Source organism: Rhizobium sp. A22-96 (assembly GCF_053521805.1).
The window spans coordinates 396,940-452,993 of sequence record NZ_JBNWDQ010000007.1; the positions used below are offsets into that span (position 1 = coordinate 396,940).

At 58.4% G+C, this 56,054-nt stretch carries 55 protein-coding genes and 3 pseudogenes (2 of these 58 only partly in view); 25 read left to right on the top strand and 33 right to left on the bottom strand.

The features are described 5' to 3' along the window. Window positions 1-1,320, top strand: the 3' portion of a protein-coding gene (locus ACQZ6F_RS29090) for a response regulator (RefSeq protein WP_449095664.1). It extends 1,797 nt beyond the left edge of the window; the window shows 1,320 of its 3,117 coding nt (coding positions 1,798-3,117); its start codon lies beyond the left edge, outside the window; the stop codon is at window positions 1,318-1,320. A gap of 314 nt (window positions 1,321-1,634) precedes the next feature. Here the strand turns inward: ACQZ6F_RS29090 and ACQZ6F_RS29095 are convergent, their stop codons facing one another. The 3 genes and pseudogenes from ACQZ6F_RS29095 to ACQZ6F_RS29105 all read right to left on the bottom strand — a co-directional run bounded on the left by ACQZ6F_RS29095 (window position 1,635) and on the right by ACQZ6F_RS29105 (window position 3,747). Further along, a complete protein-coding gene (locus tag ACQZ6F_RS29095) occupies window positions 1,635-2,144 on the bottom strand; it encodes a hypothetical protein (protein WP_449095567.1) in 510 nt (169 codons plus the stop codon). A 77-nt stretch (window positions 2,145-2,221) separates the two neighbouring features. Further along, window positions 2,222-3,137: pseudogene (locus ACQZ6F_RS29100) on the bottom strand (nucleotidyl transferase AbiEii/AbiGii toxin family protein). Then, entirely contained in the window at window positions 3,127-3,747 is a 621-nt protein-coding gene (locus tag ACQZ6F_RS29105; RefSeq protein ID WP_449095566.1) for a type IV toxin-antitoxin system AbiEi family antitoxin domain-containing protein, read from the bottom strand. The pseudogene ACQZ6F_RS29100 and the gene ACQZ6F_RS29105 overlap by 11 nt, the downstream one beginning before the upstream one ends. A 908-nt stretch (window positions 3,748-4,655) precedes the next feature. Here ACQZ6F_RS29105 and ligD point away from each other — a divergent pair. Together ligD and ACQZ6F_RS29115 are read left to right on the top strand one after the other, a co-directional pair. After that, entirely contained in the window at window positions 4,656-7,310 is a 2,655-nt protein-coding gene (ligD, locus tag ACQZ6F_RS29110) for a DNA ligase D (RefSeq protein WP_449095663.1), read from the top strand. Next, the gene (locus ACQZ6F_RS29115) at window positions 7,307-7,753 is read left to right on the top strand and encodes a DUF4112 domain-containing protein (protein ID WP_449095565.1); all 447 of its coding nucleotides are present in this window, start codon (window positions 7,307-7,309) and stop codon (window positions 7,751-7,753) included. Before ligD ends, ACQZ6F_RS29115 begins: the two co-directional genes overlap by 4 nt. Before the next feature lie 3 nt (window positions 7,754-7,756). Here ACQZ6F_RS29115 and ACQZ6F_RS29120 read toward each other — a convergent pair whose 3' ends face one another. The 9 genes and pseudogenes from ACQZ6F_RS29120 to ACQZ6F_RS29160 form a co-directional block, all read right to left on the bottom strand. Beyond that, window positions 7,757-8,029 (bottom strand): hypothetical protein, encoded by a 273-nt coding sequence (locus ACQZ6F_RS29120; RefSeq protein ID WP_449095564.1) that lies wholly within the window; start codon window positions 8,027-8,029, stop codon window positions 7,757-7,759. A 10-nt stretch (window positions 8,030-8,039) separates the two neighbouring features. Next, entirely contained in the window at window positions 8,040-8,339 is a 300-nt protein-coding gene (locus ACQZ6F_RS29125; protein WP_449095563.1) for a DUF982 domain-containing protein, read from the bottom strand. Between the two features lie 70 nt (window positions 8,340-8,409). Then, window positions 8,410-8,886, bottom strand: coding sequence for an Hsp20 family protein (locus ACQZ6F_RS29130; protein ID WP_449095562.1), 477 nt, complete (start codon window positions 8,884-8,886; stop codon window positions 8,410-8,412). A 162-nt stretch (window positions 8,887-9,048) separates the two neighbouring features. Further along, window positions 9,049-9,421, bottom strand: a pseudogene (locus ACQZ6F_RS29135) (ATP dependent DNA ligase); the annotation flags it as partial. A gap of 384 nt (window positions 9,422-9,805) precedes the next feature. Next, window positions 9,806-10,552, bottom strand: coding sequence for an SDR family NAD(P)-dependent oxidoreductase (locus ACQZ6F_RS29140; RefSeq protein WP_449095561.1), 747 nt, complete (start codon window positions 10,550-10,552; stop codon window positions 9,806-9,808). Continuing rightward, a complete protein-coding gene (locus ACQZ6F_RS29145; RefSeq protein WP_449095560.1) occupies window positions 10,552-10,770 on the bottom strand; it encodes a hypothetical protein in 219 nt (72 codons plus the stop codon). Before ACQZ6F_RS29145 ends, ACQZ6F_RS29140 begins: the two co-directional genes overlap by 1 nt. A 24-nt stretch (window positions 10,771-10,794) precedes the next feature. Further along, the gene (locus ACQZ6F_RS29150; RefSeq protein ID WP_449095559.1) at window positions 10,795-11,361 is read right to left on the bottom strand and encodes a cupin domain-containing protein; all 567 of its coding nucleotides are present in this window, start codon (window positions 11,359-11,361) and stop codon (window positions 10,795-10,797) included. Further along, complete coding sequence (locus ACQZ6F_RS29155) at window positions 11,339-12,085, bottom strand: SDR family oxidoreductase (protein WP_449095558.1); 747 nt, start codon at window positions 12,083-12,085, stop codon at window positions 11,339-11,341. The genes ACQZ6F_RS29150 and ACQZ6F_RS29155 overlap by 23 nt, the downstream gene beginning before the upstream one ends. 83 nt (window positions 12,086-12,168) lie before the next feature. Then, window positions 12,169-13,143, bottom strand: a complete 975-nt coding sequence (locus ACQZ6F_RS29160) for an SDR family NAD(P)-dependent oxidoreductase (RefSeq protein WP_449095557.1) — start codon at window positions 13,141-13,143, stop codon at window positions 12,169-12,171. Window positions 13,144-13,258: 115 nt separating this feature from the next. Here ACQZ6F_RS29160 and ACQZ6F_RS29165 point away from each other — a divergent pair, with 115 nt between their 5' ends. Beyond that, on the top strand, window positions 13,259-13,897 hold the full coding sequence (locus ACQZ6F_RS29165) for a TetR/AcrR family transcriptional regulator (protein WP_449095556.1): 639 nt from the start codon (window positions 13,259-13,261) through the stop codon (window positions 13,895-13,897). A 251-nt stretch (window positions 13,898-14,148) separates the two neighbouring features. On the opposite strand, the gene ACQZ6F_RS29170 is transcribed toward ACQZ6F_RS29165, so the two are convergent. From ACQZ6F_RS29170 to ACQZ6F_RS29185, 4 genes are all read right to left on the bottom strand, one after another. Continuing rightward, entirely contained in the window at window positions 14,149-15,033 is an 885-nt protein-coding gene (locus ACQZ6F_RS29170; protein WP_449095555.1) for an alpha/beta fold hydrolase, read from the bottom strand. A gap of 103 nt (window positions 15,034-15,136) precedes the next feature. Further along, on the bottom strand, window positions 15,137-15,604 hold the full coding sequence (locus tag ACQZ6F_RS29175; protein WP_449095554.1) for a VOC family protein: 468 nt from the start codon (window positions 15,602-15,604) through the stop codon (window positions 15,137-15,139). Between the two features lie 30 nt (window positions 15,605-15,634). Continuing rightward, entirely contained in the window at window positions 15,635-16,690 is a 1,056-nt protein-coding gene (locus tag ACQZ6F_RS29180) for an alpha/beta hydrolase (RefSeq protein ID WP_449095553.1), read from the bottom strand. A gap of 10 nt (window positions 16,691-16,700) precedes the next feature. After that, window positions 16,701-17,912: an alpha/beta fold hydrolase gene (locus ACQZ6F_RS29185; protein ID WP_449095552.1), complete on the bottom strand. Its 1,212-nt coding sequence runs from the start codon at window positions 17,910-17,912 to the stop codon at window positions 16,701-16,703. Window positions 17,913-17,986: 74 nt separating this feature from the next. Between ACQZ6F_RS29185 and ACQZ6F_RS29190 the strand changes: the two genes are divergently transcribed. Further along, window positions 17,987-18,910: a LysR family transcriptional regulator gene (locus ACQZ6F_RS29190; RefSeq protein WP_449095551.1), complete on the top strand. Its 924-nt coding sequence runs from the start codon at window positions 17,987-17,989 to the stop codon at window positions 18,908-18,910. A 579-nt stretch (window positions 18,911-19,489) separates the two neighbouring features. Here ACQZ6F_RS29190 and ACQZ6F_RS29195 read toward each other — a convergent pair. Then, window positions 19,490-19,972: an Lrp/AsnC family transcriptional regulator gene (locus ACQZ6F_RS29195; protein ID WP_449095550.1), complete on the bottom strand. Its 483-nt coding sequence runs from the start codon at window positions 19,970-19,972 to the stop codon at window positions 19,490-19,492. Between the two features lie 169 nt (window positions 19,973-20,141). On the opposite strand from ACQZ6F_RS29195, the gene ACQZ6F_RS29200 reads away from it, so the two are divergent. The 6 genes from ACQZ6F_RS29200 to ACQZ6F_RS29225 all read left to right on the top strand — a co-directional run bounded on the left by ACQZ6F_RS29200 (window position 20,142) and on the right by ACQZ6F_RS29225 (window position 24,362). Continuing rightward, window positions 20,142-20,921 (top strand): ABC transporter ATP-binding protein, encoded by a 780-nt coding sequence (locus ACQZ6F_RS29200; protein WP_449095549.1) that lies wholly within the window; start codon window positions 20,142-20,144, stop codon window positions 20,919-20,921. Window positions 20,922-20,965: 44 nt separating this feature from the next. After that, window positions 20,966-21,739, top strand: a complete 774-nt coding sequence (locus ACQZ6F_RS29205; RefSeq protein ID WP_449095548.1) for a transporter substrate-binding domain-containing protein — start codon at window positions 20,966-20,968, stop codon at window positions 21,737-21,739. Between the two features lie 12 nt (window positions 21,740-21,751). Beyond that, window positions 21,752-22,477: an ABC transporter permease gene (locus ACQZ6F_RS29210; RefSeq protein ID WP_449095547.1), complete on the top strand. Its 726-nt coding sequence runs from the start codon at window positions 21,752-21,754 to the stop codon at window positions 22,475-22,477. A 12-nt stretch (window positions 22,478-22,489) separates the two neighbouring features. Continuing rightward, on the top strand, window positions 22,490-23,179 hold the full coding sequence (locus ACQZ6F_RS29215; RefSeq protein WP_068391307.1) for an ABC transporter permease: 690 nt from the start codon (window positions 22,490-22,492) through the stop codon (window positions 23,177-23,179). A gap of 63 nt (window positions 23,180-23,242) precedes the next feature. Beyond that, complete coding sequence (locus ACQZ6F_RS29220; protein WP_449095546.1) at window positions 23,243-24,181, top strand: homocysteine S-methyltransferase family protein; 939 nt, start codon at window positions 23,243-23,245, stop codon at window positions 24,179-24,181. 46 nt (window positions 24,182-24,227) lie between these two features. Next, on the top strand, window positions 24,228-24,362 hold the full coding sequence (locus ACQZ6F_RS29225; protein WP_449095545.1) for a hypothetical protein: 135 nt from the start codon (window positions 24,228-24,230) through the stop codon (window positions 24,360-24,362). A 324-nt stretch (window positions 24,363-24,686) separates the two neighbouring features. On the opposite strand, the gene ACQZ6F_RS29230 is transcribed toward ACQZ6F_RS29225, so the two are convergent. From ACQZ6F_RS29230 to ACQZ6F_RS29255, 6 genes are all read right to left on the bottom strand, one after another. Further along, window positions 24,687-25,787, bottom strand: coding sequence for an alkene reductase (locus ACQZ6F_RS29230; protein ID WP_449095544.1), 1,101 nt, complete (start codon window positions 25,785-25,787; stop codon window positions 24,687-24,689). Window positions 25,788-25,837: 50 nt separating this feature from the next. Next, the gene (locus ACQZ6F_RS29235; RefSeq protein ID WP_449095543.1) at window positions 25,838-26,482 is read right to left on the bottom strand and encodes a glutathione S-transferase family protein; all 645 of its coding nucleotides are present in this window, start codon (window positions 26,480-26,482) and stop codon (window positions 25,838-25,840) included. A 43-nt stretch (window positions 26,483-26,525) separates the two neighbouring features. Further along, complete coding sequence (locus ACQZ6F_RS29240) at window positions 26,526-27,272, bottom strand: SDR family NAD(P)-dependent oxidoreductase (RefSeq protein ID WP_449095542.1); 747 nt, start codon at window positions 27,270-27,272, stop codon at window positions 26,526-26,528. A gap of 92 nt (window positions 27,273-27,364) precedes the next feature. Further along, window positions 27,365-28,201, bottom strand: a complete 837-nt coding sequence (locus tag ACQZ6F_RS29245) for an alpha/beta fold hydrolase (RefSeq protein ID WP_449095541.1) — start codon at window positions 28,199-28,201, stop codon at window positions 27,365-27,367. A 33-nt stretch (window positions 28,202-28,234) separates the two neighbouring features. After that, entirely contained in the window at window positions 28,235-28,645 is a 411-nt protein-coding gene (locus ACQZ6F_RS29250) for a nuclear transport factor 2 family protein (RefSeq protein ID WP_449095540.1), read from the bottom strand. Between the two features lie 29 nt (window positions 28,646-28,674). Continuing rightward, the gene (locus ACQZ6F_RS29255) at window positions 28,675-29,421 is read right to left on the bottom strand and encodes an SDR family NAD(P)-dependent oxidoreductase (protein WP_449095539.1); all 747 of its coding nucleotides are present in this window, start codon (window positions 29,419-29,421) and stop codon (window positions 28,675-28,677) included. Between the two features lie 172 nt (window positions 29,422-29,593). Between ACQZ6F_RS29255 and ACQZ6F_RS29260 the strand changes: the two genes are divergently transcribed. From ACQZ6F_RS29260 to ACQZ6F_RS29285, 6 genes are all read left to right on the top strand, one after another. Then, on the top strand, window positions 29,594-30,502 hold the full coding sequence (locus ACQZ6F_RS29260) for a LysR family transcriptional regulator (protein ID WP_449095538.1): 909 nt from the start codon (window positions 29,594-29,596) through the stop codon (window positions 30,500-30,502). A 21-nt stretch (window positions 30,503-30,523) separates the two neighbouring features. Continuing rightward, complete coding sequence (locus ACQZ6F_RS29265) at window positions 30,524-30,784, top strand: hypothetical protein (protein WP_449095537.1); 261 nt, start codon at window positions 30,524-30,526, stop codon at window positions 30,782-30,784. 257 nt (window positions 30,785-31,041) lie between these two features. After that, window positions 31,042-31,923: an NmrA family NAD(P)-binding protein gene (locus ACQZ6F_RS29270; RefSeq protein WP_449095536.1), complete on the top strand. Its 882-nt coding sequence runs from the start codon at window positions 31,042-31,044 to the stop codon at window positions 31,921-31,923. 23 nt (window positions 31,924-31,946) lie between these two features. Continuing rightward, window positions 31,947-32,321 carry a hypothetical protein gene (locus ACQZ6F_RS29275; protein ID WP_449095535.1) on the top strand — a complete coding sequence of 125 codons (375 nt, stop codon included), beginning with the start codon at window positions 31,947-31,949 and terminating at the stop codon, window positions 32,319-32,321. Between the two features lie 63 nt (window positions 32,322-32,384). Further along, window positions 32,385-33,101 (top strand): SDR family oxidoreductase, encoded by a 717-nt coding sequence (locus ACQZ6F_RS29280; protein ID WP_449095534.1) that lies wholly within the window; start codon window positions 32,385-32,387, stop codon window positions 33,099-33,101. A gap of 54 nt (window positions 33,102-33,155) precedes the next feature. Beyond that, the gene (locus ACQZ6F_RS29285; RefSeq protein ID WP_449095533.1) at window positions 33,156-33,638 is read left to right on the top strand and encodes a MarR family winged helix-turn-helix transcriptional regulator; all 483 of its coding nucleotides are present in this window, start codon (window positions 33,156-33,158) and stop codon (window positions 33,636-33,638) included. A 156-nt stretch (window positions 33,639-33,794) separates the two neighbouring features. On the opposite strand, the gene ACQZ6F_RS29290 is transcribed toward ACQZ6F_RS29285, so the two are convergent. The 9 genes and pseudogenes from ACQZ6F_RS29290 to ACQZ6F_RS29330 all read right to left on the bottom strand — a co-directional run bounded on the left by ACQZ6F_RS29290 (window position 33,795) and on the right by ACQZ6F_RS29330 (window position 44,513). Then, complete coding sequence (locus ACQZ6F_RS29290; RefSeq protein ID WP_449095532.1) at window positions 33,795-34,319, bottom strand: invasion associated locus B family protein; 525 nt, start codon at window positions 34,317-34,319, stop codon at window positions 33,795-33,797. Between the two features lie 178 nt (window positions 34,320-34,497). After that, window positions 34,498-34,971 carry a DUF4189 domain-containing protein gene (locus tag ACQZ6F_RS29295; protein ID WP_449095531.1) on the bottom strand — a complete coding sequence of 158 codons (474 nt, stop codon included), beginning with the start codon at window positions 34,969-34,971 and terminating at the stop codon, window positions 34,498-34,500. Then, window positions 34,968-35,663, bottom strand: a complete 696-nt coding sequence (locus ACQZ6F_RS29300) for a hypothetical protein (protein WP_449095530.1) — start codon at window positions 35,661-35,663, stop codon at window positions 34,968-34,970. Before ACQZ6F_RS29300 ends, ACQZ6F_RS29295 begins: the two co-directional genes overlap by 4 nt. Window positions 35,664-35,677: 14 nt before the next feature. Next, window positions 35,678-36,253, bottom strand: a complete 576-nt coding sequence (locus ACQZ6F_RS29305) for an invasion associated locus B family protein (RefSeq protein WP_449095529.1) — start codon at window positions 36,251-36,253, stop codon at window positions 35,678-35,680. Window positions 36,254-36,260: 7 nt separating this feature from the next. Continuing rightward, window positions 36,261-38,738 carry a YadA-like family protein gene (locus ACQZ6F_RS29310; protein WP_449096346.1) on the bottom strand — a complete coding sequence of 826 codons (2,478 nt, stop codon included), beginning with the start codon at window positions 38,736-38,738 and terminating at the stop codon, window positions 36,261-36,263. Continuing rightward, window positions 38,736-41,003: pseudogene (locus ACQZ6F_RS29315) on the bottom strand (YadA family autotransporter adhesin); the annotation flags it as partial. The pseudogene ACQZ6F_RS29315 and the gene ACQZ6F_RS29310, both read right to left, overlap by 3 nt. Then, on the bottom strand, window positions 41,000-41,419 hold the full coding sequence (locus tag ACQZ6F_RS29320) for a hypothetical protein (RefSeq protein ID WP_449095527.1): 420 nt from the start codon (window positions 41,417-41,419) through the stop codon (window positions 41,000-41,002). The pseudogene ACQZ6F_RS29315 and the gene ACQZ6F_RS29320, both read right to left, overlap by 4 nt. 323 nt (window positions 41,420-41,742) lie before the next feature. After that, entirely contained in the window at window positions 41,743-42,657 is a 915-nt protein-coding gene (locus ACQZ6F_RS29325) for a helix-turn-helix domain-containing protein (protein ID WP_449095526.1), read from the bottom strand. A 959-nt stretch (window positions 42,658-43,616) separates the two neighbouring features. Continuing rightward, a complete protein-coding gene (locus tag ACQZ6F_RS29330; RefSeq protein WP_449095525.1) occupies window positions 43,617-44,513 on the bottom strand; it encodes a LysR family transcriptional regulator in 897 nt (298 codons plus the stop codon). A 226-nt stretch (window positions 44,514-44,739) separates the two neighbouring features. On the opposite strand from ACQZ6F_RS29330, the gene ACQZ6F_RS29335 reads away from it, so the two are divergent. From ACQZ6F_RS29335 to ACQZ6F_RS29355, 5 genes are all read left to right on the top strand, one after another. Further along, window positions 44,740-45,474: an SDR family NAD(P)-dependent oxidoreductase gene (locus ACQZ6F_RS29335; RefSeq protein ID WP_449095524.1), complete on the top strand. Its 735-nt coding sequence runs from the start codon at window positions 44,740-44,742 to the stop codon at window positions 45,472-45,474. Window positions 45,475-45,523: 49 nt separating this feature from the next. Next, window positions 45,524-46,276, top strand: coding sequence for an SDR family NAD(P)-dependent oxidoreductase (locus ACQZ6F_RS29340; protein WP_449095523.1), 753 nt, complete (start codon window positions 45,524-45,526; stop codon window positions 46,274-46,276). 31 nt (window positions 46,277-46,307) lie between these two features. Further along, on the top strand, window positions 46,308-46,907 hold the full coding sequence (locus ACQZ6F_RS29345) for an NADPH-dependent F420 reductase (protein WP_449095522.1): 600 nt from the start codon (window positions 46,308-46,310) through the stop codon (window positions 46,905-46,907). Between the two features lie 33 nt (window positions 46,908-46,940). Further along, on the top strand, window positions 46,941-47,354 hold the full coding sequence (locus ACQZ6F_RS29350) for a nuclear transport factor 2 family protein (RefSeq protein ID WP_449095521.1): 414 nt from the start codon (window positions 46,941-46,943) through the stop codon (window positions 47,352-47,354). A 106-nt stretch (window positions 47,355-47,460) separates the two neighbouring features. Beyond that, on the top strand, window positions 47,461-48,093 hold the full coding sequence (locus ACQZ6F_RS29355; RefSeq protein WP_449095520.1) for a class I SAM-dependent methyltransferase: 633 nt from the start codon (window positions 47,461-47,463) through the stop codon (window positions 48,091-48,093). 304 nt (window positions 48,094-48,397) lie between these two features. Here ACQZ6F_RS29355 and ACQZ6F_RS29360 read toward each other — a convergent pair whose 3' ends face one another. After that, window positions 48,398-49,570 (bottom strand): glycosyltransferase, encoded by a 1,173-nt coding sequence (locus tag ACQZ6F_RS29360; protein ID WP_449095519.1) that lies wholly within the window; start codon window positions 49,568-49,570, stop codon window positions 48,398-48,400. Window positions 49,571-50,572: 1,002 nt separating this feature from the next. Here ACQZ6F_RS29360 and ACQZ6F_RS29365 point away from each other — a divergent pair. From ACQZ6F_RS29365 to ACQZ6F_RS29375, 3 genes are all read left to right on the top strand, one after another. Next, on the top strand, window positions 50,573-51,277 hold the full coding sequence (locus ACQZ6F_RS29365; RefSeq protein WP_449095518.1) for a hypothetical protein: 705 nt from the start codon (window positions 50,573-50,575) through the stop codon (window positions 51,275-51,277). Then, window positions 51,277-53,883, top strand: coding sequence for a hypothetical protein (locus ACQZ6F_RS29370; RefSeq protein ID WP_449095517.1), 2,607 nt, complete (start codon window positions 51,277-51,279; stop codon window positions 53,881-53,883). Before ACQZ6F_RS29365 ends, ACQZ6F_RS29370 begins: the two co-directional genes overlap by 1 nt. 66 nt (window positions 53,884-53,949) lie before the next feature. Beyond that, window positions 53,950-56,054 carry the 5' portion of a type I secretion system permease/ATPase gene (locus ACQZ6F_RS29375; protein WP_449095516.1) on the top strand. It continues 73 nt past the right edge of the window, so the window shows 2,105 of its 2,178 coding nt (coding positions 1-2,105); its start codon is at window positions 53,950-53,952; its stop codon lies beyond the right edge, outside the window.

Genomic DNA, 56,054 nt, shown 5'->3' on the forward strand with positions numbered 1-56,054 from the left:
CGCAAGCTCATCCAGAACATGGATGACATGCTGCGCAGGGCGTTGGGTGAGGAGGTCGAGCTCGAAACCGTCGTTTCCGGCGGTCTGTGGAATACGCTGATAGATCCAAGCCAGCTGGAGAACGCGATCCTGAACTTGGCAATCAATGCACGCGATGCGATGAACGGTCGGGGGCGGCTAACGATCGAAACGGTAAATTCGGTTCTTGATGACGATTACGCCCGTGCGCACGAAGATGTTCGGCCCGGACAATATGTGCTGGTGGCTGTCACCGATACCGGCTCGGGCATACCGCCCGATATCATCGAGCATGTTCTGGAACCCTTCTTCAGCACGAAGACAGATGGGAAGGGCAGTGGTCTCGGGCTGTCAATGGTCTACGGCTTCCTGAAGCAGTCCGGCGGGCACCTCAAGATATATACCGAGGTTGGCCACGGCACGACGATGAAACTCTATATGCCGCGCACGACGCAGACCGAGGACAGCCTGACCGACGCCAATGCGGTCCCCGTGAAAGGGGGCACGGAAACTGTACTCGTTGTCGAGGACGATGATGGTGTCCGCGACACATCGGTCGCCCTCCTGACGGACCTTGGCTATCGCGTCCTTAAGGCGCATGACGCGCAGTCCGCGTTTGCGATCGTCAACAGTGGCGTTCAAATCGACTTGCTGTTTACCGACGTCGTTATGCCCGGCCCGATGCGCAGCACGGAGCTTGCACGAAAGGCCAAGGCCCAGTTTCCCAGCATGGCAGTCCTCTTCACCTCGGGTTACACCGAAAACTCGATCGTCCATGGAGGACGCTTGGATGCCGGCGTCGAGCTCTTGTCCAAGCCCTATACGCGTGAGGCATTGGCCCGCAAAGTTCGTCACGTTCTGAGCAACGCGCAGCAGCACAGGATCGCTGTGGAACGGCTGGAGCGTCATGAACAAGCACCCACACCTACACAGGTGCCACAGTCAGCAAACGCGCGTGTCCTCATTGTGGAGGATGAGCCGCTCATCCTTATGTCGACGGTTGATTTGGTTGAGGAGCTCGGCCACGCCGTCCACGAAGCCAACTCTGCCGAAGACGCCCTTGGCGTGTTGGAAATGGAAGACATCGACGTGCTGCTGACTGACGTAGGCTTGCCAGGCATGTCGGGAATTGATCTCGCACGCCGGGTCCGGGAGAACTGGCCAAACGTCCGCATCGTGTTCGCAAGCGGTGACGATAGCGCCAAGACGGCGTCGGGTATCGGAGATGCTCGTCAGTTGTCGAAGCCATTTACTATAGATGGCCTGCGTGCGGTCTTAACTGAAGCTGATCCAAGCTCCTGACCAGTCGGTAGCGCTGCGGATGCGCGCCGTAGGCGGTTGTGGCTTAGCGCCTCAGGCCACGTTTCCGACTGGTGCGCAAAGGATCGGGCTAAAAACGCCCACCGGTAAAAGTATGAGAGCCTCTGAATGTTCTCGGTGCAGTCACGATTGAGTTATCCCACACTGAACTGCCGAACGGTTTTGGCCAGACAGATTTTGATCTCTACGCGGTAGAGTCGCAGGCCACGTTTCGCTAACTGCCCGAGGCGACCGGGGACAGTCGCAATCGACGAAGTCCGCTCAGCACAAACGAAACTTGGTCATCGGTATTGTTGCTAGGGGTCTATAGGCGCCACTTCACCGAACGACGACTTGCCAGCGACACAGGAGCGATGATGCGCGAGAAAGTTCAATAATGAAGTGAGGAAGCCAGACCTCTGGGCATCTATGGCATCCTTGAGAGCTCTTTCCGCTTCCTTGTCTATGACCGCCAGACCCTCGAGCAGCGCAAGCGCACTTCGAAACTGATCTTCGATGTTTGCCGCACCTCTTTTCATGGTCGTTGCCCCGGCCTGGGCATGGGCATCGATGGCGGCGTCATACGTCGTGCCAAATGTGACCTTGGCCATTCCAGTGGCCCCTAAACCCGCGATGTAACCGATCGCGGTGGTGAATCCACTGCCAAGTAGCAGATTGAGGTGTTCTGCTTGGAAAACAGCTGATAGCCATGGCTCGATGTGCTTCCGAGCGCTATTAACCAGAGAGTCTAGCTCATCCGGGTCTGTAGGCAGATCATCCCAGGCACCTGAATGGCTGCCCACACGATAAAAGTGTTTCTTATCCATACCGCTCCTCGGGGCCGCAATTGCGGCGCTTTTCTCCATCAAATGCATCGGTCGGAACGAAGTGATTGGCCGCCCCGCTATGCCTCATCGATTGCTGCTCCCGCCGACCACGGCCCGCTCGGCTGCCAGACCTGTAGGTCATCCTGCCCGGCGACCAGCGGCATTAAGAAGACACGAAGATCTGCGACGGTAGCGGCGAAAGCTTCTGGTGCGGCTGCCATCCGATCGCGCCTCAGAAAGGCGCGCCACTGAGCAGCCCATGCCCCGGCGAATTCATCGGTCAGACCAACCGGAATATCGGATGGAAGAATCGTTCCGCGTCGTTCGAAGGTCCGCTGAACGGCCTCGACAAGGGCTGCCCGGCCAAGCTCGAACGTTCAAGAAATCACCCAGAGATCATAGAAGTCCTTGAGCCTGCTATTGGCCCGAGCGTAACAAGAGCCTCGAATTTCTCGGCCACCACCGTTTCGATCGGATAGGCTCGCAGATGCGGAGCCGGTGCGTCGAGCAGGGCGGGATAGTCGATCTCTATAGCTGCGGGTGTAATAGCGTCGCCGAAACCAATGTCGACCTGGATCGGAATACGCGCACCAGCGATCGCTGCTGTGGTGCGGACCCGCACACCGCCATATTCCACCTCCTCACGAATCGGGGCCGCCATCAGCGCGGCGACATCAAACATCACACCGTCATCGGCGACCGGCTGCGCACAAATGGCCCGGAAGGTTTCGGCAATCGCCCAGGCGTCGTTGTCGCCGTGGCCAAGCAGATCCAGATCGCGTGTAGGCCGAAACGGATCGGCGACCCAGGTCACGAAGAGCATAGCGCCTGTGAGGATGAAGCGATCGCGGTGCGACGACACGCTCAGCCGGTAGAGCAGACGCTCGAGTGCATATCGCGTCAGGAGAATCTGAAAATCCGATCGCTCGGCACGTGCCCGATCCAGGAGACGCGCTCGCACTGATGCACCGAATTACTAGGCTTACGCGGCATCAGACACCATTGCTTCGACGTAAGGACGCATGACCGACCAGATCCGTGCGTTGCAGGCGTAATGCCAGAGTTGATCCGGCTTGCATAGGCGACGGCGGAGACCCTCGCGCAACCCCTCCATCGCGACGTCGAGGCCGATCTTGGTCCGGTAACGAAAGCAATCGACAATTGTCTTCGCCGGATCCGTGATCGGAACGTCGACATTCTCGATGTTATGACGCTCGACCCCTTCGCTCAGTGCCAATCCAGTGAAGCGCACGAACCGAATAGGCGGATAATCGATCTTGGGCCGCCAGGCAGTGCGGTCGATAGCCATCCATACAGCCGATGGCATCTGCAGCGTCAGTTCATGGTATTGAAGAGCGGAGGTTAAGCAAACGATACCCTTTGGAACGAGAACCGACGCCTCAGCCAGTGTATGGGCAGCCTCGACGTGGGCGTCGGACAGTTGATAGAGACCACGTGCCGGGCGGAGGATCATCTCCTCTCGGACAAGGCGAGCGAGCGTCTCCGGGCCAATGCCTTCAGCGACAAAGTCCTTCAGTCGGAGCATCCCCCGGGTCCTTAGAAGGTCGAGTGCGCGAGATCGCTGGGCAGCAACGGGAGCCATAGCGAGTGATGTTTCCTTTGCTCTTACAAACTATAGCCGAGGCTTTATCACACCGGAGCCATTTTTGGAAGCCGTAGTGATTGTTGCTGATTCTGCTAGGAACTGAAGGGCCCGAACGAGCTGGGTCTCAACCGGTCAACATATGCCCACAGTCGGCGGCGAACGCGAAAAAATATCGCCATCTCGAGGGCGCCGTCGGGTGCAAAATGTACATCGGTGGCTTGAACAGGTACGAACCGCCGACCCGTTATTTTGCAAGAGGATGCGAGTGAACAAAAGCTCCTAACAGGTCGAGCAAATGATATTGACACAAACCCCACCAAGAATATCCGGCTCGCGAAAATACCTCACGCGTTCCCAGTCCTCGGCTGCCACGCCATTTTTCGCACGCAGCCGCACTGGATGCGGGACCAGAACAAAAAGCCTGCCGCGGGAGGAGGTGCGGCAGGCTTCTCGAAAAATAACCGAACAGCAACTGGGAGGAGGAGTTTTGCTGTTCCCGCAAACGCCCTTGGGAGGAGGAGTAGGACGTCTGCATATCGAACCGACGCGGGAGGAGATGCATCACTTCGATACACACGTCATACGCGTTCGGGCCGCCTATTAAATAGACTTTACTGCAGCGCAGTTATGCAATCAGCGCATATCAAATGAGAGAGGGCTAGGTCGGCAACTTAGAGCGGATGGCGCTCCTGCCCAACTCCACGGAACAAAACGGTTATCTGTCGCCTTTTGCCTGCTGAGGTCGCGTTCTGTGTCAGCCGGACGTGACAGGAATGACGAACGCGATGATTTTCCGGTTTCTCGTCGCGGCCAACGAAACGGCAGCCGAGCGTCTCACCTGTCCGGCCCGCGCCTCATCCCCGTCTTCATCCGAGGCGGGTGGCGGATTTCTACGGGGGACTGCCATGACCAGCGACAAGCTATCGACCTACAAGCAGAAGCGCGATTTTGAAAAGACGCAGGAGCCGAGCGGCGCAGCGAAGCTGAACGCATCGAACCGCAGGCGCTTCGTCATCCAGAAACACGACGCCACGCGGCTGCATTACGATCTGAGGCTCGAACTCGATGGTGTCTTCAAGTCCTGGGCGGTGACGAAGGGGCCTTCGCTCGATCCACACGACAAGCGGTTGGCGGTCGAGGTCGAAGACCACCCACTCGACTACGGTGATTTCGAGGGCACGATCCCGAAAGGCCAGTATGGCGGTGGCACGGTGATGTTGTGGGACCGTGGCTATTGGGAGCTCGAAGGCAGCAAGACGCCCGAGCAGGCGCTCGCCAAGGGCGATTTCAAGTTCACGCTGGAGGGCGAGCGGCTGCATGGCAGCTTCGTTCTGGTGCGGATGCGCAACGACCGCGACGGCGGCAAGCGGACCAACTGGCTGCTGATCAAGCATCACGACGATTTCTCGGTCGAAGAAGACGGCGCGGCCGTCCTTGAGGAGAACACAACCTCCGTCGCTTCGGGCCGAACCATGGAAGCGATCGCCGCCGGCAAAGGCAGGAAGCCAAAACCGTTCATGGTGCAGAGCGGCGACGTTCAGGCTGATGCCGTCTGGGACAGCAATCATGGACTGGCGGCGGAGGAACGTGCGGCGGACACGAAGACAAAGCGAAAACAAGCACCGAAAAAACCGGCAAAGTCCGCTATGTCGGAGTTCATACCGCCGCAGCTTTGCGAAACGCTTGAACGCCCACCCTCGGCCGACGGCTGGATCCACGAGATCAAGTTCGACGGCTATCGCATCCAGACGCGCATCGAAAACGGCGAGGTGACGCTTAAGACCCGCGAGGGTCTGGATTGGACGGCCAAGTATCCGGCGATCGCGACATCGGCCGCAAGCCTGCCCAATGCAATTGTCGATGGTGAGATCTGCGCGCTCGATGAAAACGGGGCGCCGGATTTCGCAGCACTTCAGGCCGCACTGTCGGAAGGCAAGACCGACGCACTGGTCTATTTCGCCTTCGATCTGCTGTTCGAGGGCGATGAGGACCTGCGGCAACTGCCGCTCACCGAGCGGAAGGAACGGCTGCAGAAATTGCTCGAGGATGCCGGCGAGGATCCGCGCCTGCGCTTCGTCGAGCATTTCGAGACTGGCGGAGATGCCGTCCTGAAGTCGGCCTGCAAGCTGTCGCTGGAAGGTATCGTCTCGAAACAGGCGGATGCTCCCTATCAATCCGGCCGCACCGAGACCTGGGCGAAGTCCAAATGCCGCGCCGGCCATGAAGTCGTCATCGGCGCCTATGCCAAGACCAATGGCAAGTTTCGTTCCCTGTTGGTCGGCGTCTTCAGGGGTGACGACTTCGTCTATATCGGGCGGGTCGGGACCGGCTATGGTGCCAAAACGGTCGATACGATCTTGCCGAGGCTCCGTGAGATCGAGGCCGACAAATCACCGTTCACGGGCATCGGCGCGCCGAAGAAGGATCCCAACGTCGTCTGGGTGAAGCCGGAGCTGGTCGCCGAGATCCAGTTCGCGGGCTGGACGGCGGATGGACTGGTCCGCCAGGCGGCATACAAGGGATTGCGCGAAGATAAGCCCGCGGCTGAAGTCGAGGCCGAAAAGCCGGCATCGCCGGCAAAGACCGACACTCCGACGCCGGCCGCGACAAAGCCATTGAGACCCGCGCGCGGCAAGAACGCCAAGGCCGAGGTGATGGGCGTGATGATCTCCAGCCCGGACAAGCCCCTCTGGCCGAACGCCAACGACGGAGAGCCGGTGACCAAGGAAGATCTCGCCCGCTATCATGAAGCGGTCGGTCCATGGTTGATCGACCATATCGAAGGGCGGCCGTGCTCGATCATCCGGACGCCTGACGGCATTGGCGGCGAGCAGTTCTTCCAGCGGCATGCGATGCCGGGAACGTCGAACCTGCAGGAATTGGTCAAGGTGTTCGGGGACAAGAAGCCCTATCTGCAGATCGACCGCGTCGAGGGCCTCGCCGCCATCGCCCAGATCGGCGGCGTCGAGCTCCATCCCTGGAATTGCGAACCGGGCCAACCGGAAGTGCCCGGTCGTCTTGTCTTCGACCTCGATCCAGGTCCGGACGTGCCCTTCTCCACCGTGGTCGAAGCCGCACGGGAAATGCGCGACCGGCTGGAGGAACTCGGCCTTGTCAGTTTCTGTAAGACGACCGGCGGCAAAGGGTTGCACGTCGTTACGCCGCTTGCTGTCGCAAAAGGCAAGAAACTGTCGTGGCCCGAGGCCAAGGGCTTTGCACACGATGTCTGCCTTCAGATGGCGCGCGAAAATCCCGAGCTTTATCTGATCAAAATGGCCAAGAACCAGCGCAACGGCCGGATCTTCCTCGACTATCTGCGCAATGACCGGATGGCGACCGCCGTCGCGCCGCTATCGCCCCGCGCGCGACCGGGCGCCACTGTATCAATGCCGCTCACCTGGGGCCAGGTGAAGACGGATCTCGATCCGAAGCGCTTCACCATCCGCACCGTGCCGGCGCTGTTGGCCAGGTCGAGCGCATGGCAGGATTATTGTGACGGACAGCGCTCGCTGGAGCAGGCCATCAAGAGGCTGGGCAAGATGATGAAAGTGGCGGCATGACATACGAGCGAGCACATAGTCAGTACACGGATTTCCGCGCCATGGACCGTCTGGCCCGCCTTCGCCACATGCGTGGGTTGGCGCGCCTCATGGACACGGCGCTCCGCATTCCCGGAACACGCTTTTCGTTCGGAGCAGATTCAATCATGGGGTTGGTGCCTGTTGTCGGCGATTTCGCCGGCGCTGCGATCAGTCTCTACATCGTCAACGAGGCGCGGCGGCTTGGCATGCCCAATGACAAGCTTCTCAAGATGCTGGTCAATGTCGGGTTCGATGCGGCGGCCGGGAGCGTCCCATTGGTCGGGGACCTGTTCGACGTCTACTTCAAATCCAACCGCCGCAACCTCGACCTCGTTCTGGAACATTTCGGTCTCGACCATTCCGATCTCGATCGCAAACGGCCGACACAGGAACAAACCGGCCCGGCCTGCCGGTACGCTTAATCACTATCCGTAACGCCGATCGAGTTCTTTGAGGGCAACCTGCACTTCATCAATGGAAACCGGCTTCGGTGTTCCAGGCATATGGCGGACCGCCGGCTTGGAATCGACGGCGTAAAAGTCCGAAGCCCAAGCGGCGAGGACCGCACGCTTATCGTCAACTGAAAGAGCACGCGCTTTCACTACGTCAAGCGGCCGCTCAATCTGCATGCCGTGAAGCAGGACCGTTGGTCCCATTGCCATAGCGTTGCTGGCCGCCTGCTGCAAAATCTCGTGCATCTCGGCCCCCTCAACGTACGTGCGGATCTCTGTCATGCCGGCGACGAGAGGCCACGATGACGTCGGCTTCGGGCGCCAGCAGATCATGTTTGTCAGCGAAGGCAGCGAACAGACCGCGCGCGGTCTCGGCTTCGATCTCTCCGCGAAGGGCCGCGCTGCAGGCCTTGAGCGCGATCGAATGCGCGGTGTCCCGGTTTGAGGCCGGCCAATCGGTCAGATGCCGGTAGGCATCCATGACGGTTCTGACCTCAGCGGGAAAGCCGAGGCCGACAAGGATGGTAACAGGTTCTCTGAACATATCGGGTTTCATGACGCGCTCCTTTCCAACCCGCGATGTTGATGGGCGCCGCCACGACGGCGCCCGTTTTCCAAGGTTTCGATCAAGCGGCCTTCTGCGCTTCGATTTGGACCGGAGCCGCCTTCTGCGTGACAGCCGGATTGGTCTGGATGTCGATCCTACGCGGCTTCAGAGCCTCCGGGATCTCGCGAAGGAGATCGATCGACAGGAGACCGTTGCTCAGATCCGCTCCGTTCACCCTGACGTGATCGGCAAGTTCGAACCGATGCTCGAACGGCCGGCCGGCGATGCCGCGATGCAGGTAGCCGTCATTGGTGGTCTCCTGCTTCTTGCCGGTGACGGTCAGAAGGTTGGATTGGAAGGTGATATCGAGATCGTCCTGGGCAAAGCCCGCCACCGCAATCGAGATCCGGTAGCTGTCATCGCCAGTCTTGACGATGTCATAGGGCGGCCAGTCGCTGATCGACCGGGCGCGCTGGGCGTTCTCGAGAAGATTAAAAACCCGGTCGAAGCCAACGGTCGAGCGGAACAACGGTGCGTAGTCATAAGATGTTGCCATAGCCATATCCTCCTTGAAGCAACATGGGGTACGGAAGCGCCGAAAGGCGACGCCCCCAGCAAGGCCAGCCCTTGTTTTAGCGGCTGGCGGCAAACGATTTGGTTTTTGGGAATTTCCGATTCAAGAGCACCGATCGAAAAAAATTAAGGTCACGCCAACCGGTCAGTCGAGTTCATAAACAGCAGCATTGTCCTGGATCGCGCAGCCCTTTATAGGATGCATGCCGCAGATTGCCGTCGTCGGTCCAGCCACGGAATTCGATCTCGGCGATCAGCGTCGGCTGGGCGAAGACGTAATTCTTACCCTTGAGCGCCGCGACCGGCGTCCTCGTCTTCAGCTTGTCGAGCGTCTTCCTCAAATAAGCCGCGTCCTTTTCCTTAAAGCCCGTTCCGACGGCGCCAACGTAGACCCAATCCTCTCGGCGCCGGGCGGCCAGCAACAGGCTGCCGATCCCGCCTCGCGCGGCGGCTGACTGCTCGTAGCCGACGATCATGAAACTTTCACTCTGAATACATTTGATCTTCAGCCAGTCGCCTGCAGCAAACTTCAGCTTTCGGAGCTCGCTGGAGAGCCTGCAAAGGTCAGCTTGCGCGCGCAAAGCCGACTTTGAGAATGGATCGGAGCCAGCGTTGAGCAGTGCGAATTATGTCCCAAGGCTCTTGAAAGAGGTTTGAACGGACGACCCTGTCATTCCGCGTTCCCTCTGGAACCGCATCTCCGGCAACACGGGGTTTTGCTTCTTTCGATGACCGGATTTGGGCAAAGAAGACTTACGGGTTTTAGGCGATCGACAGCTACCGCCTTAGCGCCGCGCTCACAGTCCGCTTTCGGTAGGGAGGGCTGGACGCTCACTGGGCACAGCCTAAGCTCTGGCACTCCTCGGAAGATGACGTTCCGGCGCTGCGCCAGGTCCTTCGAGTTAGACTGCGGTCAGGCCGCCATCGACCGAAAGGTCGATGCCGGCGACGTAGCTGCTTAGGTCCGAGGCAAGGAATAAAGCTGCGGATGCGATCTCCTCGGGGCGCCCCAGGCGTGCCAGAGGCGTCATCGCGGTGATCTGCTGTCTGGCATCAGTGGCGCCGTGTCCGGTCGGGTACTGATCGTCGAACATCGGCGTGTCGATCGCGCCAGGGCTCAAAACGTTGGTCCTGATCTTCCGATCCTTGAGTTCGTTAGTCCACGTCCGTGCAAATGACCGGATCGCCGCCTTGGTGGCACTGTAGGTGCTGCGGCCCGGAATGCCTTTGTTTTTGCCGGCGGCTGCCACGAGGATGATTGAGGCCCCATCATTCAGATATGGCAGCGACCGTTGAACCGTGAAATACGTGCCGCGAGCATTGGCGTTGAAAGTCTTGTCGAAATGCTCAGGTGTCGCGGTGGCAGTCATCATCTTTTCGACGAAGGCCGCGCCAGCAAAAATCACATCGATCTTGCCCTTCTTTGCAACGGCCTCGTAGAAACGGTCGAGGTCATCGAGCTTCGAGATGTCGGTCTTTAGGCCAGTGACGTTCTTGCCGATCTCTGCGACGGCCCTGTCGAGCTCGGCCTGACGGCGCCCGGCGATGAATACATAGGCACCTTCTTCAGTGAACCTCTTGGCGGTCGCGAGGCCGATGCCGCTGCTGCCGCCCGTGACGACGGCGATTTTGTTCTTCAATAAGGACATTAGTCACCTTTTTGCTTGTGGGCATCGATCGCCACCGGGTTTCGTACTTCGCGCATCTCCTCCTTCAGTCGTTCGATTTCCCGTTCCAAGCGTTCGAAGCGATCGATCGAATAGTCGAAGCTGGTGGAATCCATCGCTTGCAAGAAGGCCCATATGGCCGCGACGGCGCGGCGAAATTTACCTCGCCTTGGGATAGAATGGTTGGCTGTGGGTGTCATTAGAGGCTTCTCAGCACGTTGGGCTCAGACCGCTTTCCTGTCGGCGCCGAAGACGACCATGAGGATCACGCAAGGGTCGTCCGAGTGATTGTGGAATTCGTGAAAAGCGCCGTTCTGAACGAAGAAGTCGCCTTCCCTGGCGGTGACCGAGTGCGCTTGGCCGTCTTCTCCCGGATAGGCGATATCCACTTCTCCCTTGAGCACGACCGCGAGATCGATGGTGTCGGTGCGGTGCATCGAACCGCCGTGCTCACCTTGGGTCATACCTCCGCCGGTGCCGAAATCGATCTTGGCCATTAAGGCCCCGAGATCCGTCTCGCCGGCTTTCTCGGGAGGAATGATCTGGAGGTCGACGCGGACCGAGTCCTTTGGCCCGAAGATCCCGAGCCGCTTGTATTCACCGAGAATTTGCTCAGGCGTAAGGGGCAGCTGGGGAATCTTGTCGAAGCCCCAGATGTTCGTGACCCTGTCGGCGGTTTCGGTGTCGAGAACATCGTCCACTTGCATGACGACGCCAGCCTTGGTCTCCGCGCTCACAATTCGCCGCATCTTCATTTCACCCGCCCCCTCAGAGTTGCGACCAACCGCCATCGACCGGAATCTCGAGGCCGGTCGTGAAGGTCGCGTCGAACGCGAGGAAGAGGACGGCTTTCGCAATCTCCTCGGAGGTCCCGAAGCGCTTCATCGGGATCATATCGGTCATCTTCTCCCGGACCTGGGCGGCCATGGTCTTATCGGGGAACACCTTGTCGAGGATCGGCGTGGCGATTGGGCCGGGCGACACGGCGTTGACACGGATGTCCTGGGGAAGCAGCTCGGTCGCGAGCGTCCGAGCCAACGATCGAAGCGCGGCTTTGGCAGCGCCATAGGTGACTTGCCCGGGCAATCCCTTGACGTTGGCGACCGAGGTCGTGAGGACGACGGAGCCGCCCCTGTTGATGAGAGGCGCGAACTTCTGGACCGCGAAGAACGGTCCCTTAGCGTTGAGGTTGAACATCTCGTCGTAGATGGCCTCGGTGACGTTCGCGAGCGGCGTTGGGATGCTGAACCCCGCGTTGACGAAAAGCAGGTCGATGGTGTCGAACTCGGCCTTCACCTGAGCGGCGAGGGCATCGATATCGGTCAACGACCGCGCGTCGCTCGAAACCACGAGGGCGTCAGCCCCAAGCTCCTGCTTCGCCGAGTCCAGGCCGGCTTGCGAGCGGCCTGTCACCAGAACGCGCGCGCCGCCATCAAGAAGCTTCTTCGCCGTCGCGAGACCCATGCCGCTGGTGCCGCCAAGGATCACCACTTTCTTATCTTGATACCGTGCCATTCATAGTCTCCTGGGACGCCATTACGCCTATAGATTTTGGACAATTTCAGATGATATCTCTGCGACCCGAAGGCAGTCGGGCTTCAGGACACCGCGCTCAAAGATGCCGGGTGAGACAAGTCGGCGCCGGAGACCTTGACGACCGCCTGCCACGCGGCCTCCTGGCTGGCGCGAACGTGGAGGTGTGGTTCGCGCTGCAGTTCCATCGGGCCGGAGAACTTACCCTTGGCCGAAGCGAAGAACTGCCCCGAGCGGTCGGTTCCGAATTCCGACGCCTGGATGTAGCGACTGGCCGCAACCTCCGGCGTCTGATTCATGCCGGGAACGAGGTTCACGATCGGAATCATCAGATACTTCAACAACGGGCCAGCGTTTCGCGCGACTTTGGTGGCGTTCGACGCACCGGGCGAGACAGCGTAGACGGCCATACCGGACGGAAGCCGGCGCGCCAGCGCCTCGGCCCACCAGGCGATCATTAGCTTCGCGTCGGCATACGCAGTGTTAGGCGAGTACTTCACGTTTGGTCCACTGCGGATTAGGGCTTCAGCAGCCGCGGTTTGGTCGTCCCTGTAGTATTGGGCCGCGAACGCCGGCAGGTCGGTATATTTGAACATGGGCACGCCGCCGCGTGCAGGCTCCGCGCTGGTGATGACAATCCGCGCCTCGGGGCTCAGCAGGTTGGCGTTGAGCAGCCCAACGGTCAGATCATGATGGCCGATAAGCGGGGCCTGGGACGCTTCAACGCCTTCCGCAGTGATCACGCGCTTCTTGGTCGGGACCAATCCGGCATTGAGCAGCAGAAAATCGATCGGCCGACCGCGCTTGACCAGCTCGGCGACGGCAGACTTGGCGCTGGCGGCCCTGTTCAGATCAAGCTCCAGCGGCGTGAAGATCCGCTTCTTGGCCTCGTCGGCGAGTTGGGCGGCGGTTTCCTTGGTCTTGGCCAGGCTGCGCCCCGTCACGATAACCTCCTGCCATCCCCCATCGGCGAGCAAGCGAGCTGCGGCATAACCGAGCCCCGACGTAGCGCCGGTGACCAGAACGATTGAATGTCTCATATTTGGTTCCACCGTGAGAGAAGGTCGAATCGTGAGGCCACGAGCCAGCTTGCTAATTATGGACTGAAATCTTATATATTCGTGCAAATCGAACGGTCAAGGATTTTTGGACTAAATGCGAAATAATTCGACCCGGCCGCGGGGGCGGCCGCGAAACTTCAACGAAGGCGAAGCGCTCGATAAAGCGACGCGGATCTTCTGGTCGAAAAGCTACGATGGTGTCGCGATTGACGATCTCATCGCAGGCATGGGTGTGGGACGGCAAAGCCTGTATTCGGTCTTCGGAGACAAGCGGACGCTCTTCCTACGTGTCCTGCGGACATATGCAGAGCGAAAAGGCGCCGCTGCGGCCAAGGCGCTCTTCACGCCACCGGCTCTTCGTGACGCGATCGCCGGCTTCCTGAGGCATGCCGTGGAAGTTGCGACCGAGGAAGGGGCGGTCCGAGGATGCCTAATGGTGTGCGTCGCGCCGCTCGTGGACGATGCTGAGGTCAGGCAGTTTCTGAAGGACGCCGCGGCTGCCGGCGTAGCGCTCGTGGAGCGTCGTTTCTGCGACGGCATCGAAGCGGGCGAAATTCCGCCTGACTTTTCTGTCACCACGCGCGCGCGCCAGGTTATTGACCTTGCCCGCGGTCTGACGATGCATGCGCAGCTGGGCGCGCCGCGCAATACGCTTCTGAGAGATGCTGACGAAGCTGCCGAATTGGTGCTGCTGCCGCGCTTCAAGCAACCGGTTCCGGACGGGGCGAAATGATACGCTTGCGCGTTAGTTCATATAAGCCGATTGCGGACGCTTAAGGCGTCTTTGCTCTTGAATGGAATCGGACAACTGACCCGAAATCGTCCGCAATGGGCGGATCGATTTCCCAGAAGTTTCTCAGCTTTAAGGCAACGCGTCTGCAAACGACTTGCCCAGCCTTCGATTGGCTTCCGTAACGAGAGCGCCACTCCCTTGGATACGCATAAAGTCCTCCATCGATGACCCCAATCGTCGCGCTCTTTTCCTCAGAGCTGGGGCAAACTCTCAAGCATCAGCTGTGCGACGGAGGCAGCCTCGTCAATGTGTGGCCAATGACCGGCGTCGAGGACGTGGACGATGGCCCCGCGCATCTGCGCTTGCATGTGCTTTGCCACGCTCACGTGCAGATAGGGGTCCGACTGGCCCCAAATCAGTACAAAGGGAACTTCAGTGCGACGAAGCTCGGTATATCGTGCAGTATTTGCCGTCACCTCGTCATGCAGCTTAAACGTCATCTGCGCGAAGGCATCGCCTGCACCTTGTCGGAAGTTACTGTCGATGATTGGGCCGAGGACCTCGGTATACCGAGCCCTTTGCGCTTCATTGAGGCCAACCTGCATTTGCTCGCGTTGAAAGTTTAGAAGCCAGGCGAACTGCTGTGGGCTCGCGAGAAAGTGGCGAGAGAGCGCTTTTAGATTCTTATTCCCGAAAAGCTCAATGAATTCAGGCACACGTAGGCCCGGTGCCTCCCCATAGAAAGCATTGATAAGACACACTGCGGCGGTTCTGTCAGGGCACTCAAGCCCGAAGTTTACTGCTGCCGGACCGCCAGCGTCGTGACCAACAGGAACGATCATGTCTAGGTCGAGGACGTTGACCACTGCCTTCAAGTCATCAAGCTGTTGTTCGAAGCTGTAACGCGCCCCCTTTGGCTTGTCGGAGTTGCCAAAGCCGAGGAAATCGAGCGCAATGACCCGCCGGCCTGCTGAAGTTAGGTGCGGAATAAGCTCATCGTAGATGTGGCTGTTATCGGGAAAGCCATGAAGCAGGACTAGGGCGGGGCCCTCGCCCGCAAACTCGCGAGCGCGTAGGCTCCCACGATCCCGCGGGATGCGATGCTCGGTAGCGCTGATCTGCGAAATTGTCGTCATTGCCATCTCCTTCCCGAGGATGGCCGCGCCTTTTCCTCGATAGCGGATGGGAGGCCGCAGAGCACCGCCTGCCCTCCCATCTCTGTTGTGTCGGGGTCTCTGCTCAGCTTTCGCCAACCGTTGGTGCGATCACTTCCAGTAGGTTGCCCCAAGGATCGCAGAAGAAAGCAAGACGTAGTCTCAGCACGGGGACATCATGCGGTTCGCTAATGATCTTGACGTCTCGGCGCTTGAGTTCCTCAACCGCAGCGTCAACGTCATCGACGCGGATGCCCAGATGGTGCCATCCCGAAAGCGTGTAACTATCACGGAAATCCGAATAGGCGGGACGGTCGGTGGCATCTGGACCGGCCATGATTTCGAAACTAAAACTATCGTCGGTTGCCGGCGAAACAAAGCCAAACGTAAGATTTCCAACGACAGCTGACTTTACCAGCCGGAAGTCGAGCTTGGTCGTGTACCACGCGATGGCCGCGTCGAAATCGGGCACCCGGATCCCGGCGTGATCAACTTTCCAGGAAGCAAAAGGACTGGGCTTATTCGCCGAGGCTGACGTTTCAGGTGCAGTCATTTTTGATCCTCATTTTGCCTTTCTTGGCGACTACGCGAGCTGCTGGGTTCTGGTCCACGATAGAATGTCCTCGCTCACTCCGGATTTCCGTTCGAGCGGCAACCAATGGCCCGCGACCTGGTGTGTCACCGCTAGATTCGAGCATGCTTGGCGCATGGGATCTCCGATACGGCTCAGATTAACGTCGCAAAGGCCATCCAGATCGCCATTCACAAACAGAACTGGCGAGCGAAGGCGGCCCCCATCCGGCGCTGTTTTGGCATAGGCAATGTTCGCGTCATCGTTCAAATACCAGGCATTTCCAGCTCGAAATCCGTGCGCTTGAAATGCCGCTACCAACGCATCGAAGTCCGCAGGCGGCCAAAGCGCGAGATCGGGCGTCACCGCAGGCGCATGATGAGCGGAGCCGAACCAGCCGCCATTTCGTGTCACCATCGCGGAACGGTAGGGTTGCCCCTTAGAAGCCGGATTTGCTCGCCGATAGATGGCCGCGAGAGTCGCGGGGATATCTGCATCGAAATCGCTGACCGTCTGCTCGAATTGATCGACGTAGAAACGACAGTAATCCCACTGCCCGTCGGGGTATTGATCCAACGGGTACAGTTCCCGATTGATGAGTGGAATGAGATTGGCCAAGGCGAAACCGTCCGAGAAATACGGAACGGAAATCAGTACCACGCCTCGACAGCGCTCGGGATGGTGCGCGGCGAAGGCTCCGGCCACTGGGCTTCCCAGATCATGGCCGACCCAGATTGCGGGCCCGCCACCAAGGCTATCGTGCAGTTCGACCATATCTTGGACGATCTCGCTAAGGGCATAGGCATTTGAATCCGATGGAGCGGAAGACCCGCCGTAGCCTCTCATGTCTGGGGCGACGCAATGCCATCCTTCAGAAGCAAGAGCATGCATCTGCGCCCGCCATATGAGGCCGATCCCGGGCCAGCCATGGAGGAAGATCATCAACGGTCCATCGCTCGGTCCCGCTTGCCAGAAGTGGGTGGTGTGACGAAGCGAGCTAATGGTTCGGTCGCTCATGAATCCGGAGCCACGGATATTAAACTGAGAATCGCTATTGGCGTTCTGCATGATGCGCCACCTAACCAACTGACCGTGCGAAAGTGACGAGGTCCTGGTTTACTCGATCCGTCGCTTCGTGCTGCACCCAGTGGCCGACACCCGCTAGACCGACATATCCTTTGAGGCCAGGAAGACGGTCGCGCATTGTCTCCTCGGTCAGGTGATAAATGGGAAACAGGCCATCCGCCCTGCCCCATACAAAATATGAGGGTTGCGAAATCTTCGTGCCCGCATATGCGGCCGATAATTCAAAGAATGGCTGTACAGCACGGTAGTAGTTGAGCGCCCCGTGAAAGCCGGTCCGCTGGAACTCTTTTATATTGTGCTGAACATAATCCGGCTCGAACCACGCAGGAAGTTGACCCGGCGCCCTGCGATGCAGGCTGCGTGTCGGGTCGAGTGGGTTCCAGGCTTCGGCGGCAGAAGCGGAACCGGAGGCCCAATAGAGGGCGCCCGGAATGGTTACTGTTGCATCCGCCCACGTCTGATCCGCTGCGGGCTGGATTTGTTCAAACATGTAGAAATCTTTTTCGTGTCCCGCAGCCCGCATCGCATCAAGAACACTGTCCTTTCCACGCGGCGAATAAGGGACCGCAAGACAGAACACGGCCTTAAAGCGATCAGGTCGCATCAAGGCGGCATTCCAAGCAACATTCGCGCCCCAATCGTGGCCCACCACAATGGCCTGCGGCACCTGTAGAGCGTCAAGGAGTCCCACAAGATCACCGACTGTCTGCAACGGCGTATAGAGTGCTGGGTCCGTCGGCGCCGATGACCCCCCATATCCCCGCATATCTGGAGCGATAGCCCGAAAACCAGCGGACGCGACCGCTTGCATCTGTTTGCGCCAGGTGTAGGCAGTATCGGGAAAGCCGTGCACGAAAAGGATGGTCGGTCCACTACCGACTTCCGTGACATGCAAGGAGATATTATTGGTCGCGATATCGTATGCCTTGAAGGCTGCGTTATCTCTAGCATTCTCTGCTTTGGACATCTGTCCCTCCAGCAAGCTCACAACGGTGACAGCGCCTGCCATGAGTATCGTGCGGCGAGATACGGTGCTGGCCTGATTTTTGGTGCTGCTCATGATAACGTTGACCACTTTACATAAATTCTTGGGTTCGGCGCGGTGGAACTTTGGCGCCTGGAAAAATCGTTGGAGGCAGAAGGCGCTGTCATCCCCTGCGGGATGGCAATCATGCTGCCGCTTGGTGTAAGTAACAACTTCCAAACTTGGGCGGAATACACTAAAGATGGCAGCGTCCCTCCCATTTTTTGGTAGCAATGATGGATCGTTTAGGTTCGATGTCGATCCTCGTCACAGTGTCTGAGACAGGCAGCCTCTCTGCCGCCGCTCAGCGTCTCAATGCACCGCTGACGACCGTAAGCCGAAAAATAGCCGATTTGGAACGCCATCTTGAAACCCAGCTACTGACCCGCTCCAGCCGCAGAATAACGTTAACGGACGCCGGTAAGTCGTATGTTGCCGCCTGCAAAAGGATTCTTGATCAGGTCGTAGAAGCAGAGCGGAGCGCCAAAGGCGAGTATACGTCTCCAAGGGGCGAAATACGCATTACGGCACCTATTGTTCTCGGCCGATTGCACCTGGTGCCAGTTCTGTCTGAATTTCTCCAGGCGTATCCGGACATAGACGCGCGACTCACACTTGTAGATCGACTGGTTGATCTAATGGAGGAAGAGATCGATGTTGCCCTCCGGGTGGGGGAGCTGCCGGATAGTATGCTAGTTGCGACACGGATCGGTAGCGCGCATCGTATATTTGCCGCCAGTCGTTCTTATCTCAGACGGAAAGGAACGCCGAGGGCGTCAGCTGATCTCGCCCGCCACGACTGCATTGGCGTCCAAGGCTTTACAGTTCCAAGTTTCTGGGGTTTTCCCAACGATGGCACGCTTCCGACCCGCTACCGTCTCATCGTCAATTCCACGGACGCTGCCTGTGAAGCTGCCAAGAGTGATCTCGGGATTATTTCTGTTTTCTCTCATCACATTACATCATCTTTCCAAGATGGATCTCTTGTTCCGGTCCTGCCAGCCTTAGGGCGGCCGGCCCTTCCTCTCAGCTTAGTGCGGACGCCGGGGGGATACGAGCCGGTTAAATTACGGGCCTTTTTCGACTTTGCTACGCCTCGACTAAAAGCACGGCTCTCGACTGCTCACGACGAGTTTTTGACCGCCTTGGCGCAAGCCGCGCTTCTAGATAAAGGATAGGATGTGTCTGCCCCATATAGTCCGATGCCACCTCCCAGCGCGGCAAGCAGTTCAACACGCCGGCGGTCCTCGCTTTCTTCCTCCCATTCGTCGCTCCGGGTTCGGCGGACTAAACCGCGATCATTTTCGTGGGCTCAACTATAATCCGGTTGTCCAGGTCGTCTCCTCTTCGATCTCGTCCCAGGCCCGGGCGCGCACTTCTCCACGGCGGTCAAAGCCACTCTGGAAATGCGCAACAGACTTAAAGAATTCGTGTCGTTAGCTTCTGTCGGACAACTGAGGGCAATGACTGCACGTCGTCACACTGCTTGCTGTGACCAAGGGCAAGAAACTCGCCTGGCCGGAGGCCAGGGGTTCGCTCAGAATGTCTTCCAACGTCTGCCAACAGATGGATCTTCCGCGAGCTCAAGCTCTTGAAAGGATACGAACTGCGGGGTCTGAATCAAAAGGTAGGTAATCTGACGAACCTCAGTACCACAGCAGACTTTCGGCATACGCTTTGTTTGCTTCTTCACTCCCTCCCTTGAACAGCACTTTCAGTGCGGCAGAAATACCACCAAGTGATCGACGACCAAGATTCTAATTGTTGTCCTCCCCGATCGCCAGTGGAACGAAGAGACCCAACTTGACGTCGCGCAGCACCACGTTCGTATGCATGCGCCGGATCTGAGGATTCTCCGTCATGATCACGGCGGCAATATCGTCATAGTGCTCGACATCGCGCGCAGTGATGATTGCAATGAGGTCGACGGCGCCGGTGACATAATAGACCTGCTGAATATGATCCTGCTTTTCCGCCCAGAGGCGGAATTTGGCAAGCGCATCGTAATTGTCCCGGTCAATTTCCATCCCGGTGATGAATACCATGGGGGTGCCGGTCGTCTTGCGGTCAACGACGGCGACTTCCGCCTTGATGATCCCCTCCTCCCGCAAACGCTTCAAGCGCCGCTGCACGGCTGAAGTCGAAAGCCCTACCTCTTCGGCGATGGTTTCCGCCGTGAGTTGGCAGTTGCGTTGAACGATATCGAGAATATCGCGATCGAAGCGATCCAGTCTTTCCATCCTTGTCCAACCCCAATGGCGAAATTGCCCGACGATGCCGGCATTCTATCACATTATATGCAGCAGGAACAAATTTCCGCATATATTATGCAAAATGACTGGAATTTGCGCGCAAAAGCGGCAGAGATCCGCGATATTCTCCGCGAATTATTTTTCACCGGAATTGCGTATGATAGAATCTCCTCCCCCGGCGCTTCGTGTGGATGATCTTCACAAGAGCTTTGGTCCGCATGAAGTCCTCAGAGGCGTATCGGCGCAGGCTCAAAAAGGCGATGTCATTTCGATCATCGGTTCGTCGGGCTCGGGAAAGAGCACTCTTCTGCGCTGCATCAATCTACTGGATATACCCGATAGAGGCCGCATCACCATAAACGGCGAGGAAGTCGCCCTGAGGCGTACCCGCAGTGGGCAGATGCAGCCGGTGAGCTGGAGGCAGATCGAGCGACTGCGCACCGGCCTCGGAATGGTCTTCCAAAGCTTCAATCTCTGGGCTCACCGAACCGTACTCGAAAACGTCATCGAGGCGCCGATCCATGTCATGGGGATTGCCCGCCGCGAGGCCATCGAAAAGGCGGACGCGCTGCTCAACAAGGTTGGGCTCTACGAAAAACGCGATGCCTATCCTGCATTCCTTTCCGGCGGCCAGCAGCAGCGCGCCGCCATTGCCCGGGCGCTTTGCGTCGATCCCGCCGTCATGCTGTTTGACGAGCCGACCTCCGCACTCGATCCGGAACTGGTCGGCGAAGTGCTCAAGGTCATCCGCGATCTCGCCGAGGAAGGTCGCACCATGCTGCTCGTTACTCACGAAATGCGCTTTGCCCGCGATGTCTCCAGCCACGTAGTTTTCCTGCATCAGGGGCGGATCGAAGAGGAAGGCCCGCCGAAGCAAATATTCGACGCTCCATTGAGCGCTCGCTGCCGTGAGTTCACCGGCACTCTAAGCCACTGATCCTTAATTGATTTTTAGAAAACCACATCTGGAGAATCCCGCGAATGAAAATGCTCCCCATGCTTCTTGCCGGCCTCACGCTTGCGCTTTCCCCTATCGCAGCACAGGCCGAGATCCGCTTCGGCATCATGAACGAATCTTATCCGCCCTTCTTCGCAAAGGACGCCTCCGGTGCGTGGCATGGATGGGAAATCGACCTGATGAACGCCGTCTGCGAGCAGATGAAGGAGAAATGCTCGATCGTCGAGCTTTCCTGGGATGGCCTCATTCCGGCGCTCCAGAGCAAGAAGTTCGACGTGATCTGGTCGTCCATGTCAAACACCGCGGAGCGCTCCAAGGTCATCGACTTCACCGACAAGTATTACAATGCGCCAAGCACCCTGATCGGCCCGAAGGACCAGAAGCCTGGCGCGGCCGCCGACGACGTGAAGGGCAAGACCATTGGCATTCAAGTGTCCACCATTCAGTCGGAATATTATAAAAAGTACTTCGCCAAGGTTGCCGACGAGAAGACCTACCAGACGCTCGACGAGGCATTCCAAGATCTCGCCGCCGGCCGCATCGACTATGTCTTCGGCGATTCGCTTGCTCTTGACGCCTTCCTCAGCAGCGATAGTGGCAAGGATTGCTGCGCCAAGATGGGCGATGTCGCCGACGACAAGGAGATACTGGGAGCCGGCGTTTCCGGGGGCTTGCGCAAAGGCGACACGGAGCTGAAGGCCAAGCTCAATGCAGCAATCGCTGCGCTACGCTCCGACGGCAAGTACGACGAAATCACCAGGAAATATTTCAACTTCGACATCTATGGCGCAAAATAAGCGATCCCAACGATGGCGACCACTCAACAGGATATTCTCGACCTGCTCTCTCCCTATCCACCCGGATGGGGCGGGACCTTGCTCGTGGGTGCCGTCTCGACGATCGCCATTTCCGCCGGCGCCTTTCTGATCGGCCTTGTGCTCGGGACAGGCGGCGCACTTGGCAAGCTCTCGGGCAACAGGCCGCTGCGCCTGCTGCTCGACCTTTACACGACAGCTATCCGCGCCATCCCCGAATTGATCCTGATTGTCGGGCTCTATTATGCCGGCATGGACGGCCTCAACCGGCTTTTGGTTGCACTCAGCCTGCCCATGATCGAGGTCAACGGTTTTGTCGTCGCGGTTGCAGTGCTCGGCTTCGTGCAGGGTGCCTATATGACGGAAGTGCTGCGCGGCGCGATTCTCGCCATCCCGACCGGCCAGATTGAGGCGGCGAAGGCCTTCGGCATGGGATCATGGCTGCGTTTTCGCCGTATCATCCTGCCGGCATTATTGCCGAACGCCCTGCCAGGTCTGGCCAATCTTTGGATGTCCGTTACCAAGGACAGCGCGCTGGTCGCCGTCGTCGGCTATCAGGAACTGGCACTCGCCACGCGTCTCGCAGGCGCGAGCACCAAGCACTACTTCATCTTCTTCCTGGCGTCCGCTCTTCTGTATCTCGCCCTCACACTCGTCTCCAACGCCGTCTTCGGACTGATCGAGCGTCGGATGCGGCGCGGCCAACCGACGCTTGCCTGAGGAGTACGCCAGATGACTTTCTCATGGATAACTTCCTACTGGCCACTTCTATTGGCAGGCGCCGGCCAGACGATATTGCTGCTGTTGATATCCGTCGTCTTCGGCTTCCTCCTCGCCATCGGTCTGGCCTTCGCGCAAGTCAGCGGCGGTCTGCTCGTGCGAAATATCGCTCGAGGTTACTGCACCTTCTTCCGAGGTACACCGCTCCTGATCCAGCTCTGGCTTCTCTACTATGGCGTTGGCTCGCTATTGCCGATGATCCCTGGCATCCGTCAGAGCCTGCTTTGGCCGGTCCTACGCGAAGGCTTCTTCTTTGCGGCCGTCAGCTTCACACTGAACTATGCCGCCTACGAGGCGGAAGTGTTGCGGGGAGCATTGCTGGCAGTGCCGAAGGGGGAATTGGAAGCGGGACGTGCATTCGGCATGCGACCCTTCACGCTGATCCGGCGCATCTGGCTGCCGCGCGCCATTCGCATCGCATTGCCGACGATCGGCGGCGAAATCGTCATGCAGCTCAAGGCAACGCCGCTCGCCTTTACCGTTACGGTGATGGATCTCTATGCGGTCGCCAGCAAGGTGCGCCAGGACACGCTGCTCGTCTATGAGCCGCTGATCGTCGTAACGGTCTTCTATCTCATTCTCACCGCCATCATCGCGCGCACCTTCCGGGTGCTGGAGGCGCAGGTGCCAGTCCGGCGCTAGCGCCACAGCAAAAAGGAGGGACTGCCCGCGCGCGGTCCCGAAGCATTCAAGGAAAGCTTACACATGAGCAAACTCTACATTCTCGATGGCGGCATGAGCCGCGAACTCCTGCGTCTGGGCGCCGAACTGAAGCAGCCGGAGTGGTCAGCATTGGCGCTGATCAATTCGCCGGATATAGTGCGACAGGTCCATGAAGAGTTCATCGTCGCCGGTGCGGACATCATCACCACCAATAGCTATGCGCTGGTCCCGTTCCACATCGGTGAGGAACGTTTCTGGCGGGAGGGTGTGGCGCTTATCGCACGCGCGGGCCAATTGGCGCGCGAGGCGGCCGACAATTGCGCGGATCGAAAAATTCTGGTCGCCGGCTCGCTGCCACCCATATTCGGCTCCTATGAGCCGGAAAACTTCGATCCATCGCGGGTCCAGGATTATCTCAAGGTCCTGGTAGAAAACCTCGATCCCTATGTCGATGTCTGGCTTGGCGAGACCCTAAGCTTGATCGCCGAAGGGGAAGCGGTCCGTTCCGCGGTCGCGGCGACCGACAAGCCATTCTGGATTTCATTCACACTGGCCGACGACACAGCCCAGAGAAACGGCGTGGAACCGAAATTGCGTTCCGGTGAGTTGGTCGAAAACGCAGCAGGATGGGCGGTGTCTTCCGGCGCCGAGGCGCTTTTGTTCAACTGCAGCAGACCGGAAGTGATGCAGGCCGCAGTCGATGCGGTTGTTCGCGTCGTTGAAAATAGCGGATCAACGCTACAGATCGGCGTCTATGCCAATGCCTTCGAGGGGGAGCAAGGCGAATCCGCCGCCAATAAGGGCCTGCACGCTACCCGCAACGATCTGAATGACGACACATATTCGCGCTTCGCCTGCTCGTGGGTGGAGGCCGGAGCAACGATTGTCGGTGGTTGCTGCGGGATTGGTGCCGGACACATCCATCAGCTCGCGCAAAGCCTCTTGAAGAAGAGAAAGCTTTCAGCTCACGTCTTGTCGTGAGGATAGCCGTACCTTCGCGAAGCTATTTGGTATCGAGCATGCTCTCGTGCTGCGCGAACTCAATGTGTTGGCAACAGGAGACGAACTGCTGGTGATTGCAAAACGCGATCCGCGCTCGCTTCGCAGCCATTTCGATCTGACAGCCACTGCTCGTGCGATGTTGGATACCTTCGATCGGTAGCAATTGCCCGATCGAGAACGCCTTTACCCTTCCGAAAAGATACTGCAAATATCTTTAAGCTTTTGAAAGGAATCGAACCTGCTGACCATTAGTCCAATTGACACCAAGCCACTGATTATATGCGGATAGTATCCTTTATCGCGTTTTGGGGGCACCATGCCAAGATCCCATCACCTCTTCCCAATACTCATCGTTGATCGTGGCAAAAAAGCGGCTCGCCGTCGAAGGACCCACCTTTGACGACGCCCCTGATACGAGGCGCAAGCCACAGCCGCGGGTCGCAAGGTGGATGTCCCATCGGCAATACCTCCGAAGCGGATGGGATTACGCCGGCACATCGCGGCCATAAGCTGAAAAATCCGTGTAATTCCGCTCATCACCACCCCAAAAAGCCTCGCGCACATAGGGCGTGAGCGGCAGGTTACGACGAAAACGCTTCGGAAGATCGGGGTTCGATGTGAAGAACCGGCCAAAGGCAACGGCGTCAGCATCGCCGCGCTCCAGGATCGCTTCAGCGCCATCACGGTCAAATCCACCTGCCGCGATAATGGGCCTATTGAAAATCTTGCGCAGATAGGAAGACGCGACAGGCGCCTGCCCTTCATGCACCGTTTCGACGCCGCTCACCCGCGGCTCGATAATATGCAAGTAGGCTAGCCCGTAAGCATTCAGCGCCTCGGCAAATGCGCCGAAAGTCGCCTGCGGATCGCTGTCGGAAATCGCGCCCCAGGTGCCACTCGGCGAGATACGCACTCCGACGCGGTCCGCTCCGAATACCGAGATCAAGGCCTCGGTGAGTTCCAGCGGGAAGCGCATCCGATTGGCGATGGAACCGCCGTAAACATCCGTGCGCTTGTTCGTGCCGTCCTGGAGGAAGGTGTCGGCAAGATAGCCGTTTGCGGCGTGCAGTTCGATCCCGTCGAACCCTGCCGCCTTTGCGCGTTCGGCGCCAAGGCGGAAGCTCTTGATGAGCGCAGGGATTTCGTCGAGTGCGATCTCTCGATGCGGCGAGACAGGCACCCAGCCATTTTGCGTGAAGGCTTTTCCTTCAAACGGCACGACGGAGGGCGCGATCGGAGAAGCGCCGTCACTGAGATCGACATGACTCTGACGGCCATCATGAGCAATCTGCATGACGATCATACCGCCTTTGGCATGAACCGCGTCGGTGATCTGGCGCCACCCGACCACATGTCCGTCGGTGTAGATGCCGGGTGCACCGATATAGCCACGGCTGTCATGAGAGGGGTGGGCGGACTCGGTAATGAACAGTCCCCCCTGCGAGGCCCGCTGGCGATAGTAGTCCACCATCATCGAGCTGGGCGTCTCGTCCGGCAGCGCACGTAGCCGGGTCGTTGGAGCGTGGACAACGCGATGACCGAGGTCAAGCGCGCCGATCCGCACGGAAGTGAAGAGCTTGGACATGATATGTACCTGAGGATGTTCCTGGAAGGCGGAATTGGATTTCGAGAAGGTCAGGCCGAGAAACTCTCGCGGCCTGACAGGGCGTGGTACCAGCGACGGGTTGCCGCATTCGCTTCAGGGATCGCAAGCTGGAGCGCATTGGTAGCGAAACCGATTGTCACGAAGGCCGTAATATCGGCGGCCGACAGGTCGGCTCCCGCGATGAACGGCTGCTCGTTTAGGCGAGCCTCGAGGTCGGCGTAGAAATCTTTCACCCGTTCCATGCCGCGTTCGACCAGAGCCGGGATCTGCTCATAATCATGCGGGCCGGCGATCGCGCGCGCCTTGAGGCCGGCAGCGCGGTTGCGGACCGTCTCCATGACGGCCGCGAAGCCTTCAAGCTCCATCCGCCGTTCCCACATCTGGATGACGGCCTTTTCCTTGGGACGGGAACCGAGCAACGGCCTGTCTGGAAAGGCTTCATCAAGATAGCGCATGATGGCAGGGACTTCCCCGATCGCGGTGCCGTCTTCCAGCACCAGCGTCGGGACGACGCGGCGCGGATTGATCGCGACATAGGCGTCGGAGAATTGTTCCTTGGTGCCGAGATCGACGGGAACCTGGGCAAGCGAGACGCCCTTTTCGGCAAGGAATATACGGACACGCCGCGAATTTGGCGAACCGTTCGACTGGTAGAGCTTCAGATTGGCGTTCATGATGGTTGTCCTTGAATGATTAACTTGGCAAGTGAGGTTGTGATCAGAGCTTGGAGCCGCCATCGACATGCAGCGTCTCGCCGGTGACCCAGCGGGCATTGGTGGAAGCAAGGAAGGCAACGGCATCCGCGATGTCTCCCGGCTCGGCCATCCGCTTCAGAGCCTGCATGCCGAGCGTGAACTCGCGACCCTGGTCGGTCTTTGCAAAACTCGACATGTCGGTCGGCACGACACCAGGCGCCACGGCGTTGACGCGGATGCCTTTCGGTCCGAGCGCAACGGCGAAGTGCTTGACGAGGGTATCGATGGCGCCTTTGGTCGATGCGTAGGCCGACAGATTGCCAACCGCAGCATCTGCCGCGAGCGAGGAAAGCAGCACTATGCTCGAGTTCTCGCCGAGGATCGGCAAGAGCTGCTGGACCAGGAAGAAGGGAGCGCGAACATTGATGGCAAACAACCGATCAAAATCCTCGACCGTGGTTTCCTCGATCGTCGCAGCCTGCGACGTGCCGGCATTGGCGACGAGGATATCCAGACGGTCGCCGACGATCGCGCGAACCTGCTTGGCAAGGTCATGAGGCCCGCTTGGCGAAGCAAGGTCCGCACCGAGGGCCTCGGCACGTCCGCCGGCATCGCGGATTTCCCTGACGACGGCCTTTGCTTCCTCGACGCCGCGGCCGTAGTGAACGAGCACCTGGGCTCCGGCCTTGGCAAGTGCGATTGCGGTGGCCCGGCCAATACCGCGGGAAGCGCCCGTGACAAGCGCGGTTTTACCTTTGCAGCCATTCATGATGGGATCTCCTTGAAGGTGTGGGTGACCGTTCGGCGTCCGCCTATTGCGAGCGCCGTCTGATCTTTGGATTATGGTGAAGTCGACTGGTTTTAGGCGTTCAGGAACAGGGTGGCGTGCGCCACGAACAGTTCCGGGTACTGGTAGAAGGAGCCATGATTGGCGTCCGGGTAGATGATGAGCTGCGCGTTCGGCAGGTTTTGCTGGAGCGTGTGGGAATGCTTCGTCGGGATGATGACATCGTTGCTGCCCTGCACGACGAGGACCGGCTGGCGGATCGTCTTCAGATAGTCCAGCACACCCTCGCTCGGGGTGATGTACTTACCGATTGCAGCGCCCTGCGCGGCCACGGTCTGCTGGCTGACATCAGGATCGCGCTCCTGGCGACGCAGCTTGCGTTCGATGAACCTCACGCCGGCGGCGCGGCTAGCCTTTGAGGGCGAGAAATGCACGGCGAGCCAGAGGTGCTCGGGCGGATCATAGGTGCCGGAGAAGATGGCGTTCGACTGGCTTTCGGACATGTCGTTGCCGCGATGGCCGGTCCCGACGAGGATCAGCTTGCGAACGAGGTCCGGAGCCTGAACCGTGATCTCCTGGGCAACGAAACCACCGATCGAGAAGCCGAGCACGTCGACCTTGGAGAGACCCAGGGCATTGATGAAGGCGATTGCGTTGGCGCCCATCTCCGGGAAGCTCGAAGGCGTTTCTCCCGAGGAGTTCGCCACGCCGGCATTGTTAAACAGGATCACTTCGCGGTCCTTGGCGAGGCCGTCGGTCACGGCCGGATCCCAATAGTCCATCGTGCCTGTATAGTGCTGGTTGAAGACAAGCGGGACGCCGCCCTGCTTGCCGAAGCGGCGATAGGCGAAGCGGATGCCGTTAGCTTCGACGAACTGCGTCGAGACGGTGTCGTGGGTATCGTTGCTCATCGCAAACTCCATCTGTGAAATCAGTTGAACACTTCAGTGGGTCTTGAGGCCGTGCGACAAACCGACCGCGTCAAGCAGCGCCTGCGGCTCGAAATAGGCGACCCAGATCGACTTCGCCTTGCCGCCTTCGACGGTCCAGTGCTCGGAAATCTTGATCATCCTGTCGGTACCGGTGACACCGATGTTGATCAGCGCCACCACATCATTACCTTCGGCGAAAAAGGTGTCGTAGCCGAAGCGCGAGAAATCGAGCACATCAGGCAGTTTCGGCAAAACCTGATCGCGGAAGAAGTCGGCTCCGGGATGCACACCGCCCCACGGCAGATAGTTGGGAGCGGTGGTTGTGAAGTCCGGGTGAAGGTAGGGACCGAAGTCCGTCAGTCGACCTCGCCTGCCCGACTGATAATAGGCATCGACGATTTCTTTAGGGGAAAGCGTGTCCATCTTAAGAACTCCAGCGGGAAACAGCAACATCAGCCGGCGGTCTTGCCACCATCTACGGTGATGATCTGCCCGGTCACGAACGACGCGGACGGCGACGCCACGAAGAGAATTGCCGCAGCAATTTCATCTGGCTTGCCAACCCGACCGAGCGGGACCGATTTTGCGAGCCAGGATTTGCGATCCTCCGAACCCGTGAACCGATCGAGCATGCCGGTATCGGTCGGTCCCGGTGCGACGGCATTGACGTGGACGCCGTGCGGCGCAGCTTCCAGGGCCGCAGACTTTGTCAGGCCCTCGACGGCATGCTTGCTCGCCGAATAGATCGAAGCGCCAGCAGCACCTTCATGGCCATAGGTGGAAGAGACGTTGACGACACTACCGTGGCCCTGTGCCTGCATGACGCGCAGTTCATGCTTCAAGCTCAGCAAGGTACCAAGAACGTTCGTATCGAAGGTCTGCGCGTAGCTTTCCGCCGTCTGCTCGCCTATCGGTCCGGGCGTACCTTCCGTGCCGGCGTTGTTGATGGCGGCATTGATGTGGCCAAATCGGCTGACTGTGTAGTCGATCAGCGCTCGGACATCATCGTCGTCACGGACGTCGGCGCGAACAAATTCGGCCTGACCGCCGGCGGCACGCAGGCTGCTCACCAATGCCTCGCCGGTCTCACTATTACGCCCCGACACGACAACCGAATGGCCTGCCTGCGCTGCCGCGATGGCCGTTGCCCGGCCGATACCCGTGAGCCCACCGGTGATGAGAATGACTTGCTTTTCCATGGGATTTTCCTTTCCATGCTTAACGAAGCAATGGGTTCAGCCTCTGCAGGCGCATCTGTTTCTCGCGCTTGTCATCAGTGATTTCCATCTCGTTGAGGAATAGATAGGTGATCCTTGCCGGCGCGAAAAAGACTTTGTATGTTCGGGAGCGATACCTCAAAGGCATGACTCGATGGAACTGCGTCACCTTCGTTACTTCATTGCAGTTGCCGAAGAAGGCAGTCTGACGGTAGCCGCGGAAAAGCGGCTCCACACCGCGCAGCCGTCGTTGAGCCGCCAGCTTCGTGATCTGGAGCTTGAGGTCGGGACACAACTCTTCATCCGTAACGCCCGAGGTATCACGCTGACACCAGCGGGTACGGCGTTTCTCGATCATGCGCGCCTGGCGCTTGGTCAGGCACATGAAGCGATCGCCGCTGCCCGACGCGCCGCGAGACCAGCCAAGGCAACATTTGCAGTAGGCTTTCTCACAGGGCAGGAGGTCGACTGGCTACCGCACGTCACCCAAATTCTGCGCGAAGAGCTTCCGCGCATCGATTTCAAGGTGTCGAGCCTGTATTCGCCCGATGTCGCCGATGCGCTTCAGAGCGGCGAACTCGACCTGGGTTTCCTGCGCGTCGAACAGCGCCCGGACCTTATCTATAAGGTGGTCGCACGTGAGCCGCTCGTTGCGATCTTGCCCAGCGACCATCCCCTGGCCTCCGGGACCTCAATCTCTCCGCTAGATCTTGCGGCCGAGAACCTGATCGGATTTTCCGACGTCCCTCACGTCTTGCGCGAGGTCGTTGATGGCTATCTTCGTGACAACGGGATTGACGCGGCCCCCTCGCAGCGCATCGACAATTTCGCGATGGGGATTTCACTTGTCGCCTCAAAACGGGGGGTGGCACTTCTTCCCGCTTATGTCGAGCCGCTGCTTCCCTGGTCCGTGGTCAGCCGCCCGCTTGCAGGAAAGCCGCCGACGATCGATCTTGCTGTTGGGTATCGGCGGGATAACCCTTCCCCCACCCTGGCGGTGTTTCTTTCCAAGATCGATACGCTGATCGCCGCCGGACCAGCGGGTATACGTAGAAACAGCTGAATGTCGCGTGAGCGGTCTCCCATGCTGATCAACGATAATGCCTGCATCATAGAAATGTCGAAGGACGGGATCCTCGATAACGAAGAGCTCGGCCTGATCAACTGGTCGCCGACAAAGGCGGGAAGCCGGACATACCGTAACTATGACCCGTCAGTTCTGGAGCGTATCAATCAGATCCCGCAGGCCCAGCAGCTCGGTAACATCCTGAAGGGGATCGGTCCATTCCTCCAAATGCATGGGGCCCACAAACTCTCAAGCGAAGAGACAATCGCGTTTCTCTAAGGGCGCCGCACGGTCATGATTCGGAAAATCGCCGAACTGAATGCGGTTGAGGCCTTCATGAAAGGAGAGCTAGAGCGCTATCGAACCGCTGCCTCGGGCCCTTGAGAAGCCGTTCGCCGCTTCATTTCTCTAAATAGTTTAACGCGCGGAAGCATTGGTCTGGGGTCAAGTTTGATGCGCTCGGCTTGACAATAAGAGCATATGCTCCTATTTGGTGGTTATTAGGAGCATATGCTCTTTAAAGCGGAGATATGACAATGAGCGAAACAGATATCCTAGTCAGCGGCGCAACCGGACGCACTGGTGGTGCAGCGATCGACGAACTTCTTCAGATGGGTAGAAATATCCGAGCTTATGTCCGCTCGGATGACGACCGCGCAAAAGCATTGCGGGCGCGGGGCGTCGATATCGCTGTCGGCGACTTCACTGACATCGACCAGATCCGCGCGGCCATGGAGGGCATTCGGTCGGCATATTTCCTGCACCCGATAGCGCCTGGAATTCTCGGGGCTGCGGCCTACTTCGCGCAGGCAGCAAAGGAGGCGGGCGTCTCTGCGATCGTCAACATGTCGCAGATCTCGGCACGGCGGGAATCCGCCAGTCACGCGGCGCAGGACCATTGGGTGTCGGAACGAATGTTCGACTGGTCGGGCGTACTAACCACACATCTGCGTCCGACCTTCTTCGCCGACTGGCTCGTCTATCCCCATTTTGCCAAGGAGGTCTGGGCGTCGAAAAAGATCGAGTTTCCGTTCGAGAACGGCCGACATGCCCCGATCAGCTCAAATGACCAGGGCCGCGTGATCGCGCACCTTCTGGCGAAGCCAGAAGGCCACGGTGGCAAGATTTACACCCTCCATGGCCCCGTCGAGATGAATCATATCGAGATCGCCACTTCCATGAGCGAGGTTTTGGGAACCAATATCGAATATGCGCCGATGTCGATCGAGGCGTTCAAAGCCAAGATGGAGACCCTCTACAAGTTTCCGCCGTTTCTGGTGCAGCATCTGGTCGAGGTCGCCCAGAACTATCGGGAGGGCATCTTCGCCGGCACCAACGATGTTGTCGAGCAGATCACGGGAACCCCTGCCCTCTCGGTCCCGGAATTCATCGCCAGAAACCGCGACGCCTTCCAATGAGAGCGACGGTCAGGAGCAACATCATGCCCAAGGCCCATGAAGACCGCCATCCGTTCCTCGACGATCTCGCAGAGGACGCCGAACTCATCAGTTCCGTCCTCCGCGGACCCGTCGTCGGCCGCGCCGATATCCGTCGTGTCGTCGACGCCGTCGGATCTCTCTACGTCGAGCAGACGCCAACGTTTCTCGGGGCGTTCGGTTCAAGAACGCTTCTCGAATACCAAGCACGCCTCGTCAGCGGCGAACGCCTGGAGGCGAGCGTGGTGATTGACCACAACCCGGATGGTTCGGTCCCCCGCGTGAGCGTGCGCATGTCCTGCGTGGACGCCGTCGTGGCGCTCGCCGCACACCTCAAGTCAGCGCTTTCCGGCTCGATGCCAGAAGAGCTTTTCCTTTGAACCCATCAACCGGTTGCACCCGCCCGAGAGGCAAGCAGCCGAACGCCAACAAGGAGACGTGTCATGGAAATACACAACGAAACGATCTTCATTACAGGTGCCAATCGCGGCCTTGGTCTCGCTTTCGCGCGTGAAGCGGTCCGCCGCGGCGCTAAAAAGGTTTATGCGGGCATGCGAAACACGAATGGCTTCGACGAGCCCGGCATCGCGCCGATCCGTATCGACGTCACCGATCCAGCATCGGTTGCCACTGCTGCCGCGTCAGCAGCTGACACGACGGTCCTGATCAACAATGCGGGTATCGCCGCGCTGATCGACAATCCTCTGGCCGGCGATTTCGAGGCGCAGTCAAAGGCGTTGTTCGACGTGAACTATTATGGCCTTGCCCGCGTCACACAGGCATTCGAACTTGCTCTCTCGAAACAGCCGCATGCCGCCATCATCAACGTGCTTTCGGATATCGTATGGCTGCCGCGGCCTTATTTGACGCCCTATGCGGCCTCCAAGGCAGCTGCCTGGAGTTATACGAACCAGCTGCGTTTCCACCTCGCGGAACGCGGCATCCAGGTACTTGGTCTCCATGTCGGCTTCCTGGATACGGATCTCACGAACGGCATCGACGTGCCGAAGACCAGCCCTGTGCATGTGGCAATCCAGACCTATGATGCGCTTACAGCGGGGAAAAGCGAGATCATGGCCGACAAGGGCACGGTTCTGCTAAAGAGCACATTGTCGGACGAGCTTCCTGGCTACATTGCACCACCGCAAGGGTTGTTCTAACCCTTCCCGTGAGCCGGGGCGCCTTTGGCAAATAACATGAGGTCGCCCCGGAGAATGGTTTTGAAAGGAATGAAAATGCTATCGGTCAATCAGCCTCTGGGGATCGACCAGTGCAATTGCAACGCGATGCGCAAGGCAAGCCGGCAGATTACCCGCTTGTATGACGCCCATCTCGAACCTGTTGGTCTGAAGATTACGCAATTTCTGATCCTGGCAGCGCTCGCGGAAGCTGGCGGCGCGACTGTCAACGCTTTGGCTGAACGCCTCGACGTCGAACGCACGGCTATGGGGAAAATGGTCGGGTTTCTGGAGAAAGACGGACTGGTTTCCATCAAGCCCTCGCCGGAGGATGCACGTTTCCGGGTGATCGAGCTGACGCCCGAAGGCCATATCTTGCACGAAACGGCTTCACCGCTGTGGGTAGCAGCGCAGGAAGAGTTCTCGAAATTAAATGGGCCGGCAAATGTGGCCTCACTTCGGAAAGGCCTGACCGACATTGTTGTCGGCGATCTTTCCGCTAAAGCGTCAGGCGAGTGACCCAGACTTACATTGATGCTCGTGCCCAGGTTTCAAAATAGCTGGTCTTGAAGGGATTTGAACCAGCGAACCGGCCAATTGATAGTTTGGTATGTGTAGGACCGCAGCTCATTGTCAGTGAAAGTTATGCTGACGTTTTGCAATCGTCATGCGTTTCTATCTCGGGCTCAGAACGCCAACACGGTCGAGAGCTGCCGAAAGGCCACGCAGCGACACCTGAAAACTCAATGCCTTGTCCGGATCACCGATAACCTTGAGATTTAGGCGTGAGCCCGCTCGCAGCTTTGCAAGTGTTGCGGAATCGACGGGAAGCAGCGCAATGCACCCAGTCGGCAAACAGGTGCGGAAACGCACCGGCTTTAAAGCCGGCTGGTCATCGACATTCGGCGTAACGCCAGGGTCGAGGACTATGCCGAAGGGGAGAAGGAGCGTTGCGATTGCACTGCCATCGGCGCGCATCTGGATCTCCGCGGCAAGCAGTCTCTGACCATTTTGCTGGGTCTGGTCCTGAGAAACCGCGCATGTCGACACCTTGTCCCGCATGTTACAGGTCAGCCTCCAGTCCTGGTAGATCTCCTGGACAGTCGATGCCCCATTTGGCAGGGCCGACTGAGCAAAGGCTGCTGGAGCGAGCATAAACATGACGATCGAGCAAACAAGGGCAAACCCCGAATGACACATGCCATCGGCTCTCCTATAAGGTCGGGAAGATGTTGAAATCAACAATGCGATACCTCTTTCTGTTGCAAGGCTGACACGTTCTCAATTGGCGCAGTTGGGCCGCAGGGCGAACGAACGAGGTCGCATGACCAACCGGAATAATGGCTTTGACTGGCTGTCTACCCGTTGGTCTCACAAGTCACGTACATACCCACTCGCGGACCTTACATTGCAAACCTGAGCGCTCGCATGCCTTAAGTGCAAGATCTTCCGCTTCCTTGCGCGTCACTGCCGATTTTGCGCTCCAGGGCGTAAGGCGATTGCCTTGTTCCTTGCCGATGGCAAGCGCACCGCAGTGCTCATAGGGAAAGCCTGTGTTATCGTCGTCATCCCAGTGCCGATGATTGCGGAACACGGTCACCACGGCACAACTGCTACCCTTGTCCCGCTCGCAATGCTTGAGTGCGATATCCACGGCTTCCTGCCGCTTGTCGGCACCCCAGAAGAACCCGTATTTCCCATCGGGTGCGGAATAGGCGATGGCCGCCCATATACCACGTTCCTCAGGCGGAGGAGCTGGCGCCTGCTCTGTCGTAAAAAGATCGGCTGCTCCCAACTGGCCGGTTGAGACAAGCATCATACCGATCGCCGCAATGGCAGATCTCATTCTCATTTTGAGCCCCCTTGTTTTCCTGCCGCCGAGGCCACGGAAATGACAACGCAGCCGCTTCCGGTCGGCAGAAGCATGGCGTCCCCTCCGTCGTTGCCGAGTTGATAGACCCCGACCTGCCCGAAATTGTTGACGAGCTTGCTTCCGTTCGGAAACTTCGTCGAAATGTCCGGGCAAGAGGCTGTGAACGGTGCCACGCGAACCATCGAACCTTCGCATCCGGATGCCACGGGTGCTGCAAATACGATGCCGGCGGCAGGCCCGCTATAGCCCTGTGTTGCATAGTTCATGCCAACAAGCGCCTGCACCGCATGCTTGTCGGCAGCGTCGTTGTTCCAAATCGATTGGACGTTGTATTGTGTACCATTCGTCAACAGTTGCCCGAGAACCGGGAAAACGGTCGAACAGGATTGCAGGCCTGCCTGCTTGGCATGTTGCAGAAACGGCGTGTCGGGCAGCGCTTGATTGGCGTCATTCGCCGCAGCGACTGCCGGCTGTGATATGAAGTTTCCGACCACATCGTATCGGAGCGCTGCATAGCCGGCAGCTCCGGCTATCGCGATTGCGAGCAGCGAGAGAAGAGTGACCTTCCGCCATCTTCGCCCGGGCTTCGCTTGCTCGTCGCCCAGGTTCGGATTAGCGGCGTCGTTGCCGTTGCGGGACATGATGCGATCATGGATTGATTGCTGGTTCATTGAAAATCCGTCCGTTACCTTATCGCCTTAACGGCGGTCGAAAGGCCCTTGAGATTTGCAGTCACGCTGATCATCTGCCCGTCCGCCGTCGGATAGGAGATTGTTGGCGCGGTGCTTTTCGAAATCTGCTCACGCATGATGGCTCCGACCGGCAGCATGCCGACGCAGACCGTGTTGTTGCATCCGCTGAGCTGGACCTGTATCGGCTCCTTGCGCCCATCGAATTTCAGCGAGATACGGCCGTCGTTCTTGGCGACCGGTGCGGCGCGCAAGATCATATAGGGATCACCTTTGTTGGTGGCCGCGAGCGACCAGCTGAACGCAACCTGCCCTGCCTCGTTCTCGATGATCTGCGTGATGTTGCAAACCCGCTGACGCTTCTTCAGATTTTCGTCGCAGATCAGCGTCCAGTTCTCGAACGGGCGAATGGTCCTCTGATAGTCGCCGAACTTCAGCTCCGGAGGGACGACGACATCGGAAGGCTTTATGCGATAGTTGGAAGAAACAGCCTCCTGTCCGGCCGCCACCGAGCCGAACAGGAGCGCGCAAGCCATGAAAACCGGGACGCCGAGAAGCGCGCCTTTCAACATGGCCGGCTCAATTCAAAGTAAAGCTGACGCCGGCGCCGACGCCCACATGTCCGCCGGCCGCCGTACCGGACAAGTTCGCCCGAACCCGGCCATTCTCGCTGGTGTAACCGGCACCGAAGGCCATGGCGCCCTCGCCTCGCCAGACACCGCCACCGAGAGCCACGCTCAACTTGCCGGGCCGATCGTCATAACGAAGCGATGCCGCTGCAAGCCCGATCGCCGCTGCCTGCCTTGCCTCGGAACGAATGTCCCCAAGCTCCTGGTTCAATTGGCCGAATTTCTGGTCGGTATAGTTGTTGGCTGCGGTCAAGGTATTGGCGGCAGCGGTGTCCGTGTACGATTTGACCTCCGTGACGCTATCGCCCAATTGGGCGACGTTCACGGCGTCCGTCGGGGCGACACCCTTGCCAACATTGGAAATGACCACCGGCGCGTTTACATCACCGCCCTGCAGCGTGATGCTGTTCTTCTTGCTGCCGTCGGGGTTGAGATCATAGGTAACCGCGTTCTTGGTGATCGTTCCGACACCCGTCTGCAGGCTGTCGATCGCCTGATTGGTCGCATAGAGCTGCGATCCGTTGATGGCGTCGGTGCTATCGGAAGAAATGCGGCCGGCAGCGACGTTCGTAATGGTTCTCTCAGCCCCTGCAGAACCGACACTCACCGTTCCCACAGGCGCAGTGCCGGCAAAATCATAGTGCTGACCCTGAATGGTGGTTCCGGATGTGCCGACGGCAGCCTGCGTCGAGGAACCGGAACCCAGCGCCACATCATTGGCGTTGTTGGCCTGTGCGCCCTGACCGAGGGCGACCGCGCCCTGCCCTACCGCTGAAGATCCAAGTCCTGCTGCGAGGCTGTTCGTGCCGCTGGCGACACTCTGGGGACCGATCGCAACGCTATCGGTGCCGCTGGCGATGGAATCGGCAAGCGTCGAATTGGCGTGGAAATACTTGATGCCACCGCCATTCATGATGTTGGTCAGCGAATTGTCGACTGCACCAAAGGCATCGTAGACCGTGTTATAGCTGTTGCCCTGGATGTTGTAGGTCGGGCCAGTGATCGACCCGTCGGGATTTACCGTCGTATTGCCGCCGATCAGGTTGGTGATGTTGGTGCCGAGACCTTTGAGCTGGCTGACGTTCACCGCATCGGTGTCTGCCGAGCCGGCTGCGAGATTGGTCACTTTGCGTTCCGACCCGGCCGAACCGATCGACACTTCGCCGACGGAGGTCTGCGGGCTGGTAAGGGCAAAGCCGGTATAGTTCGTCTGTGCCCCGACGCTCGTTACCGATTGCGCGCCGAGCGCGACGCTGTTGATGTTGTTGCTTTGCGCGCCGGCGCCGAGCGCAACCGATTGGATGCCTCCAGCCACCGAGTTCGTGCCGAGTGCAATACCATCGGCCAGCATGACATGGGCGTTCTGGCCGATGGCCGTGCCGCCGGGGGCAACCTGGTCGACGATCGCGCCGTTGCCGATGCCGATGCCATTATCGCCGTTGACGACAGTCGTCGGACCGACCGCCACCGACTCCGCGCCGACGGCAAGCGAGTCGCCGGCGGCCGAGTTCGCATGGAAGTACTTGCCCGGCGTCGCGGCGACCGACGCAATGGCACCCTGGAGCTGGCGAACCGTGACGGCATCCTGCGCGCTGCTACCGTCAGCCACATTGGTGATCTGGCGATAGGACGTGCTCGAACCGACCGAGACAGCGCCCAACAGGGTCTTGTCCGTCGTATTGTACTGGATGAAGTTCGTCGGACCCGCGGGTAACTGGCCGGTGGCCGGAGCCAGGGCACGATCGGCAACCGATCCCGAACCGAGGGCGACGCCGCCGTCGATGGTGGACTGGCTTTCCCTTCCAAGCGCGAGCGAACTGTCGGCGACAGCGGTCGCGTTATATCCGACAGCTGTGGAACCGACGCCCTGAGCCGAGGAATCGCTGACGGCAAGCGTGCTGTCATTGGTGCGCACATACCGAATACCCTTACCGTTTGCATCGGTATAGGTCGTCGATGTGTCACCGGCGAGATTGTTGATCGTATTGCCGAGATTGGTCAGGTTGCCGTTGATGGTGGTGACCGTCGTGCCGAGAGCATCGACCGCCTGGTTGGTAGCAAAGAGCTGCGAGCCGTTGACGGCGTCGGTGGACGAGCCGCTGATCCGGCCCGCCGCCACGTTGGTGATAGTGCGCTCGGCGCCGACCGCGCCGACGCTGACTGTCGAAGCCGGCGTCGTGCCGGCGAAGTTGTAGGTATTGCCGCCGATCACCGTGCTGGCGGTGCCGACCGCAACGTCCGTCACCGAGCCAGAACCGAGTGCCACGGCTCCTGCGTTGCCGGCGGTAGCGTTGACGCCCAGCGCGAGCGCATCCGCGGCACTGGCATTCGCTTGTTTGCCGAGAGCGGTCGCTTGAGCGGCGGTGGCAGAGGCATTCTGGCCAACCGCGGTGCTGGAGATGGCCGTCGCATTGGCATTGGGGCCGATGGCCGTGCTGTAGTCACCCGTGGCCTGAGATATGTATCCGAACGCCGTTGCATCGAGGCCGGAAGCGGTCGCGCCGTTGCCGGCCGCGATGGCGTTCGCCCCCGCTGCAGTCGAGAGAGGTCCAATCGCAACGGATTCCGCGCCCGTCGCCGATGAATCCGCCGCTGCCGAATTGGCATGGAAATATTTGATGCCGCCACCCGTGGTGATGTTGTTGATGGTCGTGCCGATAGCGTCGACCGCCTGATTGGTGGCGAAGAGCTGCGAGCCGTTGACGGCGTCGGTGGACGAGCCGCTGGTCCGGCCCGCCGCCACGTTGGTGATGGTGCGCTCGGCGCCAACTGCGCCGACGCTGACCGTCGAAGTCGGGTTGGTGCCCTGATAGGCGTAGGTCGTGCCGTTGACCACCCCACTCGCCGTGCCGACCGCCGTGGCGCTTACCGAGCCCGAGCCAAGAGCCACATCACCGGAACTAGCCGCCGCCGTCGCACCGTTACCCAAGGCGACATTGCCGACGAAACCGGAGGCGCCTGCGGTGGAACCGTTGCCGAGCGCGACGGAGCCCTGGCCGATCGCCTTGTTGTTGTTGCCGATCGCGACCGCGCCGGCCGCCTGGTTGGCGGCAGTGGCAGTCGCCGTGCCATCGCTGTTGGCGATGTTGTTGGCGCCGCCGGTGAAGGCGCCGGTGCCGCTAGCATAGCTCGGATCGCCGATGGCGACCGCGCCGTCACCGTAAGCGGTGTTGCCGGAGCCGATGGAGACGGCCTTGCCGCCCGTCGCTACCGCATTGTTGCCAACGGCAACCGCTTCGGCAGAGGTCGCTTGGGCCGCTGTCCCGACTGCAATCGCATTGGCGCCGCCCCCGTTCGCGTTGATGCCCAAAGCGACCGACTGAAGCCCGCTGGAGACCGACCCGCCGCCGATTGCTGTGCTGCTCACACCACTAGCGGTGGAGGACTCGCCTAAAGCCAGGGTGTTTGACTGGCTCGCGGCGGCATTCGCGCCGAAGGCTGCTGCATTGATGGCAGTCGCCTTTGCATTGAATCCCAAGGATGCAGCTCCACTCCCCGAGGCATTTGCGCCGGGGCCGACTGCGGTGGCTAAATTGGAACCGGCGTTTGCATTGTTGCCGAGCGCGATGCCGGAGGTCGCGCCATTTGCCACAATTGCGCCCGAGCCTATCGCAACAGCACCGCCACCGGCGATTGCCTGTGCCTGGTTACCCAAGGCAACACCGAAGGCTCCCGACGCGACCGTAGTAGGACCGATGGCGAGCGAATTGGTTCCCGAGGCGGCAGCTGATGTGCCAAGGGCGATGGTATCGGTGTTCGAGGCATTGGCGAGATAACCCATGGCCGAGCCCCTTAAGCCGGAAGCAATCGTCCCATTTCCGACTGCGGTGGACTGGTTGGCTGACGCCGTGGCCGACGTGCCGAAGGCGCTGGATCCGGTCCCCGTCGCAGATGAGCTGGAACCAACCGCATTCGCCCATGCTCCCGTGGCCGTCGCAGCGGAACCTAACGCAACAGACTCGAACGTGAAGCCGGAAGGAGCGGTGCCGCTTGCATTGGCATTCGTACCGATGGCAATCGGAGAGCCGCCGCCTGTTCCAGCGTTAGCCTTGGAGCCTACGCCCATGGCAATGGCGGAACCGTTTGAAGATGAGGCGTTGGAGGCCAATCCAACCGCTATCGAAGCGCCTCCCGAGGCGCTGGCCGTCGAGCCGAGAGCGACGGCATTTGCTCCGTTCGCAGTGGTGTTGACACCAAAGGCCGAAGCCCCGTCCGCCAGTGCACGCGCGTTCCCGCCCACGGCAAGAGCATTGACGCCGGTGGCGTTCGCGAAGACACCCATGCCTATGGCGTTGAGACCATTGACACTCATCGTATAGCCGATGGCGATCGATGCATCGCCCGTTGCACTGTTAGAAGCGCCCAAAGCCACGCTGTTTGCGCCATTCGCTTGGGTAGCGACACCGATGGCGACGGAGTTGCCGCCGGTTGCCGTGCCGCCGCCGGCGGCGTACTGCGCCAGCGCCGGCGTGGCGATGCCTCCGAATGCGATCGCACCCAGCGCCGCCGCCCCACCGATTCCCAAGGACCCAAGCCCCAACCCCTTACGCTTCATGCCAAGCGCCCGATGGGCCATGCGCAGCACGGCCATCAAACGACGGCGGATTGAGCGGTCGCCCCCACCAGAGACCCAATTTTGGGCATACCCCGTACGAGATTTGATCTGCAGATGCTCCCCAATGGATTCGTTCATGCTGCTTTATCCTCGCTGTTATCTGAACGACTAAGCGCGCTTTGATCCGCATCTGCGGCCGTATCGTCGTTAAAATTATGGATTTCCTGAAGCATGCGCCCCATCCGGGCTGCTTGGCTCTCGACCTGCTCACGCGCACTTTCGACCCATGGCTGCGTCGGTTCGGGAACGGTATGCAGGGCGGCATCGGCCCTGTCGGCTGGGAGTTTCATCGCCACCAATGTGCGGCAAACATCGAAATGAAGGGCCGGCTCCCGTTCGGCATATGCCGGAGAGGTCAAACCGTAGACGAGACAGGCAAAGAGATGATCGAGTTCCACGCCGGTTATGCGACCAGCATACTGGCGATCCAGGGCAGTCCAGGCTAGCTCGACTTTCGCAGCAAAGATCTCAAATTCCGGGAACTGAATGTCCATAGCGCAGCGCACCGAATTAACACCATAGCGAGTATGGCTACGTTCGTGGCGGTGGTATTTTAGAAAATTACGGACTATTTATAGGAAATTCCGCTCTTTGCTGGCCGAACGGCAAGTGTGCCAGCTTTACCACACTCAATTTATGCTGCTCGGCTTTTCGCTTTACCATAGCGCGTAAGGCATCGACCCCTGTCGGATGCACCGCAAGTCCGGCGCATGGCGGGTAATTTTCGGCGGAGACGCAAGCAAACGGATCGCATCGATGCCCAGCTAGCCACTAGCTGACGTGCGCAAAATCGCAACCGTCGTTAGAAATGAACCGATTACTTCGCAAATCGAAGCTCGGTCGGGGTTTTCCCCCTGTATCTCTTCATAGTGGTGGCCAAATGGCTTTGATCCGAGAATCCAGCCATGTATGCGATCTCGGTAATCGCAAACTTGCCATCGACAAGCAACTTTTCCGCAAAGTCCAGGCGCAGATTAATCAGATACCGATGTGGCGGCATTCCAAACGTTTTGGCGAACCTCACTATGAAGTGGTTCGGTGAGATTCCTGCGACCGACGCGAGCTCGGCGATATGTACCTTTTGGGTAAGATGTTCCATGAGGTATTCTTGCACACGTCGCGCGCTATGAGCGGAGAGCCCGCCCTTGGGTGACGCTGACCGCTTCTTGCGGCTTGTATAAGTACGAAGCAGATGAATGCCGAATAACGTCACCAATGAGTCGAGATAGAGCTCATTTGGAGATGCTTTCTCATTCAGTTCGGCGGAGACCCTCTGGGCTATAGTGAGGGCCCAGAGATCGACTGTGCCGAAAGCAGGCGGCTCAAGCTCTACCTCGGCAAGATTAAACTCGTGAATGGCTAGCTCTGAAAGCACTTCGGGGGGTATAGCTACGACGAGATTTTTTCTGGTTGCTAACCAGGCAAGGCTGCTATCGACGCCCGCAGGATTAATGGCGATACAACCAGCCGGCGCATCGTACTCCGTGATTTTGTCGCTGCCGAGTGAGGCTCGTAACTTCCGCGCAGGCGCCAGCACAATTCCTACAGAATGCTCCTTGGCTAGGAACCTCTGCGATCCTGGGCTGCGAATGGAGTGTATCACGCTCCCCCGCATGGTGGCCTTTCTCGGACCTGCGCTCTCCGGAATTATATCGAACACATATCGTTCCGCCAGCCCCTGATCAACATCGCCGTAAGCGCCTCGCTCCCGAGGCTCTTGCGTATCTCTCATTCTGTATCGCCCCGCCCGAACGAAATCATCTACGCACTAACAAGCAGGCAGGACTTCTAACGTTGCTAGAAGTCCGTTTCTTTTCCCAACCCTACTTGCCGTACAGCGCCGCGAAAAGATCAGCAGAACGCACAGGTTTTAGATAGGACAGAACAGTTAATAGTGAAGGTGGAATCGTGCGCGAAGCAAACGAATGAACCGCCTGGTTGCGCCCTTCGACGACAATTATCTGGAGTTGGTGCTCGCCGGCAGATTTTAGGTCACCATCCAGACGGAGACCGAGTTTTCTACCTTGCTGCAAGGCTTCTGATTACAGATCAGCGCGGCGATCCTCGTAGAGATCCCATGTCAGCTCCACCAAAGCCAGAAGAACATCTTTCTCATTCCATCCGGCCGCAACCGCCGCTCGGACAATTTCGTCTATGAGAGGCAGCAATTGGCGCTGGCACTCCGTCGAGATGTCGGTAGCGGCGGCGCCTACCGGAGGCTTCTCGAAGTTCAACCCCACAATTGCGCTCCCATGTAATCAATATCTTGATTACCATATTCATAACGCGGAATAAATCCAGCGTGAAACATAGAATCCACAAGAGTCAGCATCACATCATACCAGTCCTATGCTTGGCGCGTTGAGGAGACTCTGGAGCGTCTCTAAAGTATGACTTAATAGATGATAGAGTATCTCCTCTGAAATACTGTCCATGATGGGACGTCATTTGAGGAATCTATGAGTCGTCAGAATGCCCCTGCGAGAAAATGCAGCCTTCTAGGTTAGCTCCTTTCAGGTTGGATCGTCACAGCCACGCAATACTGCGCTGCTGGTCTTGAAGGGATTGGAGCGACCGTCCGCTATTCGTTTCGATTTCAAGGAGTGCAGCCACTCCGCAGCCTGTTCCCTTGGGAATGCCAATCTCCACCAGCAATTTCCCTTGCTCATTTGTGGCGTGCGGCATGCGACGTCAGCCGAGCGAAATCGGCCGCCCGGCGAGGAGCGGAGCGTACGTGGCGAGGCGGTGAGATACGAATTCCGTGAACAGCCGCACGCGCTTCGTCTTGCGTGTCTCCCCCTGCGTGAGAAGCCAGATCGTCGCAGGTGATGTCAGATCGATGCCCGGAACTCTCGTCAGCAGCTGTTCCGCATCTCCGACGAAACAAGGCAGTCTGGTCATGCCGATCCCTTGCCTTGCCGCAGCGATCTGCGCCTCCGCATCCGGCGTCCTGAACGGAACCCCTGTAGCGCGAACCTCACCTTCGTCGACCCAGTCCGGAAGAGCCTGACCGCCGATGACGATGGGCCGGATCGGATCCGGCGCACCAGCACGCCACGCGGCCAGTCTATTGCGAGACATATAAACACCCGCAAGTAGATCCGGACCTTTCAGGCCATGAAGATTGAGCGGCAGGGTCTTGCGATCGGAGACCATCCGGATTGCCACATCCGCCTCCCGGTTGGTCAGATTCGCGACCTCGCCGGTCGATACGATCTCAATCTCGATGTCCGGATGCAGACGGACAAAATCGGCGATATCCGGCATGAGCAGGTGTGTCGCAAGGAACGGGGGCAACGTCACCCGCAGAAGCCCGCGTACGCTTTGATCACGCCCGAGGACGCGCGTCTCCAGTTGGTGCGACGAGGCTTCCATCTGGTTCGCGAACTCCAGAACCTCCTCGCCCGCGGCCGTCAGGCGGTAGCCCGAAGGCAGCTTTTCGAACATCTGCGCCCCGAGGTGCTCCTCGAGCTGAGCAATGCGTCGCAGCACCGTCGAGTGGTTGACTCCCAAGCTCTTGGCGGCGGCCCGCACTGACCCGCCACGCGCAGCGGCAAGAAAGTAGCGAACGTCATCCCAGTCGATCATGGCTCATTCCCGCGCCGCGTGAGGCGGCTTCCGAAGCCCATCCTAACACACTGGGCCGAAATGCGCGTGATCGTCGCCGCGTTCGATCACGTAAGTGGATCGTTTTCGCACCACGGATGCGCGCGATTGCGCACTCACCGCCTGGCGCCGGCGAACCCATATCGAGGCTGCCGGAGGATGTCTCTGCAAAGCGATCACCCGAGACGCGACACAAGGAATGCATGACATGACCAGATTGAATGGAAAAACCGCTGTGATCACGGGCGGCGCCACCGGCATCGGCCTCGCCGCTGCAAGGCGCTTCATCGACGAGGGTGCCTTCGTCTTCATTTACGGCCGTCGGCAGCAAGCACTCGATGCGGCTGTGGCCAAGCTTGGACCCAACGCCCGTGCGGTGAAGGGCTCAGTCTCGGATGAGGCCGATCTGGATCGGCTCTACGCGACGGTGAAGGCCGAGCGCGGAAGCCTCGATATCGTCTTCGCCAATGCCGGGGCCGGAAGCCCGTTTCCTCTCGGCCAGATCACCGCCAAGCACATCGACGACACTTTCGACACCAACGTGAAGGGCACGATCTTCACGGTCCAGAAGGCATTGCCGCTGATGGGCGCCGGCGGATCGATCATCCTCACCGGATCGAGCGCCGGCACCACAGGCGCTCCGGCATTCACTGCCTACAGCGCCAGCAAGGCAGCCGTGCGCAATCTCGCGCGCACCTGGGCAGAAGATCTGAAGGGTACCGGTATCCGTGTCAACGTGCTGTCGCCCGGGGCGACGGCGACCGAACTCGCGAAGGAGGCGCTGGGTGAGGAAGGCCAGAAGGCCTACGGCGCAATGACTCCGCTCCAGCGCATGGCCGACCCGGCGGAGATCGGGGCGGTGGCTGCCTTTCTTGCGTCGGACGACAGCAGCTTCATGACCGCCAGCGAAGTCGCCGTCGACGGCGGCCTGGCTCAACTCTGACCCCGGCGCGGTTCCGCGCCTAGCTTACACGCAGCAAAGGAAAAAGATTATGAAAGCACTCGAAGGTAAAATCGCAGTCATCACGGGCGGAAGCAGCGGGATCGGCTTGGCCACCGCCAAGCGCTTCGTGGAAGAAGGTGCGCAGGTCGTGATCATCGGGCGACGCGAGAAAGCCTTGCAAGAGGCCGCGGCCCTTATTGGGAAAAACGTGACAACAGTCGTGGGCGACGTCTCGCGCTTGGAAGATCTGGATCGCCTCTACACCATCGTGAAAGAAAAACACGGTCACATCGACATTCTCTTCGCAAACGCAGGCGCAGGTACGGTCGCGCCGCTCGCGACAGCGACTGAGGGCCATTTTGACCGAACCTTCGATGTGAATGTGAAGGGTCTGTTCTTTACGGTGCAGAAGGCCCTTCCTCTCTTCAAGGACGGCGGATCGATTATCCTGAACTCTTCGGTCTCGAATGTGATGGGGCTGCCAGCGTTCAGCGCCTACGCAGCAAGCAAGGCAGCTGTTCGCAGCTTCTCGCGGTCCTGGACCCAGGAGCTGAAGGACCGCAATATCCGCGTCAATACGATGAGCCCCGGCGCGATCGAGACTCCCGCCTTGGCGACAACCACCGGCCTCACCGCTGAGCAAGCCGACGAGGCGGTCGCCCAGTTTGCATCACAGATCCCAATGGGTCGCAGAGGCAAGCCAGAGGAAATTGCGGCTGCGCTCACGTTCCTCGCTTCCGATGAAAGCTCCTACATCACCGGCATAGATCTCGCCGTCGATGGTGGTTGGGCGCAGGTCTGACCCGGCATTCGTACAGGATTGGAGAAGCATTATGAGCTATGCAATTATCGGCTTCGGCAACATCGGTCACGCTCTGGCCAAAGCGTTTGCCCGCAACGGCATAGAAGTGACCGTTGCAACCACGCGCGACCCTGAAACCTTCGCTGCTGATGCGGCCGCGATCGGGGCCAAGGTCTCTGCCAAAACACTTGCGGAAGCCGTCAAGGCGGACATCATCTTCCTGGCTGTCCGTTTCGAGGCTCACGCCGATGTCGCCAAGGCGCTGCCCACCTGGCAAGGAAAAACCATCATCGATGTGACCAATGCCTACGGCGTGCCCCCCGAGGACCTGGGAGGACGGCCGTCTTCCAAATTCGTCGCGCGGGCTTTCTCTGGTGCAAGGCTGGTGAAGGGTTTCAACCACTTGGGCGCTACCGTTCTTGCCCAAGATCCGGCTTTACATGGTGGCAGAAGAGCCGTGTTCCTGGCGAGCGACGATGATTACGCAGCAGCGGAGATTGCAGCACTTGCGGAGAATCTCGGTTTCGCACCAATCAAACTAGGCGGCCTTTCGGAAGGCGGGTTGCTGGTCCAGGCGCGTGGAAAGAGTTGGGGTCAGCTGATTTTCAAGGACCTGGTCCAGTTCGACTAACGGACACCACAGCCGAGAAATGGAGACATTCTCATGAGCATTGAGAGGAACATCCAGACCGTGAAGGACTTCTTCACCGCCATCGGCCGCGGCGACAGGGAGGCTCTGGTGGCGCTGGTCACTGAGGACATCGAGTGGATCATTCCGGGCAAGGACTGGCCGCTGGCCGGCACCCACCGCGGGCACGCGGGGCTGGCGGCTTTGCTGGAGACGGCATCCAGGTCGATAGAAACCTCCACGGAACCCCAGGAGTTCGTGGCGCAAGGAGACCGGGTTCTCGTCGTCGGCGTCGCTACGGGGAAAATCAAAGCCACGAACAAGACGTTCGTGGACGACTGGATCTTCGCCATCACGGTCCGGGACGGTAGACTGACCAACATCCGTGAATACGTCGACACGCAGGCCCTGGCCCGAGCCTCGCAGATGGACGCGCAAAGGCCCACATAGCGCAGGCCGTCTGCAACCATCGGCTTTCGCCGAAGGTGAATGAGCCGCGGATCGCCGTCTCGCGAGACGCGCGCTCGTTGAGCGCCCAACCGTAAAGGAGATTCCGATGTACGACCAATCCATCCTATCCGAATTGATCCGGTTCGCCCGCATCGATGTGGGTGCCAACGTTATCGACGTTTATCCAGGCGACGGCGACTGGACGCGCCTGTTCTCCGACATCGTCGGACCCCAAGGTCGAATCACCAGCTTCGTGCCGGTCGAAGTCGCGCACTTCAAGAACGATCCGGTCGGCCTCATGCGAACGCTCGCACAAGAGCCACGCCGGGAAAACGTCGAAGCCGTCTCAGCGGACCTCGTGGCAATGCCGGAGGTCACGCCACCAGCGGATGTCGTGTGGCTGCACCTGTTCTACCACGATCTCCATACCGCGCTAATGCAGGCCAGGGGCGCGACGGCGACCGACTTCAATCGAGCTGTCTACGAGCGGCTGAAGCCCGGTGGGTTCTACGTCATCGTCGATCACGCCGCCGCCGCAGGAGCTGGCACAGGTGATGCCCAGTCATTGCATCGCATCGACCCTGCCTCCGTGCGTGAGGAGGTGGAGGCTGCCGGCTTCGTACTGGATGCGGAAAGCACCCTGCTCGCGAACAGGAACGATGCACACGCGATCAAGGTCTTCGATCCCCTGATCAAGGGTAAGACCGATCGCTTCGCATATCGGTTCGTGAAGCCCTGACAGAAGCCGGCGCCAACCTCAAGCCGACCTCTCTAGGATGCCAGGATTGCTCAGCTACGCCAGTCGGCAGCACGTCAGCTTTCGGAACTCGCTGCAGAGCCTGCAAAGGTCAAGCTTGAAGGCGCAAAGCGGTCGTTGAACTCATTAGAAGCGAATCTCCTGAATGAGCTCATCAACTGACGGCAAATGGTTGGTTTTGATGGGTCTTGAACCTCGAATCCTTTAAAGAAATTCGCGTTATAACAGCAGCTTATGGAACGCCGCGTCGACTGTTAGAATAAATCAGCTATGTGATCTACCAAACCTAAAATTGACTTTCGATTACGTTTACGATTCTCTCAATCGCTGCTGTTGTTGAGAACGCTGCGTGCTTTTCTGAAAGTGTCTTTGCCGCAGTGGCGAACCTCGATTCGGATACTAGGATCGCGATCGTATCTGAAATCGCCGACGCCGAGACGCCCGAAGGGAGCAACAGACCCGCCCCTAGACGCACGACTTGCGAGCTCACCATATACTGCTCCGCATTTTGGGGGCACATGAGCAGAGGACGACCAGCAAGCAACGCGTCATGGATTGTCCCTGTGCCATATGTCACTACCAAGTCGCAGGATCCTAGGGCGGCGGAAATATCTACCGTATCGCGTTGGATGCGGAAATGGAGTCCTGCATAGTTCTGAGTCTCCTCTGGGTCATGATCCGGCATTACACAAAGCGTGTTGAAGGCGCCTCCTGATATTCCAGACAGAATAGCCGCTATGTTTGGGACGGCACGACGCAAATAGGCAAATACTCGCTTTTCAGATCCGGGTGGCCACGCGCACGGGCGGCCGGGCAGATGCGATATCGGGCCGACATATTCCAGACCCTCCCGTGGCCCGTAATGATCGAGTTCGGGAAATGTTGTCATCAGAACAGATGTAGAAGAGAACAGCTCGGAAATGTTGTGGATGCTTTTTCGGCCATTCGCCGTAAGCGCCTCGTTGATAGTTTTGCAGACCAACTTCTCGGCCGCGATGACTCTCGTCGCAGGCGGCGGATCCCACGTCCGGAAGGGCTGCGTGCTGGCTGGAGGAAACTCGAAGCCTATGCACGTCGCGACTGTTGGAATATCGGCGCAACGAGCCGCAAGGATAGCGCTTGGCGCGTGATTGCAAACGACAACATTTGCTTTTCTGTCCTGCATCAGCCCCTGCCACGCAGTGATCAAGAGATTGACTGCAGAGACATTGCCGTAGCCATTCGCGAGAAGGATTTCCGCATAGCTGCTTGGCGTGAAAGGTGAACGCTGCAACATAAATCGGGGCGCCGGAAAGCAGATGAAACCCAATGGCTCGAGCACCTCACTTGCCTGCCTGAGATTTCGCGAGACAAAGCACACTTCATGTCCTCGGGCTCGAAGCGCCAATGCGACCGGGAGATCCCGCGCGATATGCCCCAAGTTGTTACCCAGTTCCCAAGCAAAAACGATGGTGCCCATGTAGACTCAGTTGACTTAAATGGTGGAAGCGCAGGTTTCTCGATTTCTTGATGATGCATTCTCATCGCATTGATCTAAACCTGTCTCAATTGCAGAACCATGAAGACACCGATCTTTGCCAAGGAGCGTCGGAAATCATATGCCCGCAGCCGCATCGTTTGGACGGGTATCGCAAACAAAATCATAAAAATTGCAAGATATTTTAAAATTGCCGCCTCAGATTGATGCAGCTCAAAGTCGCAATTTATGTTTCGTAAGAAAAACAAACAATCTTGTGCCTGGACAGATTGACACAAGGGTATGTTGCATCATAGCGTCTTGTAGATCGCAGTAGAGTAGCGGATTTAGGCCGAATAGTCTCAAAGGACTAGTTGTATATCCATCGCTTGAGCGGTGGATAGAAGTTCGAAATACAATTTTGAGTTCTACACTTTCAAGAATCCCCCTTTGGTTGTTTTCGACAACATTGCTCAGTCCCCCAAGAGCAAAGCTAGCGAGGAACGCGATTGGCTGCCCCGAGACAAATCGGGGAGCGTCAACAAGGTAAGAGAGCAAACTCCAGTCTGCATTTGCGCTCGCCGTAGCGCTCTTTTCGTTCAAATATTCAACTAGGGGCGCACCTGGCTTGTATCTCATTCTGTTCGGAGGATTATTTATCCTCTGGTTACCTATACTCGCCTATGCCGTTGCTGGGCCTCTCATTCCACTTCGCGCAAGACGGTGGGGACCAAGAAAATCCTCAGCAATTTTAGTGGCAATCCTGGGAGCGCTAGGGCTTTTCCAGGGAGGCATCGCTGATCGCCATCGGCCATCGGAGCTGCAGGTTGTTGATGCCAACCCTAGCGATATCATCGCGTTCGGCTGTGATCGGCTTCCTCAAAGTCGGTCGCGAGGAGATCCCAAAAATTGGACAATCGTTGATTTTGTCGAACAAGCTCTCACGCCCTGCAACAGACCTCTTGCACAGGTTCAGCGGCTTCCGACCAAATCGGGCATCGTCGAATGAAGATTCTGTCGAGGATCCTGATAGTTACGATCCTGATACTTACAACGGTCGCGGGCCTCATCATGTGGCAAAGAAGCGCTGCGACCGAGGATGAATTCAGTTATCGCATTGTGGCAAGCTTCGACGAGAATGGGACACCTGTCGTCGGCTCCAATGTCGTGCACGTTGCGGTGCGCCGTAACATCCCCTGTATTGGGATGTGCGGATATACCATTGTGGTTCAAGGGCAGGCAATTCCGGTCAAGTTCTCCAACGGAAAATATCTCTTTGTTCTACTCGGCGTGGCCGACCACTCATTTGCAGCCGGAAACATGCCGTTTCAAGCGTTTAAGGCTCTCCCGCCATACAGGAAGATAAGCGAACTTCCCCGTGTTCGTGTGTCGGTGCCGCCCCTGTACGCACCAACGATAATTTATTTCACCGATATGGCGACCTCCTCAAGCGCGGTCATCGTCAACCAAGACAATATCGCAACTCTGGTTGGGGAGAACGTGCACCTCGTGAACGTTTCAGTGGAGCTGACAGACGATCCTGCTTCAACGGGAATCGATCAATTACTTCCATGGGTCAAAAAACAGGAGGTCGTACAGGAACCGAGCAAAAAGATATCGACTTCAAACTCTCGTTATCCAGAAGCAGACAGCGAGGCTAAGCAATTGCAATCCGATTATCCACGGTTTCTTGAAAGGAATGACTGGTAATGGACGCAGATCTAATGGATGCCATTCTTGCAATGAACGCATATGATGCCAGCGGGACCACTGGCATAATCACGGGAAGTACGATCGGTAACTGGAGTAGTATCCGACAAGACTCAATTCCTGGCCAGAATTACTTTGCAGTCGTGTACCAAGATGGAAGCAATTATACGATATCCTACAGAGGAACAACCAATCTGCTCGGAGATGATGTATCTGGCTTCTTCGGCAGCGACGTTTGGAATGGTTACGCAACCGGTGTCGGTTCACCAGCATCGAATGATTCGACAGAGGCAATCCAGCTCTATCAATCTGTACTCGCTCAAGCGGGAAGCATCTCCAATATAACCCTGACCGGTCATTCAATGGGAGGTGGGTTGGCAGGGCTGGTTGGTGATTTGTATGGCGCCAAGGCCGTTGTCTTCGATAATATGGCTTTCGAGGCCGCAGCAAACGCGGCCTATGCGGCCTCAATCCCGGGACCGGACTATAACGCCGCTCTTGGGAACCTCATCTACGGGTCATCCACACCCACCGCGCCCAGCGAGGCCAACCTCAAGGGCTACTACACAGACGGCGAGTTTCTATACTCCCTTGATCGTCAACTACAAAATCTTCCCGAGACTGTACTGGAACCTCATACGGATTCCGGCGACCTTAGTGGCCTGCAATTGCATAGTATGGCATTGGCCACGATGTTGCTTTACGCAAGCGATAACAGCCTCACCAAATGGAATGCAGTCGCTCCCTACTTACTTCCTGAACTATGGAATGAGAATGTCGCATCTGCTGCGGGCGTCGATCAATATAAGAATGTCTCGACGAGTTCTTCTGCGGATGCTTTGAAGGAAATGATTGCCTATTCGGCGATCGATGAAGGCACCATGCCGTTTGGTGACGTCGCGATCAAAGCATTCTTCGATGACGCCGGCGATCTCTCCGACCTAGTGCCTTCCGACCAAAGCGTGATTTCTAACACCGATGCTTTCCTCTACAAGGACCTGTCGGATATCGCCGTTCAGTATGCTGGACAGCTCGCTGCAGAAAAATCTACGGATGCGAGCCTGGCATTGGGTATCGTGCACTCCGATCTTTCGACTGTCAGCGTGGATCTGACCCCCAGCGAATGGTCGAATGGGCCTGCATCGCAAACTCCCACTGCACCCAATATCGTCGGAGCGAACGGAGCTGTCGTCGACGCCATTATGTCCGCCATCGGAACCTCGGTGCTCGACTCCTATCAGGCCGATTTCAATAACCTCTTCAAATCGCAAGGGGCAGCCCTGATCTCGGGGATCACAGAGATTGAGGCTACTGATAAGAGTGGAGTTGCGCTGAATGGCGGCGCTGCGGCGTCAACGTTCTCCGGCACCGCTGGGGGCGCCCTTCTTATTGGCTCCACGACGGGAAACACTTCCTTTGTGGGGGCCGTCGGTACCAACATCATGATTGGCCAAGCGTCGGACACCTTCAATACCGGTGTCGGCAACAATATCGTGATTGAGCAGAACGCCGGAGTGGCAACGCTCGATGCGTCATCGGCGAGTTCGTCATCTCCGAATTGGAACATGGTTGAAGGCGCTGTCGATAGTGCCGAGACATTCGTGTTCCAATCCGCCAACCTTGCGCCGCTGACAGTTGTTTACGGCAATGATGGCTCCGACACATTCGACTTCGAAGCCGACGCCGGGAAAAATATCGGTGTTTACATTCTCCAAATGAATGACATCAATCAGGCGAATTTCTTGGCGCTCGATCCGAGCAAGATCGACGCTTATATCGACCAGAATTTTGGTTCGAGCGGCGATGACGGCTACGGCGGCGGCTTCGACGACAAAATCGTCCTGATCAATCCGACTGCAAGCGATATTCTGAAGTACAATGGACAGATTGTCTCGGATCCGACACGCTATGTGCAATATTCGAGCAGCAGGGTCGGCGGTGAGTCAGACTTCAATCCGAACATGCACGGTGGTTCCAATGGCATGGGCGAGAGAAGCGTCGATCCGAACAACAACCTGAAGCTTGTCGGCGATGCCAACGCCGCCGGCGGAACCGAGGCATACTATACCGATGCCTGGGATGAATACTCCAATACCAGCAACAGCTATTCTATGAAGTCGGGCAATATTGGCGTCACGCGAGACTATGCCTATTCTAATGACTATCAAACGCAAGGCCCGCAGAACAAGCTAGTGTTGACTGGCCTAACAGCCAACCAATCATCGTTTAGCTACGATCAGCAGAATTGGGACGGATCGGAAACCGACACAGATACCTACTACTACAACTCCAACCCAGGTAGCCTGTCGCTGATCGGCTTCAATGTCGGAGATTTCGGCATTAACTTCGCCAATAATGGTGCCGGATCAGACTATCAGCAAAGCGACCAACTCTACGCCGTTTCCGAATGGGCTCAGGCCAATGTCAGTACGATGAATGGTCTCCCCGATATCACGGGCATCCAACCTGCCTCGATCGGCGCAAGTCTTGGAACCTCTTCGACCCCCCTCACCCCGTCGCAGTGGAATGTCATTGGTGATGATGCATTCACCTCCCAGTATGATCGCCCGTCTTTGACAGCGAGCGACTTCATGCGGGCAGCCTGACCTATTGCTAAGAGAAGGACGGCGCTTCGCGGCGCCGTCTTGTTTGATTGGGGGCAAGCAGCAAGAATGAACGATATTCCGTCCGTGCCCCCGCTGTCGGTGGGCCAAATTGACAGTGGCCTTACCGCATTATGTGCCGTAGCCGGCTACTACCGTATAGTCGCCGATCCGGTTCAACTCGCAACGGAACTTGTCCTTGCGGGTCGCGCGGCTGCGCACGCCGATTTGCTTCGAGCAGCCAACCGCACCGGACTTAGAGCGCGGGTGACCGCCGTGCGAACAGCAAACAGGCTGCGCGCCATCCCTGCACCGGCGATCGTCAAACTTAAGGAAGGCGGATACATCCTTTATGGGGGGCTTACGCCCACCAATGAATTCAGATTTGTCGATCCTGTAACCCGCGTGGCCCGCGAAGTGTCAGCCGAAACGGCTTTGAGCGAGATCGAAGCTGAAGTCGTGCTCGTCCAGCGCCGATTTCGGGGAGAGGGTCTCGATCCGAAAACCTTCGGATTCAGCTGGTTTCTCCCGTCGATCTGGCGTTACCGAAAGCCCTTGGCCAACGTCTTGTTGGCATCGCTTTTCGTACAGCTCTTTGCCCTGGTCACACCGCTTTTCTTTCAGGCGATCGTCGACAAGGTCGTTGTTCACAAAGGCTATTCGACCCTTGCCGTGCTTGTGGGCGGCTTGGCTGTGCTCGGCATTTTCGACGTCAGCCTGCAATATCTGCGCAGCTATGCGTTATCGCATACGACAAACCGTATCGATGTCGAGCTTGGTCGCCGACTGTTTGCCCATCTTTTAAGGTTGCCGCTCGGATACTTCGAGACTCGATCCGCCGGCCAGACCGTCGCGCGTGTCAGGGAGCTCGAAACCATTCGCTCATTTTTGACCGGCCAGGCGCTGTTTTCGGCGATCGATCTCTTCTTTGCTTTGATATTCATTGGCGTTCTTCTGGCCTATTCATGGCAACTGACGTTGATCGTCGTGGGCTCAATCCCGCTTTACGTCCTGATCACGATCCTGATCCGCCCGGCTTTGCGCAACAAGATCAAAGAGAAGTTCAATACGGGCGCAGAAAGTCAGCAATTCCTTGTTGAGTCCATCGTTGGCGTCCAGACGCTGAAGGCTGCAGCTGTAGAACCAGCAATGCAGGCTCAATGGGAGGAAAAGCTGGCTGCCTATGTCAAAACGTCGTTCGACGCCTCCATGTTTTCCGCCGGCGGCCAAAACGCCATCCAGTATGTGAACAAGCTCGTCACCGCAGGCGTTTTGTACTTTGGCGCAAGATCGGTAATGGACGGAAGCCTCACTGTTGGGGGCTTGATTGCATTCAATATGATTTCGAGCCAGGTCATGCAGCCGGTCCTCCGGCTGTCGCAGCTGTGGCAGGACTTCCAGCAGGTTCAAGTGTCCGTCGAGCGCCTGGGAGATATTCTGAATACGGCGACCGAGCGTGCACCTTCGGCAAGTATCGGGACCCTCCCGCCTCCCAAAGGCGCAATCGAATTCCGCAACGTCCGATTCCGCTATCGACCGGCAGCACCTGAGGTTCTAAAGGCCATCTCGCTCGTGATCCGCCCCGGAGAGGTCATCGGCATTGTCGGACCCTCGGGATCCGGCAAGTCAACTCTCACCAAGCTGATTCAGCGTCTCTATCTTCCCGAAGAAGGCCAGATCCTGGTCGACCGCGCCGACATCGCCCAGGTCGATCCAGCATGGTTGCGACGCAATATTGGCGTCGTGCTGCAAGAGAACCTTTTGTTTAATCGCAGCATTCACGATAACATCGCCTTGGCCAACCCGACTACGTCTCGGGCCCTCGTCATGCAGGTCGCACGCCTGGCCGGAGCCGATGAGTTCATCGACAAACTGCCCAACGGATATGACACCATTATCGAAGAACGCGGTGCCAATCTCTCTGGCGGTCAGCGTCAACGATTGGCAATTGCTCGCGCCTTGGCGACAAACCCTCCCATTCTCATCTTTGACGAGGCGACCAGCGCGCTCGACTATGAGAGTGAGCGTGTCATTCACCGCAATATGAAGAGCATCGTCCAGGGACGCACGGTGATCATCATTGCCCACCGTCTCGCTGCGGTCCGCCCCTGTAACAGGATTATCAGCATGGCGGACGGGCGGATCGTCGAGATCGGCTCTCATGAGGAACTGGT

Bases quoted from the DNA above. Each gene is read 5' to 3' on its own strand.
- ACQZ6F_RS29235 (WP_449095543.1), bottom strand. From the start codon at position 26,482: ATGAACGCCAATCTGAAGCTCTACCAGTCGAACGGTTCGCCAAATTCG.
- ACQZ6F_RS29105 (WP_449095566.1), bottom strand. From the start codon at position 3,747: ATGGCTCCCGTTGCTGCCCAGCGATCTCGCGCACTCGACCTTCTAAGG.
- ACQZ6F_RS29300 (WP_449095530.1), bottom strand. From the start codon at position 35,663: ATGAACCAGCAATCAATCCATGATCGCATCATGTCCCGCAACGGCAAC.
- ACQZ6F_RS29335 (WP_449095524.1), top strand. From the start codon at position 44,740: ATGACCAGATTGAATGGAAAAACCGCTGTGATCACGGGCGGCGCCACC.
- ACQZ6F_RS29325 (WP_449095526.1), bottom strand. From the start codon at position 42,657: ATGAGAGATACGCAAGAGCCTCGGGAGCGAGGCGCTTACGGCGATGTT.
- ACQZ6F_RS29355 (WP_449095520.1), top strand. From the start codon at position 47,461: ATGTACGACCAATCCATCCTATCCGAATTGATCCGGTTCGCCCGCATC.
- ACQZ6F_RS29360 (WP_449095519.1), bottom strand. From the start codon at position 49,570: ATGGGCACCATCGTTTTTGCTTGGGAACTGGGTAACAACTTGGGGCAT.
- ACQZ6F_RS29155 (WP_449095558.1), bottom strand. From the start codon at position 12,085: ATGGCACGGTATCAAGATAAGAAAGTGGTGATCCTTGGCGGCACCAGC.
- ACQZ6F_RS29150 (WP_449095559.1), bottom strand. From the start codon at position 11,361: ATGGCGGTTGGTCGCAACTCTGAGGGGGCGGGTGAAATGAAGATGCGG.
- ACQZ6F_RS29240 (WP_449095542.1), bottom strand. From the start codon at position 27,272: ATGAATGGCTGCAAAGGTAAAACCGCGCTTGTCACGGGCGCTTCCCGC.
- ACQZ6F_RS29220 (WP_449095546.1), top strand. From the start codon at position 23,243: ATGAGCAAACTCTACATTCTCGATGGCGGCATGAGCCGCGAACTCCTG.
- ACQZ6F_RS29145 (WP_449095560.1), bottom strand. From the start codon at position 10,770: ATGACACCCACAGCCAACCATTCTATCCCAAGGCGAGGTAAATTTCGC.
- ACQZ6F_RS29095 (WP_449095567.1), bottom strand. From the start codon at position 2,144: ATGGATAAGAAACACTTTTATCGTGTGGGCAGCCATTCAGGTGCCTGG.
- ACQZ6F_RS29120 (WP_449095564.1), bottom strand. From the start codon at position 8,029: ATGCACGAGATTTTGCAGCAGGCGGCCAGCAACGCTATGGCAATGGGA.
- ACQZ6F_RS29250 (WP_449095540.1), bottom strand. From the start codon at position 28,645: ATGGACACGCTTTCCCCTAAAGAAATCGTCGATGCCTATTATCAGTCG.
- ACQZ6F_RS29230 (WP_449095544.1), bottom strand. From the start codon at position 25,787: ATGTCCAAGCTCTTCACTTCCGTGCGGATCGGCGCGCTTGACCTCGGT.
- ACQZ6F_RS29140 (WP_449095561.1), bottom strand. From the start codon at position 10,552: ATGTCCTTATTGAAGAACAAAATCGCCGTCGTCACGGGCGGCAGCAGC.
- ACQZ6F_RS29160 (WP_449095557.1), bottom strand. From the start codon at position 13,143: ATGAGACATTCAATCGTTCTGGTCACCGGCGCTACGTCGGGGCTCGGT.
- ACQZ6F_RS29265 (WP_449095537.1), top strand. From the start codon at position 30,524: ATGCTGATCAACGATAATGCCTGCATCATAGAAATGTCGAAGGACGGG.
- ACQZ6F_RS29195 (WP_449095550.1), bottom strand. From the start codon at position 19,972: ATGGAAAGACTGGATCGCTTCGATCGCGATATTCTCGATATCGTTCAA.
- ACQZ6F_RS29165 (WP_449095556.1), top strand. From the start codon at position 13,259: ATGCGAAATAATTCGACCCGGCCGCGGGGGCGGCCGCGAAACTTCAAC.
- ACQZ6F_RS29115 (WP_449095565.1), top strand. From the start codon at position 7,307: ATGACATACGAGCGAGCACATAGTCAGTACACGGATTTCCGCGCCATG.
- ACQZ6F_RS29200 (WP_449095549.1), top strand. From the start codon at position 20,142: ATGATAGAATCTCCTCCCCCGGCGCTTCGTGTGGATGATCTTCACAAG.
- ACQZ6F_RS29330 (WP_449095525.1), bottom strand. From the start codon at position 44,513: ATGATCGACTGGGATGACGTTCGCTACTTTCTTGCCGCTGCGCGTGGC.
- ACQZ6F_RS29210 (WP_449095547.1), top strand. From the start codon at position 21,752: ATGGCGACCACTCAACAGGATATTCTCGACCTGCTCTCTCCCTATCCA.
- ACQZ6F_RS29345 (WP_449095522.1), top strand. From the start codon at position 46,308: ATGAGCTATGCAATTATCGGCTTCGGCAACATCGGTCACGCTCTGGCC.
- ACQZ6F_RS29350 (WP_449095521.1), top strand. From the start codon at position 46,941: ATGAGCATTGAGAGGAACATCCAGACCGTGAAGGACTTCTTCACCGCC.
- ACQZ6F_RS29285 (WP_449095533.1), top strand. From the start codon at position 33,156: ATGGTTTTGAAAGGAATGAAAATGCTATCGGTCAATCAGCCTCTGGGG.
- ACQZ6F_RS29260 (WP_449095538.1), top strand. From the start codon at position 29,594: ATGGAACTGCGTCACCTTCGTTACTTCATTGCAGTTGCCGAAGAAGGC.
- ACQZ6F_RS29130 (WP_449095562.1), bottom strand. From the start codon at position 8,886: ATGGCAACATCTTATGACTACGCACCGTTGTTCCGCTCGACCGTTGGC.
- ACQZ6F_RS29180 (WP_449095553.1), bottom strand. From the start codon at position 16,690: ATGCAGAACGCCAATAGCGATTCTCAGTTTAATATCCGTGGCTCCGGA.
- ACQZ6F_RS29320 (WP_449095527.1), bottom strand. From the start codon at position 41,419: ATGGACATTCAGTTCCCGGAATTTGAGATCTTTGCTGCGAAAGTCGAG.
- ACQZ6F_RS29340 (WP_449095523.1), top strand. From the start codon at position 45,524: ATGAAAGCACTCGAAGGTAAAATCGCAGTCATCACGGGCGGAAGCAGC.
- ACQZ6F_RS29170 (WP_449095555.1), bottom strand. From the start codon at position 15,033: ATGACGACAATTTCGCAGATCAGCGCTACCGAGCATCGCATCCCGCGG.
- ACQZ6F_RS29190 (WP_449095551.1), top strand. From the start codon at position 17,987: ATGTCGATCCTCGTCACAGTGTCTGAGACAGGCAGCCTCTCTGCCGCC.
- ACQZ6F_RS29125 (WP_449095563.1), bottom strand. From the start codon at position 8,339: ATGAAACCCGATATGTTCAGAGAACCTGTTACCATCCTTGTCGGCCTC.
- ACQZ6F_RS29280 (WP_449095534.1), top strand. From the start codon at position 32,385: ATGGAAATACACAACGAAACGATCTTCATTACAGGTGCCAATCGCGGC.
- ACQZ6F_RS29270 (WP_449095536.1), top strand. From the start codon at position 31,042: ATGAGCGAAACAGATATCCTAGTCAGCGGCGCAACCGGACGCACTGGT.
- ACQZ6F_RS29370 (WP_449095517.1), top strand. From the start codon at position 51,277: ATGGACGCAGATCTAATGGATGCCATTCTTGCAATGAACGCATATGAT.
- ACQZ6F_RS29255 (WP_449095539.1), bottom strand. From the start codon at position 29,421: ATGGAAAAGCAAGTCATTCTCATCACCGGTGGGCTCACGGGTATCGGC.
- ACQZ6F_RS29275 (WP_449095535.1), top strand. From the start codon at position 31,947: ATGCCCAAGGCCCATGAAGACCGCCATCCGTTCCTCGACGATCTCGCA.
- ligD (WP_449095663.1), top strand. From the start codon at position 4,656: ATGACCAGCGACAAGCTATCGACCTACAAGCAGAAGCGCGATTTTGAA.
- ACQZ6F_RS29295 (WP_449095531.1), bottom strand. From the start codon at position 34,971: ATGAGAATGAGATCTGCCATTGCGGCGATCGGTATGATGCTTGTCTCA.
- ACQZ6F_RS29245 (WP_449095541.1), bottom strand. From the start codon at position 28,201: ATGAGCAACGATACCCACGACACCGTCTCGACGCAGTTCGTCGAAGCT.
- ACQZ6F_RS29305 (WP_449095529.1), bottom strand. From the start codon at position 36,253: ATGTTGAAAGGCGCGCTTCTCGGCGTCCCGGTTTTCATGGCTTGCGCG.
- ACQZ6F_RS29175 (WP_449095554.1), bottom strand. From the start codon at position 15,604: ATGACTGCACCTGAAACGTCAGCCTCGGCGAATAAGCCCAGTCCTTTT.
- ACQZ6F_RS29365 (WP_449095518.1), top strand. From the start codon at position 50,573: ATGAAGATTCTGTCGAGGATCCTGATAGTTACGATCCTGATACTTACA.
- ACQZ6F_RS29290 (WP_449095532.1), bottom strand. From the start codon at position 34,319: ATGTGTCATTCGGGGTTTGCCCTTGTTTGCTCGATCGTCATGTTTATG.
- ACQZ6F_RS29205 (WP_449095548.1), top strand. From the start codon at position 20,966: ATGAAAATGCTCCCCATGCTTCTTGCCGGCCTCACGCTTGCGCTTTCC.
- ACQZ6F_RS29215 (WP_068391307.1), top strand. From the start codon at position 22,490: ATGACTTTCTCATGGATAACTTCCTACTGGCCACTTCTATTGGCAGGC.